Origin of the sequence: Sphingobacterium sp. UBA1498 (assembly GCF_002325125.1) — a bacterium.
Lineage (GTDB): Bacteria > Bacteroidota > Bacteroidia > Sphingobacteriales > Sphingobacteriaceae > Sphingobacterium.
In genome coordinates, this window is sequence record NZ_DCRG01000040.1 from 1 (window position 1) to 57,671 (window position 57,671).

Annotated in this window: 56 protein-coding genes (1 of these 56 running past the window's edge); 32 read left to right on the forward strand and 24 right to left on the reverse strand. The window is 39.7% G+C overall.

The window, feature by feature from the left end; genetic code table 11:
• Positions 1–46: 46 nt before the first annotated feature.
• A complete protein-coding gene (locus tag B3139_RS20770) occupies positions 47–1,339 on the reverse strand; it encodes a hemolysin family protein (RefSeq protein ID WP_293885489.1) in 1,293 nt (430 codons plus the stop codon).
• A 142-nt stretch (positions 1,340–1,481) separates the two neighbouring features.
• Entirely contained in the window at positions 1,482–2,828 is a 1,347-nt protein-coding gene (locus B3139_RS20775) for a Gfo/Idh/MocA family protein (RefSeq protein WP_293885490.1), read from the reverse strand.
• Between the two features lie 227 nt (positions 2,829–3,055).
• On the opposite strand from B3139_RS20775, the gene B3139_RS20780 reads away from it, so the two are divergent.
• The 10 genes from B3139_RS20780 to B3139_RS20825 all read left to right on the forward strand — a co-directional run bounded on the left by B3139_RS20780 (position 3,056) and on the right by B3139_RS20825 (position 13,747).
• On the forward strand, positions 3,056–4,162 hold the full coding sequence (locus B3139_RS20780; protein WP_293885492.1) for a phosphotransferase enzyme family protein: 1,107 nt from the start codon (positions 3,056–3,058) through the stop codon (positions 4,160–4,162).
• A 79-nt stretch (positions 4,163–4,241) separates the two neighbouring features.
• A complete protein-coding gene (locus B3139_RS20785) occupies positions 4,242–4,886 on the forward strand; it encodes a carbohydrate-binding family 9-like protein (protein WP_293885494.1) in 645 nt (214 codons plus the stop codon).
• Between the two features lie 473 nt (positions 4,887–5,359).
• Positions 5,360–5,608, forward strand: a complete 249-nt coding sequence (locus tag B3139_RS20790) for a type B 50S ribosomal protein L31 (RefSeq protein ID WP_209578846.1) — start codon at positions 5,360–5,362, stop codon at positions 5,606–5,608.
• A gap of 78 nt (positions 5,609–5,686) precedes the next feature.
• Entirely contained in the window at positions 5,687–6,853 is a 1,167-nt protein-coding gene (locus B3139_RS20795) for a putative sugar nucleotidyl transferase (protein ID WP_293885497.1), read from the forward strand.
• An 11-nt stretch (positions 6,854–6,864) separates the two neighbouring features.
• A complete protein-coding gene (tpiA, locus tag B3139_RS20800; RefSeq protein ID WP_293885499.1) occupies positions 6,865–7,632 on the forward strand; it encodes a triose-phosphate isomerase in 768 nt (255 codons plus the stop codon).
• A gap of 9 nt (positions 7,633–7,641) precedes the next feature.
• Positions 7,642–8,481 (forward strand): 50S ribosomal protein L11 methyltransferase, encoded by an 840-nt coding sequence (gene prmA, locus B3139_RS20805; RefSeq protein ID WP_293885501.1) that lies wholly within the window; start codon positions 7,642–7,644, stop codon positions 8,479–8,481.
• 6 nt (positions 8,482–8,487) lie between these two features.
• Positions 8,488–9,858: a Mur ligase domain-containing protein gene (locus B3139_RS20810; RefSeq protein ID WP_293885502.1), complete on the forward strand. Its 1,371-nt coding sequence runs from the start codon at positions 8,488–8,490 to the stop codon at positions 9,856–9,858.
• A 66-nt stretch (positions 9,859–9,924) separates the two neighbouring features.
• The gene (locus B3139_RS20815; protein ID WP_070566095.1) at positions 9,925–10,254 is read left to right on the forward strand and encodes a helix-turn-helix domain-containing protein; all 330 of its coding nucleotides are present in this window, start codon (positions 9,925–9,927) and stop codon (positions 10,252–10,254) included.
• Between the two features lie 136 nt (positions 10,255–10,390).
• Positions 10,391–12,163, forward strand: a complete 1,773-nt coding sequence (locus B3139_RS20820) for a peptide MFS transporter (protein WP_293885507.1) — start codon at positions 10,391–10,393, stop codon at positions 12,161–12,163.
• 54 nt (positions 12,164–12,217) lie between these two features.
• Positions 12,218–13,747: a peptide MFS transporter gene (locus tag B3139_RS20825; protein ID WP_293885509.1), complete on the forward strand. Its 1,530-nt coding sequence runs from the start codon at positions 12,218–12,220 to the stop codon at positions 13,745–13,747.
• A gap of 54 nt (positions 13,748–13,801) precedes the next feature.
• Here B3139_RS20825 and B3139_RS20830 read toward each other — a convergent pair whose 3' ends face one another.
• The gene (locus B3139_RS20830; protein WP_209578839.1) at positions 13,802–14,797 is read right to left on the reverse strand and encodes an acyl-ACP desaturase; all 996 of its coding nucleotides are present in this window, start codon (positions 14,795–14,797) and stop codon (positions 13,802–13,804) included.
• Positions 14,798–14,982: 185 nt separating this feature from the next.
• Here B3139_RS20830 and B3139_RS20835 point away from each other — a divergent pair, with 185 nt between their 5' ends.
• Positions 14,983–16,206: a cysteine desulfurase gene (locus tag B3139_RS20835; protein WP_209578838.1), complete on the forward strand. Its 1,224-nt coding sequence runs from the start codon at positions 14,983–14,985 to the stop codon at positions 16,204–16,206.
• A 13-nt stretch (positions 16,207–16,219) separates the two neighbouring features.
• Positions 16,220–16,639, forward strand: a complete 420-nt coding sequence (locus tag B3139_RS20840) for a SufE family protein (RefSeq protein ID WP_293885511.1) — start codon at positions 16,220–16,222, stop codon at positions 16,637–16,639.
• A gap of 977 nt (positions 16,640–17,616) precedes the next feature.
• On the opposite strand, the gene avs4 is transcribed toward B3139_RS20840, so the two are convergent.
• Positions 17,617–22,311, reverse strand: coding sequence for an AVAST type 4 anti-phage nuclease Avs4 (gene avs4 / locus B3139_RS20845; protein WP_293885513.1), 4,695 nt, complete (start codon positions 22,309–22,311; stop codon positions 17,617–17,619).
• Positions 22,312–22,538: 227 nt separating this feature from the next.
• Between avs4 and B3139_RS20850 the strand changes: the two genes are divergently transcribed.
• Entirely contained in the window at positions 22,539–23,387 is an 849-nt protein-coding gene (locus B3139_RS20850; RefSeq protein ID WP_293885515.1) for an RteC domain-containing protein, read from the forward strand.
• A 62-nt stretch (positions 23,388–23,449) separates the two neighbouring features.
• Here B3139_RS20850 and B3139_RS20855 read toward each other — a convergent pair whose 3' ends face one another.
• A complete protein-coding gene (locus tag B3139_RS20855) occupies positions 23,450–23,818 on the reverse strand; it encodes a VOC family protein (protein ID WP_227695603.1) in 369 nt (122 codons plus the stop codon).
• A gap of 333 nt (positions 23,819–24,151) precedes the next feature.
• Here B3139_RS20855 and B3139_RS20860 point away from each other — a divergent pair, with 333 nt between their 5' ends.
• The 3 genes from B3139_RS20860 (at position 24,152) to B3139_RS20870 (ending at position 28,170) form a co-directional block, all read left to right on the forward strand.
• Positions 24,152–24,487 (forward strand): helix-turn-helix domain-containing protein, encoded by a 336-nt coding sequence (locus B3139_RS20860; protein WP_293885519.1) that lies wholly within the window; start codon positions 24,152–24,154, stop codon positions 24,485–24,487.
• Between the two features lie 60 nt (positions 24,488–24,547).
• Complete coding sequence (locus B3139_RS20865) at positions 24,548–25,990, forward strand: DUF3945 domain-containing protein (protein ID WP_293885521.1); 1,443 nt, start codon at positions 24,548–24,550, stop codon at positions 25,988–25,990.
• Positions 25,991–26,085: 95 nt separating this feature from the next.
• Positions 26,086–28,170: a type IA DNA topoisomerase gene (locus tag B3139_RS20870; protein ID WP_293885523.1), complete on the forward strand. Its 2,085-nt coding sequence runs from the start codon at positions 26,086–26,088 to the stop codon at positions 28,168–28,170.
• A 159-nt stretch (positions 28,171–28,329) separates the two neighbouring features.
• On the opposite strand, the gene B3139_RS20875 is transcribed toward B3139_RS20870, so the two are convergent.
• From B3139_RS20875 to mobB, 15 genes are all read right to left on the reverse strand, one after another.
• Positions 28,330–29,160 (reverse strand): RteC domain-containing protein, encoded by an 831-nt coding sequence (locus tag B3139_RS20875; RefSeq protein ID WP_293885525.1) that lies wholly within the window; start codon positions 29,158–29,160, stop codon positions 28,330–28,332.
• 77 nt (positions 29,161–29,237) lie between these two features.
• A complete protein-coding gene (locus B3139_RS20880; protein ID WP_293885527.1) occupies positions 29,238–29,834 on the reverse strand; it encodes a mercuric transporter MerT family protein in 597 nt (198 codons plus the stop codon).
• Positions 29,835–29,923: 89 nt separating this feature from the next.
• Entirely contained in the window at positions 29,924–30,106 is a 183-nt protein-coding gene (locus B3139_RS20885; protein WP_293885529.1) for a hypothetical protein, read from the reverse strand.
• 10 nt (positions 30,107–30,116) lie between these two features.
• Positions 30,117–31,886 (reverse strand): arsenical pump-driving ATPase, encoded by a 1,770-nt coding sequence (gene arsA / locus B3139_RS20890; protein ID WP_293885531.1) that lies wholly within the window; start codon positions 31,884–31,886, stop codon positions 30,117–30,119.
• 25 nt (positions 31,887–31,911) lie between these two features.
• Positions 31,912–32,232 carry an arsenic metallochaperone ArsD family protein gene (locus tag B3139_RS20895; RefSeq protein WP_047378335.1) on the reverse strand — a complete coding sequence of 107 codons (321 nt, stop codon included), beginning with the start codon at positions 32,230–32,232 and terminating at the stop codon, positions 31,912–31,914.
• Between the two features lie 77 nt (positions 32,233–32,309).
• A complete protein-coding gene (locus tag B3139_RS20900) occupies positions 32,310–32,903 on the reverse strand; it encodes a sigma-70 family RNA polymerase sigma factor (protein WP_293885535.1) in 594 nt (197 codons plus the stop codon).
• Positions 32,904–32,955: 52 nt separating this feature from the next.
• Positions 32,956–34,017, reverse strand: a complete 1,062-nt coding sequence (locus tag B3139_RS20905) for an ArsO family NAD(P)H-dependent flavin-containing monooxygenase (protein WP_293885536.1) — start codon at positions 34,015–34,017, stop codon at positions 32,956–32,958.
• Positions 34,018–34,060: 43 nt separating this feature from the next.
• Positions 34,061–35,092, reverse strand: coding sequence for an ACR3 family arsenite efflux transporter (gene arsB / locus B3139_RS20910; protein WP_293885538.1), 1,032 nt, complete (start codon positions 35,090–35,092; stop codon positions 34,061–34,063).
• A gap of 3 nt (positions 35,093–35,095) precedes the next feature.
• The gene (locus tag B3139_RS20915) at positions 35,096–35,722 is read right to left on the reverse strand and encodes a low molecular weight phosphatase family protein (RefSeq protein ID WP_293885540.1); all 627 of its coding nucleotides are present in this window, start codon (positions 35,720–35,722) and stop codon (positions 35,096–35,098) included.
• Positions 35,723–35,730: 8 nt separating this feature from the next.
• A complete protein-coding gene (locus B3139_RS20920) occupies positions 35,731–36,504 on the reverse strand; it encodes an NAD(P)H-dependent oxidoreductase (protein ID WP_293885542.1) in 774 nt (257 codons plus the stop codon).
• Positions 36,505–36,522: 18 nt separating this feature from the next.
• Entirely contained in the window at positions 36,523–36,990 is a 468-nt protein-coding gene (locus tag B3139_RS20925; protein ID WP_293885543.1) for a DUF6428 family protein, read from the reverse strand.
• Positions 36,991–37,054: 64 nt separating this feature from the next.
• Complete coding sequence (locus B3139_RS20930) at positions 37,055–37,621, reverse strand: hypothetical protein (RefSeq protein ID WP_293885544.1); 567 nt, start codon at positions 37,619–37,621, stop codon at positions 37,055–37,057.
• 4 nt (positions 37,622–37,625) lie between these two features.
• Entirely contained in the window at positions 37,626–37,952 is a 327-nt protein-coding gene (locus tag B3139_RS20935; RefSeq protein WP_227694330.1) for an ArsR/SmtB family transcription factor, read from the reverse strand.
• Positions 37,953–38,020: 68 nt separating this feature from the next.
• Positions 38,021–40,021, reverse strand: coding sequence for a conjugal transfer protein MobC (mobC, locus tag B3139_RS20940; protein ID WP_293885548.1), 2,001 nt, complete (start codon positions 40,019–40,021; stop codon positions 38,021–38,023).
• Positions 40,022–40,173: 152 nt separating this feature from the next.
• A complete protein-coding gene (gene mobB, locus B3139_RS20945; RefSeq protein WP_293885550.1) occupies positions 40,174–41,478 on the reverse strand; it encodes a conjugal transfer protein MobB in 1,305 nt (434 codons plus the stop codon).
• An 83-nt stretch (positions 41,479–41,561) separates the two neighbouring features.
• Here mobB and B3139_RS20950 point away from each other — a divergent pair, with 83 nt between their 5' ends.
• Positions 41,562–42,026 (forward strand): GNAT family N-acetyltransferase, encoded by a 465-nt coding sequence (locus B3139_RS20950; protein ID WP_293885552.1) that lies wholly within the window; start codon positions 41,562–41,564, stop codon positions 42,024–42,026.
• Between the two features lie 31 nt (positions 42,027–42,057).
• On the opposite strand, the gene mobA is transcribed toward B3139_RS20950, so the two are convergent.
• Both mobA and B3139_RS20960 read right to left on the reverse strand, forming a co-directional pair.
• The gene (mobA, locus tag B3139_RS20955; protein WP_293885702.1) at positions 42,058–42,501 is read right to left on the reverse strand and encodes a conjugal transfer protein MobA; all 444 of its coding nucleotides are present in this window, start codon (positions 42,499–42,501) and stop codon (positions 42,058–42,060) included.
• 271 nt (positions 42,502–42,772) lie between these two features.
• Positions 42,773–43,150: a hypothetical protein gene (locus B3139_RS20960; protein WP_293885553.1), complete on the reverse strand. Its 378-nt coding sequence runs from the start codon at positions 43,148–43,150 to the stop codon at positions 42,773–42,775.
• A 98-nt stretch (positions 43,151–43,248) separates the two neighbouring features.
• Here B3139_RS20960 and B3139_RS20965 point away from each other — a divergent pair, with 98 nt between their 5' ends.
• The 4 genes from B3139_RS20965 to B3139_RS20980 are packed head-to-tail and all read left to right on the forward strand — an operon-like array spanning position 43,249 to position 45,372.
• Positions 43,249–44,016 carry a ParA family protein gene (locus B3139_RS20965; RefSeq protein WP_293885555.1) on the forward strand — a complete coding sequence of 256 codons (768 nt, stop codon included), beginning with the start codon at positions 43,249–43,251 and terminating at the stop codon, positions 44,014–44,016.
• A gap of 5 nt (positions 44,017–44,021) precedes the next feature.
• Entirely contained in the window at positions 44,022–44,444 is a 423-nt protein-coding gene (locus B3139_RS20970) for a DUF3408 domain-containing protein (RefSeq protein WP_099372164.1), read from the forward strand.
• A gap of 11 nt (positions 44,445–44,455) precedes the next feature.
• Positions 44,456–44,731 carry a DUF3408 domain-containing protein gene (locus B3139_RS20975; RefSeq protein ID WP_293885560.1) on the forward strand — a complete coding sequence of 92 codons (276 nt, stop codon included), beginning with the start codon at positions 44,456–44,458 and terminating at the stop codon, positions 44,729–44,731.
• Positions 44,732–44,733: 2 nt separating this feature from the next.
• The gene (locus tag B3139_RS20980) at positions 44,734–45,372 is read left to right on the forward strand and encodes a conjugal transfer protein TraD (RefSeq protein WP_099372166.1); all 639 of its coding nucleotides are present in this window, start codon (positions 44,734–44,736) and stop codon (positions 45,370–45,372) included.
• 60 nt (positions 45,373–45,432) lie between these two features.
• On the opposite strand, the gene B3139_RS20985 is transcribed toward B3139_RS20980, so the two are convergent.
• A complete protein-coding gene (locus B3139_RS20985) occupies positions 45,433–46,227 on the reverse strand; it encodes a cation transporter (RefSeq protein ID WP_099372167.1) in 795 nt (264 codons plus the stop codon).
• 4 nt (positions 46,228–46,231) lie between these two features.
• The gene (locus B3139_RS20990; protein WP_099372168.1) at positions 46,232–48,403 is read right to left on the reverse strand and encodes a TonB-dependent receptor; all 2,172 of its coding nucleotides are present in this window, start codon (positions 48,401–48,403) and stop codon (positions 46,232–46,234) included.
• 586 nt (positions 48,404–48,989) lie between these two features.
• Between B3139_RS20990 and B3139_RS20995 the strand changes: the two genes are divergently transcribed.
• The 11 genes in view from B3139_RS20995 to B3139_RS21045 are tightly spaced (at most 24 nt apart) and all read left to right on the forward strand, a layout consistent with a single transcriptional unit that may run on beyond the window.
• Entirely contained in the window at positions 48,990–49,295 is a 306-nt protein-coding gene (locus B3139_RS20995) for a DUF4134 domain-containing protein (protein WP_099372170.1), read from the forward strand.
• Positions 49,296–49,306: 11 nt separating this feature from the next.
• Positions 49,307–49,639 (forward strand): DUF4133 domain-containing protein, encoded by a 333-nt coding sequence (locus B3139_RS21000; protein WP_099372171.1) that lies wholly within the window; start codon positions 49,307–49,309, stop codon positions 49,637–49,639.
• Complete coding sequence (locus tag B3139_RS21005) at positions 49,636–52,143, forward strand: TraG family conjugative transposon ATPase (protein WP_293885567.1); 2,508 nt, start codon at positions 49,636–49,638, stop codon at positions 52,141–52,143. The genes B3139_RS21000 and B3139_RS21005 overlap by 4 nt, the downstream gene beginning before the upstream one ends.
• A gap of 21 nt (positions 52,144–52,164) precedes the next feature.
• Complete coding sequence (locus B3139_RS21010) at positions 52,165–52,797, forward strand: DUF4141 domain-containing protein (protein ID WP_293885569.1); 633 nt, start codon at positions 52,165–52,167, stop codon at positions 52,795–52,797.
• 3 nt (positions 52,798–52,800) lie between these two features.
• Complete coding sequence (gene traJ / locus B3139_RS21015; protein WP_293885571.1) at positions 52,801–53,796, forward strand: conjugative transposon protein TraJ; 996 nt, start codon at positions 52,801–52,803, stop codon at positions 53,794–53,796.
• Between the two features lie 15 nt (positions 53,797–53,811).
• Positions 53,812–54,435 (forward strand): conjugative transposon protein TraK, encoded by a 624-nt coding sequence (gene traK, locus B3139_RS21020; protein ID WP_099372175.1) that lies wholly within the window; start codon positions 53,812–53,814, stop codon positions 54,433–54,435.
• 10 nt (positions 54,436–54,445) lie between these two features.
• Positions 54,446–54,874 carry a hypothetical protein gene (locus B3139_RS21025; RefSeq protein WP_099372176.1) on the forward strand — a complete coding sequence of 143 codons (429 nt, stop codon included), beginning with the start codon at positions 54,446–54,448 and terminating at the stop codon, positions 54,872–54,874.
• A 13-nt stretch (positions 54,875–54,887) separates the two neighbouring features.
• Entirely contained in the window at positions 54,888–55,178 is a 291-nt protein-coding gene (locus B3139_RS21030; protein WP_099372177.1) for a nitrogen regulatory IIA protein, read from the forward strand.
• Positions 55,162–56,487, forward strand: a complete 1,326-nt coding sequence (gene traM, locus B3139_RS21035) for a conjugative transposon protein TraM (protein ID WP_099372178.1) — start codon at positions 55,162–55,164, stop codon at positions 56,485–56,487. The genes B3139_RS21030 and traM overlap by 17 nt, the downstream gene beginning before the upstream one ends.
• A gap of 24 nt (positions 56,488–56,511) precedes the next feature.
• Entirely contained in the window at positions 56,512–57,414 is a 903-nt protein-coding gene (gene traN / locus B3139_RS21040) for a conjugative transposon protein TraN (protein ID WP_099372179.1), read from the forward strand.
• Between the two features lie 17 nt (positions 57,415–57,431).
• Positions 57,432–57,671 carry the 5' portion of a conjugal transfer protein TraO gene (locus B3139_RS21045; protein WP_293885579.1) on the forward strand. Its footprint extends 318 nt past the window's final position, so 240 of the gene's 558 nt are visible here — the first part of the coding sequence; the start codon lies at positions 57,432–57,434; the stop codon falls past the right edge of the window.

Below are 57,671 nucleotides of genomic sequence, written 5' to 3' on the forward strand. Positions count from 1 at the left end.
CAGCTCACGCTTCTTTTTAGATAATAGGTATTTGGAATATTCAGATCTAGTCTGTCAGTTTCATCAATAGTTTATCGATGCGGTGTCCATCCATATCAAGCACTTCAAAAATTAGGTTTTTAAATTGGATACGTTCCCCTTCTTCGGGTACATGATCTAACCGGAGGAACACTAAGCCACCTACGGTAGTGACATTACTAATCTCATTTTCATCTTCTTCAGAAAGGCCTATCTCAAATTCATCCAAAAGGGTTTCGATCTGATATTGTCCATCGACAACATAGTCTCCATTTTCTAATTGACGTATTGTTGGACGGACACTGATATCGCTTTCTGCAATGTTGCCTACCAAATCACCAACAATATCCCGTAGCGTAATGATTCCTTGAGGTGACCCATACTCGTCTATGACGACCGCTTGATGAATACTAGATGTCCGCAAGGTATTCATGATACTGTAGGAGGAACTAAACTCGTTCACAAATTTGATGGGCAACATAAGGACTCTTAGGTCAAAAGGCTCATTTTGGAGACATTGTCGAAGTAATGATTTTACATGAACAACTCCTTTAATGTTATCAAGTCCACCTTCACAGACAGGATAGATGGAATAATCATTGTCTAGTATAATCTTGCGGTTTTCTTCAAAGGATTCTGCGAGGTCCAAGAACACAATATTTTTACGGTGAGTCATGAGGTTAACCGCTTTTTTGTCCCCTAAACTTAACAGACGGTCCACGATATCGTGTTCGATTCCTTCAATGACTCCACTATCCACACCCTCATCTACCAGGGCTTTTATTTCTTCTTCCGTGACGCTATTACCGCTGCTTTTAATATTAAGGATTTTGACGATAAACTCTGTTGACATGCTTAGTAACCACACAAATGGCCGAACGATTTTGCTGAGCAGATTCATCGGATAAGAAATAAGCATGGCATACTTTTCTGGAATGGCCATACCTATGCGTTTGGGTACTAGCTCCCCAAGTACCAATGAAAAATAGGTAATAATAAATACAACAATAATTACAGCGAGCTGCTCGCTGTATGGAGCGATAATACTCGATTTATTGAAGACTTCTACTAAGTACGATGATATACTGCCACCAGAAAAAAATCCTGTTAATATCCCGATAAGCGTAATACCTATTTGTACAGTAGACAGAAAGCTGTTTGGCGATTCTTTTAGACTTAACGCTATTTTGGCTGCTGCATTATTTTTATCGCTTTCGGCCTGTAATCTTGCTTTTCTGCTGGATACGATGGATATTTCTGATGCCGACAGTATTCCATTTAGAATAATCAGGGCTAAAATAATAATTGCTTCGGTAAGCATAATGAGTTGAAAGTTTTTACTAGGGCTAATTTACGGAAAAGACCAGCTAAATAGTAGGATTATTATGATTATGTGGAGCATTCATAAAAAAAGCCGTATTTCTTCCAATACGGCTTTTTTAATAGTAAGTGTGTCTTTCTAATTACATTCCACTATCATCTAACATAAAGGTGTTTTTCTTCGTTTTCCATTTTCCTTTCGTGAAATCAGGGAATTCCAACGTCTTATTTCCTTTCGCAATAGATTCGGTAGATAAGGGAAATACTGCACTCATGGTCACAGAATCGTATACATCAATTGGAGTCTGTACCTTTTGTTTCACGGATTGAATGAACGCATTGAATACAAACCAATCCATTCCGCCATGACCAGAACCATTTGCTAATTCTTCATATTTTTTCCAAATTGGGTGGTCATATTTCTTTACCCATTCGTCTGCAGAATCCCAAGTGTGCGGTTTAGATTTACCTTCGATATGTATGCCTTTGGCAACATCCATCCAAATCCCATCTGTTCCTTGTACGCGAAAACCGATAGAATAGGGTCTTGGTAAGTGTGTGTCATGCGTCAATAACATGGTTTCTCCATTCGCACATTGTAACATCGTTTGTGTGATGTCCCCATTTTTGTAATTGATCTTACCATTAGGGTGTCCTGGGGAAACTTTATTGACATACGCAGCCAATCCACGCGCTTTACTTGAGTAAGAAGTAATATGAGTGAATCTGTTTCCTTTGTTGATGTCTACAAATTGCATGATTGGGCCTAATCCGTGTGTAGGGTAAAGATCGCCGTCTTGGTCGATGTTGAATTGTGTGCGCCATTGCGCCTCTGAAATTGCTTTTGGGCCATACTCGACACCTTGACCGTAATAATTTTTTCCGTCGTTGAAAAGCACTTCACGTAAATCATGTTGATAGCCCCCTTCAAGATGTAATAATTCACCGAAAAGCCCTTGTCTATGCATGTTTAATACAGCAAGTACATCGCGCCGAAACGCTACATTTTCTAATGTCATGTAAGGTTTTCCGGTTTCTTCGGAAGCTTTAACAACGTCCCAATGATCTTGCACAGTTAAACCGGCAATAACCTCACACCCTACATATAATCCTGCCTTCATTGCGTCAATAGCTTGGTCTTTGTGGAACTGCCAAGGAGTGGCAATAATAACGGCATCTAAGTTTTCGTTGCTTAACATCTTTTTGTAAGCCTCTTTACCGCCCGTATATTCTTTTGGAAGTTTGGTTCCCTTTGCATTAAATTGTTTACGGCATTGGGCTAAAGATTCTTCTTGAGTGTCACAGATCGCCACAATTTCTAGATCATCTCTATTTAGCGCAATTTGCACATGATTACGTCCTCGAAGACCTACGCCAATAAAGCCAATTTTTATCTTACCATTTGTTTGGGCAAATAAGTCTGTACTTGAAAGGACACCGATTCCAGCTGTAGTGATGGCAGTCGATCTTATGAAATTTCTTCTATCCATTGTTTTGAGATATAGGGAGTTTGTATATTAGTTATTTACTTATTAAAACAGTCTGTTGGACTGGCTATTCTAAACAAATATATTATTTCATTTGCGATAAATGAATGTGCAAACGTTTGCTTAATTTTAATAAATTTCATGCAAACGTTTGATTGAAATAAAAATTATCATTTATTAATTCAATTTGTGATATTGCAAGCACATTGATGATTTAAAAACATAGTTTAATGTCTGATTTTAACCAATTAGTAATAGAGCGCGCGGCAAAACAATTCACATTAGAAGGAGATATCATTTCGGTTCAACCATTTGGTTCTGGTCATATCAATGATACTTATCGTGTAATTACTACTGAAAATACCCAGGTATCGTACTTATTGCAACGGATTAATCACCATGTTTTTCCTAATGTGGATGGACTAATGCACAATATAGCGCTAGTTACCAAGCATCTTAGCGAAAAAGTTAAAGTCGCAAAGGGCAAAAGAGTCAGCGATCACGTATTAACCATTGTCCCGACGATAGACGGGAATTTGTATATCCAAGATGACCGTGGAAATTATTGGCGTATGTTTATCCTAATTGAAGATACGAAGAGTTATGATATTGTTGAAACTGAATTTCAAGCAGCGGAGGGCGGGCGTGCTTTTGGTCTTTTCCAAAAGCAGTTGTCAGATTTGGATGCGTCACTGATCGTTGAAGTTCTTCCTAACTTTCATAATATAGATTTTAGACTTGAAAATCTTCGGAAAGCGATCGCTAAAGACACCTGTAAACGCGTAGCATTGGTGAAAGACAGATTAGATTTTATCTTTAGCCGCGAAGATCGCATGCAGACCATTCTTCAACTAGGTAGCAAGGGTAAACTTCCCCTGCGCATAACCCATAATGATACCAAGTTTAATAATGTGCTCTTGGATCATCATGATAAAATGCAATGCGTGATAGATTTGGATACGGTAATGCCTGGATATGTTGCATACGACTTCGGTGATGCTATTCGGACGATTATAAATCCTGTTGCGGAAGATGAAACCGATGTGTCTAAAATTAGCCTTAATTTGGCTTTGTATAAAGCTTATGCGGAAGGTTATCTCGAAGAAGCGAATGACTTTTTGACGACTATGGAAAAAGAAACATTGGTAGATGGGGCTTTTTTATTGCCTTTTATGCAGGGCGTACGTTTTTTGACTGACTATTTGGAAGGCGACCATTATTACAAAACAAAGTACGAGGATCACAATCTCGTGCGTACAAACACACAACTGAAGCTGGTAGAGGAGATGGAAAGGAATGAAGCATTTATGCGTAAGGTTGTTTTTGATTGCATTTAACAATTTTATACCTTTAATCATATTTGTAAGCTTCTGTCAAGTAGACGAAGCTTTTTTTTTCCAAAAAAAACAGAGTTGAATGAAGAAATTGACTATTTTGCCTATTGCAGCTGATTTGACAAAGGATCTTGATTATAAGACCTTGTCAGAGCTCATGAGTGATCTCGAAACGCAGTCGCTGAGTTATAACAATTGGAGCGAATCCTTCCCATACAAACCCGAAGTACAATTTAAAATTGGTTACACAGCGGAGTACCTAGTATTGCAATATGAGGTCATCGAAGAACAGCTTCGCGGCCACTATTCTGAAGCCAATCAGAATGTATGGGAAGACAGTTGTGTGGAATTTTTTGTGTCATTTGATGGTTGTAAGCATTATTACAACTTAGAATTTAATTTAATTGGAACTGGATTGATCGGTTATGGTACTGCCGAAAAAGCAGCAAGAAATAGGTTAGATACGAGTGAGATAGAAAAGGTTCGTACCTTTTCCTTAATAATGCGTAATGGTAGTGATAAGCGATGGACGATGATTGAGGTAATTCCGCTTTCTATATTTAAGTTTGACGAACTTGTAAACTTGAAAGGTAAAATAATTCATGGTAATTTCTATAAATGTGGTGATCACCTCAAACAGCCACATTTTATCTCCTGGAATAAAATAGAAAACCCAGCTCCTAATTTCCATCTGCCTCAATTCTTTGGCGAAATGGTTTTTGGTTAGGCGTGGAATCTAACTCCGGGCCATTTTTTTTCGCGCCAGCTTTTTAACCAAGAATTTTGTTTGACACGGTTATGCTATTTGGCGTCTGATGTAGCAATTGTCTCGAAATCTGTAGTGTAAATGGCAGGACATATCCCCATTGTCACTTTTCATCTTTGTCACTTTGGAATAAACGCTTCATTCAATGATAAGCCTAGCGTTTTTAGTATCAAAATATAAGCGGAAATTTTTTATCTAATTTAATTTTGTGTTACATAAAATTCTATTTATTAATGTTTTGTGTTGGGTTTGGGAGTCGGTAAACAAAATTATTCTTTGGTTAGATTAAAGAATGTTACCTTTGTGACCTTGATGAGTGCTGTTAATGAAAATGTGAAAAAAATCAACTAATTATTCTTGGTAATTGTTGTAAATTACATTTTTATAAGTTATCTTTGCACCTCAATAATTGAATATACGTAATCATAATAATAATGAAAAAAGATTTGCATCCTTCAAATTACAGATTAGTTGTATTTAAAGATATGTCAAATGACTATGCTTTTATTACAAAATCTTGTGTTGATACTAAAGAAACTATCACATGGGAAGATGGTAATGAGTATCCAGTTGTAAAACTAGAGATCTCTCACACATCACACCCTTTCTATACAGGTAAAATGAAATTGGTTGATACTGCCGGTCGTATCGACAAATTCCGTAGCCGTTACAACAAAAAATAATTGTAGCAGATCTGTATATTACAATATTAAAAACTCGATAAATATGATTTGTCGAGTTTTTTTTATTATTTTTAGGTTGTGAAAATCTTCTTTACCGACTGCTTTGATGCTATCCAGACGTTGGATAGGCTTACCTCCAATTTGACTACTTTCAATAAAAAGACTCTTTATCCACTCACTTTCATTAAATCTTGCTTGGATCTGCGGGTCGGTGTGCTCACTTTACGAGAAAAATGGAAAAAGATAGGTTCGACATATAGTGTTCAGTTCGTTGCCAACTGGGATCATGAGGAAGGGCTTATATTTGTATCCGAAAATCTTGTTCCTTCAACTGCATTAATGGAAGCGTTAAAAAAAATGGATATTGGTGAAGTACTGGTGCAGGATGGCTATGTGTTATGTTATCGTTATACCTGTACTGGCTTTTACCGCGTAACGGAAATAGGATGTGATGTTAGTATTTTAAAAGGAGTCGAAGACCTATTTTTATTGAATGGTCCAGAAATAACAAGGGATTTTAATTTGTTGATTGAAGATGTTAAGTTGCCATGCATATCTGAAACAAATCAACTGCTGGGTAATCATATTTTTATTGCGCATAATGTTAGCATGGAATGTGCAACACTTAATTCACTTCACGGTCCAATATATATTGATGAAGGTGTTACAATCATGGAAGGAGCTCATTTACGTGGTCCTTTATACCTTGGGAGAGGATCGGTTGTAAAAATGGGAACTACCATTTATGGTAATGTTTCCGTGGGAGAGCACGCGGTGGTCGGTGGAGAGATCGGTAATTCGGTTATTGGTGACTTTTCGGCTAAGGGGCATCATGGTTATCTAGGCTGCTCAGTTATCGGGGATTGGTGTAATCTGGGGGCAGGAACGTCCAATTCTAATCTAAAGAATAACTTGAAAACGGTCGCTATTTATGATTATGCATTAAATCGCGACAGGGATACGGGGCTGTTAAAATGTGGATCATTTATCGGTGATTATACACGTATCGGCATTAATTCGGCTTTAAATACGGGTACTGTAATTGGTCTTGCAAGCATGCTGGCAGATACAAGTTTTTATGCTAAATTTGTACCGTCATTTGCCTGGGTGTTTGGAGGGCGTACAGAGACCTATGAATTTGATAAATTCATAGCATATTTAGAGGCTTTATATGCTTCGAAAGGGAAGGTGCTCACAGAGCAGATAAAAGATAAATTGATTCAACTTAACAAGAAATATAATTAAATCGTAAAATCATGCGTAGAAAAATCGTAGCTGGTAATTGGAAAATGAATTTGGACTATCAATCAGGATTAAGTTTATTTTCCGAAATTATCAATATGGCCAAAGATGAAGTGATTGGAAATCAAGAATTGGTTGTTTGCAGCCCATTTATACATTTGTCAAGTCTCGGACAATTGTCTAAAAATGTGGCAAATGTAAATATCGGTGCACAGAATATTCATCAAGCTGAGTCTGGAGCCTATACAGGTGAAATTTCAGCTTCACAAGTAAAATCAGTCGGTGCTTCACATGTTATTTTAGGCCATTCCGAAAGACGTGCTTATTTTGGTGAAACAGATGCATTATTGGCATCAAAAGTAGATATTGCTCTGAAACATAGCTTAACTCCAATTTTTTGTATTGGAGAAACAAAGGAAGAACGTGAATCTGGTGCTTTCTTCGATGTGATTAAAACACAATTGACTGCAGGCTTGTTCCACTTGTCGAAAGAAGCGTTTGGAGCAGTAGTCTTAGCTTATGAACCTGTATGGGCTATTGGTACGGGGTTAACAGCGAGTCCGGAGCAAGCACAAGAGGTGCATAATTTCATCCGTAAGGTTCTTGCTGATCACTATGGTCAGGAGGTTGCTGATGATACGAGTATTCTTTATGGAGGATCTTGTAATCCTGGCAATGCGAAAGAGCTATTTGCTCAGGCAGATATCGACGGTGGTTTGATTGGAGGAGCATCTTTAAAATCAAGAGATTTTATTGATATCGCTAAAGTATTTAACGGCTAATTTTTAGAAATGAAATACATAGAGGTTATCTTTCAAATGCGATCAGGTGAAGAGTGGCAAAAGGATTTGTTGATATCTGATTTAGCTGATATTGGCTTTGATACTTTTGAGGATACCGAATCTGGATTTGCAGCCTATATTCCGGCTGCAAATCTTGACTTGCAGGCGTTAGAGACGTTGATGATGCAACTGTATGAAGGCCTAGAGGTCGATTATAAAGTGCAGGAAATAGAAAATCAGAATTGGAATAAACTTTGGGAAAGTAACTTTAACCCAATTGAGGTTGGTGGACAATGCTACGTGCGCGCCACTTTTCATGCAGCAAGAACGGAATTTCCATACGAAATTATTATAGACCCCAAGATGTCTTTTGGAACAGGTCACCATCAAACAACATCGATGATGCTCCAATATATTTTGGAGAATGACTTTAGTAGAAAGCAAGTTTTGGACATGGGTTGTGGTACAGGGATCCTAGCAATTCTGGCATCAAAGAAGGGAGCTGATGCTGTATTGGCGGTAGATTATGATGAAATTTGTGTGGAAAGTGTAATTGAAAATAGAGCGCTTAATCATGTTGAGCATATTCAGGCTCTCTGTGGATCTTACGAGCTATTGGAAGGTCGGAGCTTTGATGTAATTTTAGCAAATATTAATCGTAATATCTTGTTAGAGCAATTGCCACAATATGCGTTGAGTATCCACACAGGGGGAGAGTTATACTTAAGTGGTTTCTATGAGCAAGAAGATTTACCAATCTTAATAGATGCAGCAACATCATTAGGATTTGAGTTTATCTCCAATAAGGTTTTAAACAATTGGTGTGCAGCCAAATTTGTGAAGCGGTAATTTACTATGCGGATTCATTTTATAGCGGTAGGTGGTAGTGTGATGCATAACCTTGCTATTTCATTGGCAAAACAAGGGCATCAAGTAACAGGTTCAGACGATCAGATCGTGGAGCCTTCTCGTTCTCATCTAATTGAAGCAGGGTTACTTCCTGATCAACTCGGGTGGTTTGACGAAAGAGTGACTGAGGATATCGATGCTGTTATCTTGGGAGCTCATGCACAAGCTGATAATCCCGAGCTAAAGCGGGCACAAGCATTAGGTCTTAAAATTTATTCTTTTCCAGAATTTATTCAAGAGCTTTCGCAAGATAAAATTAGAGTAGTTATTGCGGGAAGTTACGGTAAGACGACGATCACGAGCATGGTCATGCACGTGATGCGATTTTTAGGAAAAGAATTTGACTATTTAGTAGGAGCGCAGCTAAGAGGCTTTGATAAGTTGGTAGATATCACCAAACATAATAAGATTATTATTATCGAAGGAGATGAATATGTTTCATCTAAGATTGACCCTAAGTCTAAATTCCTGTATTATAAACCCAACATAGCCCTGATTTCGGGTATTATGTGGAATGAGTTTAATTCGAAAATATCCCAAGAGGAATATATTAAACAATTTGAAGATTTTATTGACTCTATTCCGCCTAAAGGTACGCTAATATATAATAAGGAAGATCTTGTTTTACAGAAAGTTCTGCAAGATACGAAAGATTGTAAGATCAATAGACATGGTTATAAAATTCCTGATTATACGATTAATAAAGGGGTAACGTATATCAATACGCCAGATGGTGATGTTCCATTGCAGGTTTTCGGTAAGCATAACCTATCTAATATTGCAGGAGCGTATACAATTTGTGAATGGTTGGGAATTAAAAAGAAAGAATTCTTTGAAGCGATCAAAAGCTTTAATACTTCGATCCGCTATTTGGAGTTTGTTGCAAGTTCTGAAGGATCTGTGGTGTATCAGGATTATGCGTGTAACGCGGATAAAGTCAAGTCAAGTATTCATGCCGTAAAAGAGCAGTTTCCTAATCAGAAATTGGTTACAATTATCGAATTAAACTCGTATGATAGTCTAGATTCATCGTTTTTGTTACAATATGCGAACTCTATGAGAGAGTCGGATGTATCTGTAGTTTACGTGAATATAAATTCCTGTAAAGAACTTAATAAAGATATTGAAAGTGTCCCAATTAATATCAAGGATAGTTTTAATAGTCCTGATTTAGAGGTTGTTGTAAGTCTGGAGGGGCTCTATTCCTTTTTGGATGGTGTCAAGTCAAAGGGGTACAATTTACTTCTTATGAGTTTAAATAATTATAATGGGGTTAATCTATCGGTGCTTGCTGATCGATTTTTTAGGGATTTTTAGAGAAAAAAATATAATTTAATGTAAATTAAGTTGTAATTTATTATTTTTGTTTAAAATATCTACCAGATGAATGCATTAGGAAAAAAAATCAGATTACTTAGACACCAAAAAGGGTGGAGTCAAGAGGATGTTGCAAAGCGATTGGATATCTCAATCCCAGCATTTTCTAAAATTGAAACAGGGATTACAGATGTAAATTTGTCTCGCCTGAATCAAATCTCAAAATTATTCAATTTGACAGTTGTTCAACTTTTATCTACTTCAGATTCTGAAGAAGATAAGGAATATGTAAATGAGGTGAATGCTTTGACGCAAAAATTACAACAACGCGATGGCGAAGTAATTGAATTGCAGAAGAAAGTTATTGACCTTTATGAGCAATTGCACAAGAGATAGGACATATTAAAATTGTTACTGAAAAGGCAATCCAAAGGGTTGCCTTTTTTTGTTTATGCAACTTTATTTTGGTCAAAAGTGATTTTGTTTTTGTTTCTTTGTAAATATTTTATCAAAAAATAAAGGTTGATTATTTATGGGTAGATTAAACGGGGATATTGCTAATAGCCCGTCGACTGATTTTTTTAAATCAAATGTGTTAGGACAGCGTTCGGGACTCTTTGTCCTTTTTTTTACTGAGATGTGGGAGCGTTTTTCGTTCTACGGAATGCGAGTACTTTTAATGCAGTTTCTAACCGCGGCTGTCATTCAAGGTAGTCCATTCTCGGGATGGTCCTGGACGGCTCAACAAGCAGGGGCACTTTATGGTACATATGCTATGATGCTCTACTTAACTCCTATTCTAGGAGGGATTATTGCAGATAAATATATTGGATCGCGTAAAGCAGTTATCATTGGATCAGCGATTATGACGCTTGGGCATGCTGCCATGGCTTTTGATACCTCCATTATGTTTTTCCTTGGTTTGGTCTGTCTAGTTATAGGAACAGGCTTTTTCAAACCGAACATGCCCTCTATTCTAGGAGAAATGTATAAAGATCTGCCGGAGAAAAAAGATGGTGCTTATACCATTTTCTACATGGGAGTTAATGCTGGTGCTTTCTTTGGCATGATGTTATGTGGATATATTGCCGAAACCTATGGTTGGCACTGGGGATTTGGATTGGCTGGTATCTTTATGCTTTTAGGAACGTTGCAGTTCGTTTTCGCAAAACCGCTAATGGGCAATCTTGGTGTTTTGAGTAAGTCTTTGGTTGAAGGGCATAAAGTTGTTACTGAGGATACCGATACCAGAAATCCATTTACCCTGCGTGATTACGTATTGATAGCTGTAGTCTCTATTATTGGGTTCGTATATGCTTTTAATGATCCATTGTCTAAGAATGGTATTGTGGATGTATTCTCACGTTTGGATACCCCATTTTTAAGAGGACAGTATATCATGGTAATCGTAGCGTTGATTCTCTTTGTATATCTGATTGTTACGCGCATACTGCGTTATGATAAAGTGGTTAGGGACCGTATGTTTGCCGTAGTATTACTGGCCTTTTTTCTGGTATTCTTCTTTATGAGTTTTGAACAAGGAGCAACTTCATTAGTTATTGTGGCAAGGGATAACATTGATCGAGTCCTTAGCGGGGCTGCATTAACAACTTTTAATGTGGTGAACGGCTTGTTAACCATTGTCCCCCTTTCAATTATTACTTGGGTTCTGATCAAATTGGCGAAAGTAACCTGGAATAAAATCGCGATCTCCAATATCGTATTGTTCATCTGTTTTGGTTTGATTTGGGGGGCTGCTATTTGGATGCTATATAAAGAATTTAACAAGGAGGCGTCAGAAATTAAAGTCTCTTGGTTTTCTATCCTAAACTCATTTTTTATTATTGCACTTGCTTCTTCTGTATCCAAAATTTGGGAGTCTAAATACAATCCTTCTGCGGCTTTTAAATATGGCTTTGGTCTGATCTTAGTTGCTATTGGATTTTTAATTATTGGATTAGGATCACTGGGGATAAGTCAAGGTACTAAAATCTCGATGGTATTTTTGGTGCTAACCTATTTGTTCCATACATTGGGTGAATTATTTATTTCGCCTGTAGGTCTATCTTATGTGTCGAAATTAGTGCCCGCACGGATGCTTGCTTTTATGTTTGGAATTTGGTATTTAGCAATCGCCATTGCGCAGAAGGTTGCGGCCGTATTAGGGGGACAGGTAGAGACCATTCAAGAGGAACACTCATTGAGCTACTTTTTCTTCTTGTTTACTGCAATTCCAGCTTTGGCAGGCTTGCTAGTAATGCTGTTTAATCCTTTGATTAAGCGATTGATGCACGGAATTAAATAATAACTATATAAGCTTCTTCTACGAAAGAAGCTTTTTTGATTAATATAAATTAGTATGGAGGTTAGTACAAGGGAGTCGCTAGAAGAGATTCAAAATTTTGAAGGAAAGTATCCAAAACAAATCTGGAGTTTATTCTTTTCCGAGATGTGGGAAAGATTTTGTTTCTACGGTATGCGCGGTATGTTGGTGTTCTTTATGATCACCCAACTAAACTTTGCTGAGAAGGATGCAAATTTGCAGTATGGGGCGACACAAGCGTTTGTCTATGCATTTACATTCATTGGTGGATTATTTGCAGACAAAATCCTAGGTTTTAGAAAGTCTTTATTTTGGGGTGGTTTATTGATGATCGTAGGAAGTCTTTTTCTTGCAGGGGACCCACATAAATATTTCTTTTTTGGTTTATCATTTATCATTATAGGTACTGGTTTTTTTAAACCTAATATTTCGACGATGGTGGGCGAATTGTATAAAAAAGGTGATGTTCGTCGAGACGGAGGATTTTCATTATTTTATGCTGGAATAAATTTGGGTGCTTTCTTAGGAGGGTATATCTGTGTTGCTATCGGGAAGGGATATATGCTTGCCTCATTGATTTCTGAGGGGCATCGGTGGAATGTCGCTTTTGGTTTGGCGGCAGTAGGCATGCTGGTAAGTTTAGTGAATTTTCATTTTACCAAAAGACATTTGGGCCCTATTGGACTTCAGCCGGGGGATCCCGATGCGATTGTCAAAACAAAGGCACTTCCAAAATGGGCAGAATATGGCGTATATACTGCGACATTAATTTTTATTCCCATCGTTCAGATTATGGTGTCAAAAACGCAATATACTGACTATTTTATGTATACGATAGGCCCTTTGACACTGCTGTATCTTTTCTATGAAATGTCTAAAGTGACATCAGAGGAACGTAATAAATTGATTGCTGCTTTGGTATTTATACTTTTCTCTATTATTTTTTGGGGAATATATGAACAGAGTGGGGGGTCATTGAGCATTTTTGCTGCAAAACATCTGAATGATTCTTTGTTAGGCGTGATGAAGCTGGATCCGAATGGTGTTAACAATTCCGGGGGAGCACTATTTATTATCGTATTAGCACCTCTTTTTGGTCTTTTCTGGATTTGGTTGGGTAAGCGCAAGTTAGAGCCAAACACCATTATTAAGTTTGGTCTTGGTTTTGTTTTCTTGGGATTAGGATATTATGTTCTCTTTGCTACGCGCTTATTTGCTTTTAATGGTATGGCGTCATTGGATATCTTCACGCTGGCGCTACTCGTCATCACGGTGGGAGAGCTCTGTCTTTCACCCATTGGTCTTTCGATTATGACAAAATTATCCCCAGCGCGATTGCAAGGTATTATGATGGGAATGTGGTTCTTGGCTAGCGCTTACGGACAATACGTAGCTGGTTTGATTGGTGCAAGTATGGCCGAAGCTAAGGAGGGAAGCTCATTAGCTGATAAATTGTTAGCATATACAGACAGTTATAAGCAATTGGGATTATACTCTTTGATTGCGGGAGTGGTGCTTATCGCTCTCTCTCCATTTGTACGAAAATTGATGGGCAATGTAAAGTAAGTGAAAGATTTGAAACTTCGTTACGGATAACATAAAAAAAGNNCTTTTTTTATGTTATCCGTAAATCCATTTGAATTTATAATCTTTTTCCGGAACCTTCATACGGTCTGCCAGTCTAATCAAACGATCGGGTAGTTTTAGGAGATAATCTCTCGCTTTTTCCCCTTTATCATTCAGTCCTGTTACCTGATCAATGTTCCATTCACTATTCAGCTCTTTTAAGATATCAACGTAGTCCAAAGCTGTATATACCCCCAACCGCTGGGCGGCGTCAGAGAAATGCGCAAACGCCTCTCCTTGAGGCTCGCCTGCTTCTCTTAAAAATTGGGCAGGCATAACTATTTTTTTACGCATCATGTCTTCAAATGCGATCATGACTTCACTTGGATCTACAGTAATTGCTTTTGAAATAAAAGACATATAGGCTTTGGCATGACGTGCTTCATCAGAGGCGATGACACCACACATTTTTGCCAAAAGTTTATCGCCGCCTTTTTTGGAAAGGCCGGATACACGACGATGGGAAACATTGGTTGCCAATTCCTGGAATGAAGTATAAATAAAATTCCGGTATGGGTCAGCGCCAGTACCGATATCAAAACCATCTTGAATAAGGTATTGCGTAGACATTTCAAATTGGCGCATGTCTATTCTACCCGACAAATAAAGGTATTTGTTCAAAAGATCACCATGACGATTTTCTTCAGCTGTCCAAGCGCGTACCCATTTCATCCATCCTCCCTGCTCGTTTTTGTCGACATCTTCTACCATAGTCAACCAGGATTCATAAGTCGGAAGAGCCTCTTCGGTGATGGTATCTCCAACTAATACAGCGACCAAATCATAAGAGAGCTCTTTTGCACTTTCCTGCAACTCTCTTACTTCCTCAAAAAAAGTATCCCTAGAAGAATCCGGAAGAAAATCGGCAGGTTGCCACATTTCTTCAACAGGCTTCAGGTATTCGCTCATCTCATTGAGCATGAACGGTTCCAAATAGGCCATCACTTCTTTACGTGAGCCTTCTGGTAAATTTAGAGGTAATTCTTGCATATTATTACAAAGGTACTAAATAGCATCTATAATTTATAAAAGCTAACTATAATTGTTAAAACGGCAAAATTGCTTTTTTATTGGACAGCGTCTCTGGAGCGCTGTCGATAATGACATAAAAAACAGATTGACCATCCTGTATTCTATAAAATACTATTAACTTTGTATAAATTATTTAGACAAAGTTGGAAAGATTTAATATAGATAAAATACGTGCTGATTTTCCCATTCTCAAAAGAGAGGTAAATGGTAAGCCATTGGTTTATTTGGATAACGGCGCAACAACACAGAAACCAAGTGCTGTTATCGATTCGATTGTACGCTATTATACCGATATGAATAGTAATGTGCACCGCGGTGTGCATTATCTTAGTCAAATATCAACGGACGCTTTTGAAATAACTCGAAAAAAAGTTCAAGCCTTTATTCATGCAGCAGATGACAAAGAGGTTATTATCACTAAAGGGACCACAGATGGTATTAATCTTATTGCTACTTGCTATGGCCGAGCTTTTATCCATGCTGGTGATGAGATTATTATTTCAGCAATGGAGCACCACTCTAATATTGTGCCTTGGCAGATGCTTTGTGACGAAAAGGGTTGTAAGATCCGGGTTATTCCAATGAATGACAAAGGTGAACTCGATATGGTCGCGTACGAGAATTTGTTAAATGAAAAAACCAAATTAGTTGCAGTGACCTATGTGTCAAATGCGCTCGGGACAATCAATCCAGTGGGTGAGATTATTTCAATGGCCCACCAGTATGGAGCTGTCGTGTTGGTTGATGCTGCTCAAGCCGTGCAACATATAAAAATTGATGTTCAAAAACTTGACGTCGATTTTTTGGTGTTTTCAGGCCATAAAATGTATGGACCTACAGGAGTAGGCGTGTTATACGGTAAAGAAGATTTGTTAAACGCGATGCCGCCTTATCAAGGTGGTGGAGATATGATTAAAGAGGTCACCTTTGAAAAAACAACGTATAATGAATTACCTTTTAAATTTGAGGCCGGTACACCTAATATTGAGGCTGGTATCTGTTTGAATGAGGCGATCGATTATATCAATTCAATTGGTCTGGAAAGTATTGAAGCCTACGAACTTGAATTGTTGCAGTACGCTACAGAGAAGCTATCTGAAGTTTCGGGAATACGGTTTATAGGTACAGCCGAGCATAAGTGTTCTGTGATATCCTTTTTAATAGAAGGTACACATCCTTATGATGTCGGTGTTATCTTAGATAAATTGGGGATTGCTGTCCGTACGGGACACCACTGTGCGCAGCCTGTCATGGATCGGTTTGGAATACCAGGGACTATCCGTGCTTCTTTAGCCGTGTATAATACAAAAGAGGAAATAGATGCTTTGGTTGCGGGAATTCAGCGCGCGGTGAACATGTTGATTTAATAGAAAAATAAGTATGACCATTAATGAAATACAGGATGAATTGATCGAGGATTTCGCTTTTTTCACAGATTGGATGGAAAAATATGAGTATATCATCCAGCTTGGAAAAGAAGTGCCTCTAATTGATGAACGATACAAAACAGATGAATATATTATCAAAGGATGTCAATCCAAAGTATGGCTTTTTCCAGAAATAAGAGATGGAAAGGTATACTTTAAAGCGGATAGCGATGCTATTATCACCAAAGGGCTGGTGAGTTTAATGGTCAAAGTGCTATCTGGACATACTGCTAAAGAAATCGTTGATGCTGATTTATATTTTGTTGACCAAATAGGATTGAAAGAACATTTGTCACCCACAAGAGCAAACGGCTTGTTATCCATGATCAAGCAAATGAAATTATACGCATTGGCTTTACAGGCAAAAGCATAGAAAGGGGAGAGTAATCCCAGTCATGGTCGGAATAAATTCCGGCCATTTTTTATCGTTTAAAATCTCTTATTGTTGTACCAAACCAATCGTTGTATACTAATAAATTTTCCCAATAACAGACCACTACTCTTTCGGATATTCACTTTAAGCTTACAATCTCCTCACGCTGTATAAGAAAAGTTTGCGTTCGATATGCGAAGAAATACTCTTCTGAAAACTTAAAGTTTTGTATGGAAACAATATACTAAATAATTGGCACCTCCGCCGATTCTATAGCCTGCTGAGGTAAATTTAAGCTTATCTAATACTATGGAGCTGGCTGCCGATCGATCCTTCTAAGTTCTAAAACATGCTAACATGGCTTCTTAAATCAATAGGGGGCATGCTTCCTAGACGGAATCCTCAACAATTTATTTGATCCAATGGAATGATTGTAAGAAGTTAAGATAATTAATCGAATTTACATATCCTTATACCAGCTTATACCTAGCCACAATTTTAAATCAATTTTTAGACAGTATTTGCCCATTGATTGCTCAGTCTTTACTGAGCGATCAGTGAGTACTGAACGAGCACTGAACAATCAACGTCGAAAACCCAAAACTGATCCCCATTTGATTATAGTTTGTTAGAACTAAGAATTAAAGAAGAAAAGCGAGCGAGCTACACTTACGAAAAAAAATCGATGTTTTCGCTAGTATACCGTTGGGATAAAGATGGAATTGGGAACGCGTATGAATATAGAGGGTACTGTCTCGCGACTTTTAGCATGTTCCTTATTTAGGGGGGAGTACCTTTTAAACCAAAAAAGCTAATCAAACGATTAGCTTTTTTCTAGTGAACCCGCTGGTACAGAACTCGAACTCTTTTTTGGAAGATTTAAGACGGTTGAATCAATTAAAAGACAGTCCATATCAAAACGATTTCAGTCCTGAAAAACCGAAAGCCAAAAGATTGAAATTCTAAATATGAAGTTGCTATAAAATACTTTCACGCAACAAATATCCATGTACTGAACCCCGTTCTATCATGAAATCAAGAATTGGAATGACCTTGTTTTTCAATCTTATTTCTTTTTTGATTTCTTGTCTATTGTTAAAAATGAATTTCCTTAAATACGTTTCTAAATAGTACAACGTATTTGATTCAAAATCACCAAGCTGGAGTAGCCTATTATTTGACACAATAGTATATACCCAATCAATCCCCTCATTTTTAAAGTTAGACCCAACGGTGTTCAATACTCTTGTAACAGAATATAATACCGCAGGGATATGACCCATCTCCTTGGAAGCGTTGATATAAAGAGATAAATTCTCTCTGCTTAAGCTATGCCATTCTTCAATTCTATCTTTCCAAAACTGCCATGCTAATAAATAGTTTATTATGACTTGTTTTAAATATGGACTTCTTGGATAATCACACAGTTCCTTAATCTTTGGAAATAGTTTATTCCAAATATGCCAAAATTGCTCACGGTTCATTAGACTATCCTCGGCAGTGATGATTTCTCCAATAAATAAGGAAGTTTCTTCTGTCGGAGATACAAAGTCCAAAAATGGAGTAAGGTATTTATCAATCTCACTTACTTCTCTTTGAAGAATAAAATTCGCATATCTTTTGAAAATATCTAAACGCACTTTAAAAATATCATGGTCGTCTCCAAATTTTTCTTCATACACTCTCCTGTCTATCAACAGCCGTGAAGCCAATATGGTTAACGTTTGTATGACAATATCTAAATGAATATAATCCTTTGTGTCAGAAGGAATTAATTGGTAAACGATTCCTAAACCATGAACATCAAGTAATTCAATGTCTTTTATATCAAATGAGTTTTCCTCAAAATTGAAATCAGGAATCGCCTTATCGAGTTCTTCTAATATTGAACTTTTTGGAATCCGTCTCCAATATCTTTGCTCTTTCCTTTTTTCGTCTATAATCTTTTTATAAATCGGTTTGAGTTTTATATAGCCAAATAATATAGATTGAGCAACTTTTTGATTTTGCTCCCACAGTTTTGACTTGTGAATTGACTCAATTACGTAATCACATATTCTTTTGTAAGCACCAAGAGGTGTTTCATCGAAAAGAGCCAAGACCATTATTGAAACAAAATTTTCAATATCTTCAGGATATTCATTTATTAATATCGGAACAGCATGAAAAGATGCTTCAACACCATCACTTATTTGATAGTCGTATTCCTCGCTAAAAAGGCGTGACAGAGTTGAAGTAATTATTTCTTTGCAAAAATCTATGTCTTCTTTTTGTAACTTGTCTTTATACTCGATAAGCAACTTTGAACAAGTGAATGGAGGAATGCTATGGTCACGTACTCTTGCAGTATGCCCAGACTTAATTTCTTCGACCAACTGTTTCGTTTCAGATAAAGCAATCAATGGATTACTACTGTATTCTTCGTGTTTTGCAATCTTGCCTTGGGATTCCCTACCTATTAAAAAATCCGACCATGTTTTTAATGCGGAATATTTGAAAAAATCATCAAATCCCGAGCGAGCTTGTTCACTTACATTTTTGAGTTCATCGGGAAATACTTTAGGGCTAAACTCTACAAGAAATTTGTTGTCTTCTGCTTCAGATATTTTAGGAGTTAGATTTCTTCTATCCATTCTTAACAACAGGACTTCAGATGACTTCTTAGACAAATCATTTGATTTATGGCGGTCAATTATATCATATAATTTCTCAATAAATTCAGTGTTTTGTTCTTCAGTAAATCCATTGACACCGAAAAATTGGTAATTTAAAAACACAGATTCTAAATTAGAAGCTCTATGCTCATCCTTACATGTTTTTAGTCTTTCGTCTGTATACAAGGCATCTTTTAACTTGTCCATTCCATATCCTATCCCATATGTAGATTGAGCGTGGAACTCACTCGTACTCCTAACTGTGTCGATATGGAACAATTCAATCGTTTTAAATAATACCAATGCTACATTATAAAGCTTATCGCGATTTGCAAGTATGACACTACAAACAATTGAAGTAAGAGAAGCTGATTTCGACTCTCTTAGGATTTTTAAAAGAACATGTTCAAATATTTCAGGTTTGGTTGCAGGAGCGTACTCTAAAAGAGTTTTTTCTAATGCCATATGAATTGATTGCAGTAGATATGGAACGACTGGACTACCATTGCCACGATACATCCCCCAAAGAGACCAACTCAAATATTGTGTTACTTCTATTTCATCTATATATAATGTGATTTCTTCAACGTCCTCCTTGCCATAATCACTCTGACTATATGTCTGAACAGCTCTATTCGTAAAATTTATAATAAAATCGAGTGTTGGATAAAAAGCGACTTGCAAAAGCCATTTTATAGGTGTTTGATTTGCACTTGCAGGAAAATAATTAAATTTAAATTCATCAACCAACCCATATTTACTCTCCATACTATCCCTATCATAACTCCAATCATTACTTTTTCTTGCAGGTTTCTGCCAAAATAAATCACATAATTGAATGACTTCCAATGGGAGTGATTTTATTAAATCTATCGCTATATAAGGTTTCTCTAATATTTTTGTACATAAACCATGGTAAGGCTTTCTGTGATTAGTCCACTTGTTTTCTATTACCTTGTGGAAGATGTTTTTTAATTCGGTTTGTATTTCATTGGCGGAATTGAAAACCACTTTCAGAATTTTTTCTTCTGTATCCTTGTGCATGTAGAAGCTATCTTCTGTTTCGGTTTTTTGTATTATACTCAAAGCTAATAAACCAGAGTATCTTGTAGTTTTACCTGTTTTAATAGATTTGCACCAGTCACTTAGAACAGGTAAAACTAAGTTTAGATTGCTGTCAAAAAAAACAGATTTGTATTTATAGACCAGAGAAATTACTTCTTCCCATCCTTTTCCTTTGGGGTCAATTATATCGATACTCTCAAACGAAGAAATATCCGTGCAAGCAATTCGCAACAGGAATAGAATTCGTTTCAATATTGCAAAATCATTTTCGATGATTTCATTCTCAAAGAGGTTGAAAAACGTTCCTGAATAATCAGACAGTAAAACCGATATTAAAATCTCATCTTTCCAAAACTGAGAAATTTCATCGCTTTTAAATGCTCCTTGAATAAAAGACTCTATATCACCACTACCGTTAGACAAGTGTTCTGATACCCATAACCTAAAAGCTCTCCGTATAGGAAGCGAATCACCTAATTCATCAAAAAATTGCTTTGTATTTGAGTAATTAGAAAAACACCGGGATACTATTTTGGCTAACGCCCATTCCTCGTATATATCATGTGTAATAAAGTATCCACTATGGACTTCGTCATATCCCAATATCTCATCTTGCTTCAATTGAAATAATGCTGACTGTGGTAAATTTTCAGCATTTATATAGAATCTTCCCGTATCACATCTTTGCTTGGCAATATTAATAATACACCGCTCTCTTTCGAGATGCAAATTATCTTTTTGAACAATATTATTCTGTATTCGTTTTTTCCACAGCAAATCAATAAAGCCGTTAAAACTACCTTGTTTATCAATATTGGTATATTGCTGAATATATTCATTTAGATAGAACAGATTTGTAAGCCTTTCTGAAAACTTCTGATTATCAGGCAATGAAAATTCAAATTTTTCGGATAAAGCTGTTAGTTCATCGATACTAATCAGAGAAATATCATTTACTTCGAAGGACAGCTGATAGTTCTCTCTGATATGGAAAGTCAAATCATTGAGATATGCATAGCGTGTTGTAAATATGACGCTCCAGTCATTCTCTTTTAATTGTTCAATTAAATTTCTAAGAATATCATTATTCGTTATCTCTGCCAGCTTTTCTGCTGAATCGATTACAAATATTTTGATGGGTTCATCTTTGTAAACTTCAAGAAACTCATTCAATTTGAACTGATTGTCAAATCGAAATATATCGTTAATATGTGCAACATTCAATTCGTTTGCTTTAAAAATGCAAATTGGAATTTTGTTGCTATTCAAAGCATAAAACTCCTTTAATATTGCGGTCTTGCCACAGCCTCCCTCTCCCGAAATGATTATGTTCTTCTTATTTTGACAAGCATCTGTAATACTTGCTATTAGCAAATTTCGGTCAATTTTAATCTGCTTGTCACCAAAAGGTATTTCGGTCTGTATTGCTTTTAAAATATTCAGGTTGTGTTTGCTAACTTCATCAAGTAAGTCTACACCACTTGGTTCAAGACTGAAAAAGATGTCGTGCAAGTATTTATTTTCAGGCAAAGCTAATTGTAACTCAAAGTGACTCTGAACTCTCCATTGGATATTAACACCAACCGATTTAGCGGATTTTTCGATTTCTTCCTGATATTGAGGTTTTTTCTTATCTTTCTTTGAGCTTTCTGACAGCTCTTGGTTAACGTAAAGTAGTAGTTCGTTTAGTTGGCTATTCTTTGATTTCGCTTTTTTTATTGAATCAATAATATCTTCTTTGTTCTCGGAGATTGAAGTTGTATAATATTTAGCTTGAAAACCATAAAATGCTCCCTCTTTTTCAATTGGCTCTGTTTCAATTCCTGTTTGGTTTTTATAGCGAAACAACCCAATTCTATTGCCAAATTCAACGCAGAAAAGTAAGTAGGACAATTGCTCAAATGCCCATGTTTCCCTGTTATCATATTTTAAATTAAAAACTTTCCAATTCATATCTTACGCTATTTTCAATCCATAATAGGTATGTTAAATACTTTGTGACAATTTACGAATTTTAAGCGTGATAAATATTTACAAAGTAACACAGTGAGTTGTAGTAGGTATCTTTTGTGTTCTTGACAATAAATCTTCCCTGACTTCGTCCTGTCTCATGAAAAAGGTTCGATACTAATCGTAAAATTTGCAAAGGCATATTGGCTTCATTTTAAACCTTTAGTATTATGAGACACCTATTACACAAAATCGTCTCCGACATACAGAAACAGGAACGTAAATTGTCGGCGGAGACTTCGAGTTTTATGGACGAGGCATACAGGATGACAATCTATCTGAAATCACTTCTTGGAGACATCAAAGAAGATATAATAAACGAGGGCTTCAAAACATTAGAAGACGAAATCCTTTTCTTTAAGCAGATAAAGCCGACCGTTCTTGGCAAACTCATCTATTACAACAAAGTGTTCAGAATAGAAACTGCATGCCCTGCGAGCAACGGAAATATGTATGAGAGCTATTTCGCCATGCACCTGAGAGAACTCAAAAAAGAATATACAGAGCATGTCTGCAATTCCGACTTCTACCGCTACTACCGTTCCGGCAGAACCGACAGGGATGAACAATACTTTACACTTGGCAAAATCAATTGCTATGATGGGCTGAACAGTTATGTATTTGAAATCGACCCTCAATTTTCGACCTACTTTGATTATAAGGTGGCGAAAATCATCGCCAACGAATTAGTCTATAATTACCTAACGACAAAGCTAAGCCCCGAACAAAATCCCGATGTACTATTGCAACACGAGGAAACAAAGGACTTCTTTTGGACACAGACAAAAAATGCCCTTATCGAATTGATTTATGCACTCTATGCCTACGATGCCATTTCGCACGGGAAAATAGGCATCCGCAAAATAAGCATGGTGTTTCAAATCCTGTTCCGTATATCGCTGAACGACATCCATAACAGCTTCCACCGAATGAAAACCCGTGCAGGCTCACGGACATTGTTTTTAGACCAACTCAAATACAGTTTAGAGGAATATATGGACAGGGAAGACAACCTGTAGTCTTTATCTTCCAAATTTGACAACAAACTTTGGTTTTAATAAACGAAATAAAGATTTTATTCCTATTTACGTTGTTGCATGTTGAAAACTGTACCAGCAGGGTCTTGAATCCAGTGCATATTTTCCGGCAACTCTTCCAATTCATCACATGTTTCGACACCGTTGGACAATAAATAATCTGTCGCCTCAGCCACATTTGGAACGGTGAGTTGTAACCAAGTTTCCGAATGGGTATAGTTATCGACGCAGTCCAGCCAAATCACATTATTTCCGAATTTTACTTCGTGTGTTCTGGAGACGGTTGGATTGTCGATGGGCTTTTCCGAAACTTCAAATTTCAGTATATCCCTGTAGAAAGAAACTGTTTTTTCGTATTTACCTTTAGGTATCTTAATAGCGATGTTAATTCCTGCTTCAAATTTCTGATTCATATAGCCTCTGTTTTTTTACATAAATGATGGCCGTAGCCGTTCACGTTTTATACTACAAATATAACTACCCAATGCCTTAAGGCTACTTATCATAAGGCAAGAAAGTTTAATAAACCAATACTTTACACATGTTTGCCTATATGTGTCTATCGGCAAATCCATTGATTTGGATGCCGACCAGTTAACCAAAAGTGCGGAAAGACCCCAAAAACAGCACTTTATATGAATTGTAAAAAAATGAAAAAAGTGCCTTTTTGATAGACACGTATCGGAAGACAGCCTCCGCCAATCGCTCCAATTTTGTGGTGTTAGAAATCATTAAAAGTATTTGTTATGAACATCGACAGAATGGAATTTATCGCATGGATGGAACGCATCATGGAGCGTTTCGATATTTTAAAAGAGTACGTCCTAAACATCAAGAAAGAACGGCACAGCATAGATGGCGAGGAATTACTGGACAACCAAGACCTGCTCCTCATGCTGAAAATCAGCCACCGCTCTTTGCAACGATACCGCTCCACGGGCAAATTACCGTATTACACCATCAGCGGAAAGTTGTACTACAAACTATCGGATGTACACCAGTTCATTAGGGAAAGTTTCAAAGCCCCCATACGGCGTACAAAAGAAAATCCCGGACAAACACCGCCGTCCAAGGACGGATAAACAGATTGGAGAGTCATAAGGAGTACTTTCGGACAATGTAAACTTTAAAAAATCAATGTCATGAGCAAACAGACAAATGAAAATTCACAGCAATATCCTGAACAGCTTTCGGATGTGCTGTTGGTGATGGACAAGGAGAAAAAGAAAATCCAAGCCGTCACGGGTGTTGACGAAAACGGCAATCTGAAAACCGTTGATGCCACCAAGAAAAACCAAAGCCAATTTATGCGAGTTGACAGAACCGGAGATTTGTTTACAAATTTCTTCTCCAACTTTTGGCGACAGCTTAAAGACCCGACCCATTTCTCATTTTTCAAAGTACCTGCAAATGAAGCGGTGGAAACCGCAAAAGAAATGCAGAAACAGGTCGATATCCCCACCAAAGAGGGCGAGGCTGTTATGGCAAAGCACGAGGTCAAAGAACCAAAGGAGCAACAACAGGAAACCAAAAAGGATGTGGAAACACCACAAACGGCACAGGCAACACCGGAAACGCAGGAAAAAAATGAATACCGTTTTAAGGCAGAAGATGTAGACTGGAAAACTTTAGAGCAACTTGGTGTGAAAAGGGAAACGCTCGAAAAAATGGGGGCAATGGACACCTTGCTAAAGGGTTACAAAACCAATTTCGTAATGCCTGTAAGTGTCAATTTAGATACGGTAATTCTCCGTTCGGATGCAAGGCTCGGTCTTCAAAGCGGTGCGAATGGAAAGGCGGTATTTATGATGTACGGTGTACGCCATGAGCCGAACCTCAAAACCCCTTTCTTTGGTCACGAATTTACCAAAGAAGACAGAGAGAACCTGCTCAAAACCGGAAATATGGGGCGTGTGGTGGAACTGACCAACCGCAAGACAGGTGAAAAAATACCGTCCGTTATCAGTATCGACCACCTAACGAATGAGGTTATCGCATTCCGGCAGGACAGGATAAAAGTACCCGATGAGATTAAGGGCGTAAAGCTGACCGAAGACCAAAAACAGGATTATAAAAATGGTAAAGCCATTTATTTAGAGGGATTGGACTTTAAAAACAGTACGAACAAAAATGCCTATCTACAGTTCAATGCCGACAAAAAATATCCAGAGTACCTTTTTGGAGATAAAGCACCCAAACAGGCACAGGAAAACGACCCGAAGATGTTCCGCAACAAAGTATTTTCGGATGAACAGCACAAGCAACTCACTGAGGGCAAGACGATTTACGTTTCAGATTTCAAGGACGGAAAAGGACAGCCGTACAAAGGGTATGTTGCGCTGAACAAAGAAACAGGGAAATATGATTTCAGCTTTAGAAACCCCAATGCACTGAAAAACAAGGCACAGCCTGCCGAGGCTCACAAAACACAGGTTGCCGTCAACTCTGAGGGAAAGACCAACGAGGCGACAAAGAACATCCGAGAGTCTTTGAAACCGGAACAACAAAAGCCGAAAAATACGAGGCAACAGCAACGGCAGAATGAGCCTAACGCTCAGGCTAAATCCAAAGGAGTGAGAAGATAATACCATCAAAAAACATTTTTCTTTGGAAATCCCCTCTCAAAAGAGATGGAGGGGTTTCTCAAAGAGAAATGTCCAACACTTAATCCATCAGTATTATGAAAGCAATCATTGCAGAAAAGCCAAGTGTGGCGAGGGAAATAGCTACCCTTTTGGGAGCGACCGAAAAACGGGATGGCTACCTCGCAGGGATCGGCTATGAAATTACGTGGGCATTGGGGCATTTAGTCGGACTGGCGATGCCCGAAGATTACGGGGTATCAGGCTTCCAACGTGAAGCCCTGCCCATCTTGCCCGACCCTTTTATACTTACGGTACGAAAGATAAAAAAGGACAAAATCTATGTTCCCGATAGCGGAGCATTGAAACAGTTGAAAATCATCGAACAGGTCATCGGTAGATGCGATAGTATTATCGTGGCCACCGATGCCGGACGTGAGGGGGAGCTCATTTTTAGGTACATCTATGAATACCTGAAATGCCGGAAACCCTTTGAACGTCTATGGATAAGCTCGCTGACGGAAAAAGCGATTAAACAGGGCTTTGACAGCTTAAAAGCCGGAAGCGATTTTGACGGACTGTACAGAGCCGGACAAGGGCGAAGTAGAGCCGATTGGCTTGTGGGTATCAACGCCTCACAGGCATTGAGTATTTCGGCAGGGCGTGGCGTGTACTCTCTTGGTAGAGTACAAACGCCAACGCTTGCCCTTATCTGCAAGCGGTATTTGGAAAATAGGGATTTTGCCGTCAAAAAATACTTTCAAATCCAGTTGGAACACCGCAAAGAGTTTACAGACTTTAAGAGCCTTTCCAAGACCAAATGGAATGACAGAAAACTCGCAGACGATACGCTGAAATCCATTCAACGTAACCGAACAGCGACCGTTACGACAGTGGATACTAAAACAGTTTCGGAGCAACCGCCTTTGCTGTTCGACCTAACAGGATTGCAGAAAGAAGCGAATAAAAGGGCTTTCTATACTGCCGAGGAAACATTGAAGATTACCCAAAGCCTATACGAAAAGAAGTTTATCACCTATCCCCGTACAGGGAGCAAACACATCCCCGAAGATATGTGGTCGGAAATCCCTGCACTGGTAAGGAATTTAGAAGCGAAAGCTTCCTGCAAAAAAGCGGTCGGAAAAGTAAAATGGGGTCGTTTCAACAAACGCATCGTGAACGATATAAAAGTAACAGACCACCACGGTCTGCTGATTACCGAAAAAATCCCGTCCAAATTGTCCGCACACGAAAACGTCATATATGATATGATTGCGCACCGCCTACTGGAAACCCTTTCACCTGCCTGTACCAAAGAAATAACGGACATCGGATTACAGGCTTTACACTATGATTTCACATTGAAAGGCTGTAAAATCCTTGAAGCCGGCTGGCGTGGCATCAAGGAAAAATTTATAGATGAAGACAGCGAGCCTGTGCAGGAACTGCCGGAATTAAAGGTCGGCGATGAGCTGAAAATCAAAGAGGCATCCGTACTGGAAAAGAAAACCAAACCGCCTGTGCTTTACACCGAGGCAGGTCTGTTGTCCGCAATGGAAAATGCCGGAAAAGAGATTGACAACGAGGAAGAACGGAAAGCCCTAAAAGACATCGGCATCGGTACACCTGCCACAAGAGCCTCTATTATAGAAACGCTTTTTAAGAGGGATTACATTAGGCGTGAAAAGAAATCCCTTATCCCTACCGATAAGGGATTGCAGGTTTACGGGGCTGTAAAGGATAAAAGTATTGCCGATGTAGCCATGACCGCCGAATGGGAAATGGCATTGCAGAAAATCGAAAACAACGAGGCAGATGCAGATGTTTTTCACCGTGAAATGAAAGCCTATGCCACTTCCATTACACGGGAACTTTTGGACACAAGCATTGCCAAAGAAAAGCAACCCGAACTGACCTGCCCTAAATGCAAAAGCCGTCAGCTATTGATTTGGAACAAGGTTGTCAAATGCCCCGATGAAGCTTGCAACTGGCTTCAATTCCGAAATGTGTGCGGAGTGCCGTTGAGCCTTGCCGATATAGAAAGTCTTGTGACCAAAGGAAAGACCAACCTTATCAAAGGCATGAAAAGCAAATCGGGCAATAAATTCAATGCCTATATCATCATGGACGATAAAGGCAATACCTCTTTTGAGTTTGACAACAGGAAACCAAAAAGGAAATAAAATGACTTTCTGAACGGCATATAGCGTGAGGGATAGAAGCGACATCCTTTTGCGGTCCTCGCAGATCCCCAAAAGATATAGCGGATAGCCCGACCCGTCTACATTTTTCCGTTAGCCTGGTGCATAGTTGCAAAATGCAGGCGGTGGCACGCCCAAATCCTACTTTTCGTCCTGTTCGTCCATTCTCCGTATAAGCTCCTCCCGAAGCGCATCGAGAAATTTAGTCCGGTTCATCTTTCGGGTTCTCAACTCCAAATAGGTCTGATAAAAATTACCTAAATCCACATTAAACGTACTTTCAAAATACTTGGCTATTAATCTAATATCCGCATTCCCATTATCGAAAACAGCTTGATAATGCAACGCATAAATCAGTTCTATCAATGAAGCCTTACTACCTGTCCAATTCAACTTTGGCAGGTCTGTTAATCGGTCTTCCTGCTCCATATTCTTATATAGTTGGTCTTCGATATAGACCTGTATCAAATCGTTCGCCATTATCTTGGCAACTTTATAATCATGCGATGTGGAAAAGGACTGGTCAGACTGAAAATAGTAGGTATCTAAACATAGCTTAATATCATGCTTGCCCCGTACAAAGAACTTCTCGTCAAGAAAGGAATTATTATTGCGATAATATTTATAAAATTCAAGGTTGTTATCAAAGAACCTTTTGAGCTTTTTCAGTTCTTTGTTAAGATATTTCTTAATGGGCTTTGTACCATACGGTTTCTTTGTCTCGATTTTGTAAATGGCGTTGTAGTAAATGAGTTTTGACAGGATTACGGGTTTCTGATATTTAAAAAATCTGATTTCTTCTTCTATGTTCTTAAACCCTCTTTTTAGGACAAATTCTTTTACTTCGGACAGGTATTCGAGAATGAGGTGTATAACAGCCTCCATCCGCTGTATGGAGCAATCGGTTTCAATCTCCATATCATTGATTGCTGTTTCCAGTTTGAACAGTGTTTCATTGTAAAATTTTTCCATTCAACTATTTTCAAAGGCAGATAAACAATGGTAATAGTATGGGCTATTACCATTGTGAACTTGTAATATGTAGGTAATTATTTAGAACTTTTGTTAATCACAGCCTTGTATGGTGTCTTGTTAATAGCTTCCTTTATTTTTTCAGCATTGGTTTTATTAGCGTCATACCAAACGGTTAATAATCTTTTTTCTGTATTTGCCTCTAATTTCTCATAACCATCAACCTTTTTTAAGGAGTATTCTACAATAGCAATACAGCATGATTGCGTAAGTTTTTCAGAGTAATATTCTGTCTTTACAATCTTTTTCTGTAGTTGAGTTGATTTTACTTTCGCTTGTGCCATACCCATATAAGGGAGCATTAGGATTATTATAGTAAAAATCGCAATTGCCCACAAAAACACTTTTGATTTCATTATCTTACCTCCGGCACTTGTTTTATTATCTGGAACAACACAACAACTATTTTTAGCTGGCTTATAGGCTTTATAAAGATTATAAGCTATAGCAAAAAGGCTCACCGTAATCAAATAAGGCTTTATACTAATCAGAAAACTAAGTTGAGCTACGCCAATGCCTAATGCTCCAGCTAATGCTAATAAAGGAGTGACACAACAAGTAGATGCTAATAATGCGGCAAAGATACCACCGCTCGCTACGATAGATTTTTTCATTTTAGATTGTTTTGATTTATTATTAAATAGTCTTAAAAAATTATAAAAAAGCACAAATGATGGAGATAATCATATCTCCATCATTTGTTTTAGCCACAACAATTAGTTTGGGGTGGTTTACTCTCCTCCGTTTTTTCGTTTTGCTCCTTTTTCGCAGTTGTCTTCAACTGTTCGTCATTTGCTTTTTCTTCCTTTTTTGGACTGGGTGAGCAGCAACTATTATTTGAGGTTGACGTAAGTTTCTCCCAAAAACTCTTCTTTGTTTCTTTCATATTTTTTGGTTTAAGATTTTAATAGTTCAAATAAATTTTCCCCTTTTAATTCTGCTTGTTGCCATGGCACCAATACCATATGCCCAGCAGTGATCGAATGAACGTGTTTTATCCATCTTTGTTCGGTACTAGCTCTAGCTCTTAATAGTGGACTTTTTGTATCAGCATTACTCATGCTACTGTTTACAATCCACCAAGTATTTTCAATACCGGCTCTAGAAAGATCAGCTTTAAGCCTTTCAGCTTCGAAAACAGGTGTTGCTTCTGGTAGTGTCACAATAATTACTTCAGTTTCTTCCTTATCACGTAATCTTGGTAATAAACTTCGAACGGATTGCGGAATGTCACCTTGTGAACGTTCTACTTCTTTATGGTAGCTTTCTGTACTATCCAATAACAATAAGGTATGTCCTGTGGGAGCTGTATCAATAATAATAACTTCTTCGTTAGCCTTATTAACAATGTCTGCAAAAGCCCGAAAAACTGCAATTTCTTTGGTACATGGAGATTGAAGATCCTCTACTATATAAGCAATATCTTCTTCCGTTTTCCCATTCTTTTTTGCTTTATTAATGACCTCTAACTTATATTGTTCTAGCTCTCTTTCCGGATTAATATTGCTTGTAGTAAGATTATCAGTGGCCGATACGATGTATTTCAAGTGATCGGCAGGGTCTGTAGTGGTAAGATGCACTTTTTGACCTTTTGCGGCCAGACCGCTTGCTATAGTGGCAGCCATTGTTGATTTTCCAACACCACCTTTTCCCATTGTAAATACTACTCTTTTGTTAGTAGCATACAAGTACTCAACTAACTCATTTAATCTCTTGTAATCTTCAAATTTTTCTGAAGCATCCTCGACATTAATTTTGTCAGAAAAAAAGAAATTACGTAAACTATCTATTCCTGTCATATTGTAGGATCTTAATGGGACAAAGAAGTTTCTCAAATTTTCTAGTTCTTTTGGAGCTTCTTTTAAAGATAGAGTCTGTTTGTTGTAAAGTTCTTTCGCCAACTGATCATCGGATTCAGGTTTGTCCATCAATCCATTGATCACAACCCATTGATTGCTGATCTGTATTTCAGATAATTCTTGTGACGAGCGAGCAACTTCTTGTAAGGGTGTGTAATCTGGTCTGGATACAAGGATTATGGTTGTTTGATCAGAATCAGAAAGTCGATCTACAGCTTCTTTATACATAGCTTGCTTTTCTTTCATACCTGATAGCTGGCCTACATAATTATCTGTTGGGTTTTCGTGACTAATGAAATTGTCCCACGCAGACGGAAGTTCTAACATACGAAGCGTATGTCCTGTTGGTGCAGTATCGAAAAGAATGTAATCAAAAGCGTTCGATTTTTCCTTGCTTGTTATGATTTCAGAAAACTCATTAAAAGCTGCAATCTCTACCGTACAAGAACCTGAAAGTTGTTCTTCCATATTCTTTATCATCATTTCAGGCATCTTACCTCTGTAAGGGGCAATAATAGTCTCTCGATATTCTTTAGCAGCATCTTCAGGATTAAGATTGATGACTGTAAGATTTGGAATTTCCTTAACCACAACTCCTTTATTGTCTATATCTGTTTCAAATACGTCCTGCAAATTAGACGCTGGATCGGTACTTATTAGTAGCACTTTTTTACCACTGTCTGCCAAAGACACTGCTGTCGCACACGCTAATGAGGTTTTTCCTACACCACCTTTGCCTGTAAAAAACATGTATTTTGTAAATGCCAATTCTTCGGGCAAATAACCTTTCAATTGTTCTCTATTCATTATCTATTTATTTTAATGTTATTAATTAATGGTTTACTTCAATTCCAGACCATTTTTCAAGTTCAATAAGATTTGGATATTCTTTTGTCTTAACAACTACATCACTAATTACTGTAATAGGAAAAATATCCATTCCTTTGTCATTCAAAAAGTCGTCGATTCCTGGAACTTGGTTTAGTAGGTCAGGTTTTAATGCGGCATTTATGCGCAATAAGGTTACTCCATGCTTTTGGAGTTCCTTCGTATAAGTATCCAACTGCTTTAAGTCGGAATAGTGAGAAGGGTTCATAAGGCTGGTTGAACAACAACCTCCTAATTCAAAAATGATTATTTTATTTGCTTCCATATTGCTTGTTATTTTATATAGAAGTCGGAAGCAAAACAAAAAAGACACATTTTCATGTGTCTTTTTTGTTTTTTATATCAAGCATTATTTTTTAGTCTATGTTCTATATCCAAAAGAGGTTTACAAAAAGACTTTATTGTACAAGAAACAAATGCTCCTTGCTTATTATATACGATGTCGCAACAATCGGTAAATAGCTGATAAATTTTTTCTCTACCACGTTGTATTCGCATTTTTGTAGCTGAAAGTGATAAGTTTAGTTTTTGTGCAATTTCTTTTTGTGGAACTCCGTCAATATCACTCAATTTTAGTGGTAACGCATACTTCTCTGGTAATAAGTTAATAACTGCTAGCATTCCATCGCTAAAAACAGAAATATCTTTTGCTTCATCTTCTTTATCGTTAGGTTCTTCAATTTCATCCGATAATTGAATATTTAATTTAGCTTTTTCTCTAAAATGGTCTGCTATCACAAAACGTGTTGTTTGGTATAACCATGCCCTTACGTTTTCAATAATTGTGTTTTTTTTGTGTGCTTGGCATATTCTCAACATCACTTCTTGTACAATATCTTCTGCCAAAATTGGATCATGCACTCGTTTTAATGCATATAGGTAGATGGCATTATAAAAATCTGGGATTACCATATGTATATTACAACACTCTTTCATAATTTATTACTTTATATTATTTAAAGGGATATTGAATTCAAATTTTTGCTGATTATTTGTGAGACTGAATCAAATATGCTGTTACCTCTTTAACTGTTTCTCTAGCAGTTCTACCTACGCCTATTAATGTAGCGGAGGCAAAACCTGTCCAATTACCATAACCTACTAACCAGAGTCCAGGCATATCATCTACTGCTGTTCCGGAAGTGTGAATTATCCCATCTTCATACTTGATTTTTAAATTTTTTAAATGTTCTGTGGAAGGTCTAAAGCCTGTACACCAAACTATAGCATCAATTTTTTCGACTTCACCCGTTTCCCATTTAACCTCATCCTTTCCAATTGATAGTATTTTACCCTTGCTATATAAAACATTTCTCTTCCTAGCATCTATAACAGAGGGTATCATTACAATATCGGTTAAATTGTATTTTGGTATCTCCATATTAGAGGATTCCTTTAAGGAATTATATATACTAGTAGCAGTATCAAATAATACCCGTCCATCAACATCGTCAGGCAGAAAAGTTGGTTCGTCAATTGTCGACCATACTGTATTTGCGATAGTAGATATTTCAGAAAGCACTTGTGCCCCCGAATTACCACCACCAACAATCAAAACTTTTTTATTTTTGAAGATGTTTGGGCTTTTGTATTCGGCTGAATGTAGCTGAATACCTTGGAATTCATCACGTCCCTTGATTTTAGGAATATATGGTGCAGACCAAGTGCCGGTTGCCGATATAAGAGCATCTGTTAAATAGTCGCCTTTTGTGGTATGCAATAGAAAACCATTTTCTGTTTTCTCAACATCCAGAACTTTAGTGGATCTTATAACGGGTATGTCATATCTCTTTTCATAAGCATCCAAATATTGAATTGTTTCGTCACGAGAAGGGAATTTTCCAATTGATTCCGGCATAAACCATCCCGGTAATGAACTAAACTCCGCAGGTGAAAATAGGGTCAAAGAATCCCATCCGTGGAGCCAAGCGCCACCAGTTCGCTCCTGATCATCTAACAGCGTATAATTCAAATCTGTACGTCTAAGAAAATATGCGAGAGCCAACGCACTCTGACCTCCTCCAATTACTATTAAATCATATTTTTTCATATTGACTTATATAAATTAAACTTCCCTAAGCGTATATAAGAATCTAACGATAGTACTTTGTTTTAAGCCAAAGGCTTATTCGTACCAATAATATCAATACAGGCACTTCAACTAATGGGCCGATAACGCCTACAAAGGCTTGCGGAGAGTGAATACCAAAAATTGAAATTGCTACTGCTATTGCCAATTCAAAATTATTACCTGTTGCTGTAAATGAGATAGAGGCATTTTTATCGTAAGGAACCTTTAGGGATTTATTTATAAAAAAACTTACAAAAAACATCAGCACAAAATAAATTACTAAGGGTATTGCGACTTTGATAACATCCCCAGGCAATTCTAATATCTTATCTCCTTTAAGACTGAACATTAATATTATCGTAAACAATAAAGCATATAAGGTAATAGGAGATATTTTCGGTACAAATTTTCTATTAAACCATTCTATCCCTTTTGATTTCACCAATGTGTAACGGCTTATAAAACCTGCTAAGAATGGAATGCCTAAGTATACCAATATGCTTTCGCTTACGTCTTTGATTGATACACTTACGTTGAAGTTAGCCAATCCTAATTTGTTGGGTAAGACATTGATGAATAACCAAACTAATAAACTGTAAGATAGCACTTGAAAAATACTATTTAGGGCTACTAACATAGCTGTATATTCTCTGTTTGCTTTAGCTAAGTCACTCCAAACGATTACCATTGCGATGCACCTTGCCAAACCTATCAATATCAAGCCTGTCATATAATCGGGTTCGTTCCGTAAAAACAAAACTGCTAAACCGAACATCAGTACTGTGCCGATAACCCAATTTAGCAATAAGGATATACCGATTACTTTTTTATCCTTAAATGCCATAGGTAATAATGAATAATCAACCTTTGCCAATGGCGGGTACATCATCAGTATCAAACCTATTGCCAAAGGAATATTGGTCGTGCCTACGGATAAAGCATTTGTAACATTGGAAATGCTCGGAAAGAAATGCCCTAATCCTATTCCCGTCGCCATTGCAAGGAATATCCATAACGTTAGGTAACGGTCAAGAAATTTTAGTTTTGGTTGCATTGGTTATCGATTGATTTTTGAAAAGACATAAAACATTTCTGTGGCTATCTGCAAACTTCTTTCCGCATATACCTTTGATTGCTCCGGTTTGCCGTCTGAAATCTTAGGGTCTTCAAATGTGATAGGTATTCTCTTTTCTGCTCCTGCAATGAAAGGGCATCCCCCGTCTGCCTGCGAACAGGTCATAATAGCTATGAACGCTGATACAGGATTGAATGGGCTATCATATTTTTTAGAAAAGCCGATTACAGGCAAAGCATTATCATCATACTTTATGGCATATATGGGGTTATTGCTTTCAGCAATTTTAAAAATATTAAACCCTTGATTTGATAATGTTTCTGCTACTTTAGGAAATAAAGCGGTTTCTTCCGTACCACCCGAATAACAATGTATATTCGGAATATTAAAGTATGCAATTGCTACTTGTGCCCATATTTGGGCTAAATGGCTTCTTCGGGAGTTATGTGTACAAATAAAGTTAATCTGCACTGTTTTTTGGTGGGCGACTTTGGCTTGGATAAAGTCGACCAAAGGCTGAAGTATCTCTTTTCTTTTAGATGAAATATCCTTTGGCTCCAAAGCGTTAATAACACTTTGTATCTCTAAATAAATACTGTTTTTGCTCATTTTGCTTATTATTTAAGATGTATGGAAAGACCAGACTTACCATTAATTAAATGCTCTTTTAATTGCTGTTCGTCATTATAATCTCCACCGTTTTGGTATCTATATGGTAGTACAGGTGTATTTTCCAAGGTTGCGAGCCTATGTTCAAAAGCCATAATTTCCTTGTTCAATCGTTCCTCTGTTAAACCATGAACCTGATAGATTATATGTGGTGGGAGTACGCTAATTCCGAGATACCATAACATACCATGATGTATAGGGAACAATAAATCATCGATATATCCATTTATTCCCGTTTCTTGATACTGGGGTTCTCTACCACCGATGGTTATGGACAACATGGCTTTTTTTCCTTTCAGTGTGCCGTCCCCATAGCGATTTCCCCAATGCTTCCCTCCATATTTTCCTGTTCCATAAGCAAATCCACAGGCATAAACCCTATCAATCCATCCTTTAAGAATTGCTGGCATTCCGAACCACCAAAAGGGGAATTGGAATATTATAATGTCAGCCCAAAGTAGCTTTTCCTGTTCTTCCGCAATATCCGGCGACTGTGTACCCCCTTGAAATGCTTCAAGCGAGTTACTCATATAAGAAAGTCGCTCACCATGCGTATAATTTTGAAAATCGTTGCCATCAGCAACTGCTTTCCATTTCATGCCATACAAATCGGAGACAATGACATCGTGTCCCAAACCTTGTAGGTGGCTAATGGCTATATTTTTAAGCTCCGCATTTAAGGACTTCGGTTCAGGATGTGCATAAACGATAAAAACATTCATTATTCGTAATTTAAGATATTAACAACAACCACTATTGGGAGGGCAACAAGAAGAAGTTTGCGTTTCGCCCACATTGGCTTTCTGCTTTTGTACGGGGACACCGCAAGCATCCTGCGCCAAACATGCCGTGGTTTTATTTCTTAACACGAATGTTTTTCCATTAAAATCCAAGTCGTATTTTCCTATTGTTTCCGATTGATATTCTACCTCTATTTCGGCATCTTCAACACCTAATTTTTCTTCGGATAGTTTGATGATGTTTAACAGCTTAGTTGGTTTTAATCTGTGTTCAAAATCATTGGCATTCCATAATTGGAAGTTGACTACTTGCTCGTTTCTAATTGTTCCACCACAATCAATAAAGTGTTTGGTAACTACACCTACTTCTGTAACGTGGAAGTGTTCAGGAACAAAAGTTCCATTTTCTAATTGAAATTCAACATTGTCTAATGTTGGTAAGATGTTTTTGATTTCTGATAGCTTCATTGTTTTTATATTTATTATTATTATATACTGCATCGTAATATTACGATTGTTTTGGGCAAAAAAATTAGCAACATTTAAGTTTCAACTTATTGAAATAGAAGTTGAATTTTGGAAAGTAAACCAAGATATGTAACAGGCTTATTAAAACCGCTCCGAACAACAGGTTCACAGCAATGGCTCTAAAGGTATGAAAGCTCTCTACCTGCTGAAAGTTGTTGGCTAATGTAATTCCATTACTGTCAAGGTTTATTTTAATCACTAAGAATACTGCTATACTTGCGAAATGAAAACCGTTTACCAACAGGTGTATAATATATTCCCAACGTGGTAAGCCTCCCATAAATGAACGGCTGTCTTTCTCTGCATAAGCATCAATAACCAATGTGATAATATCGGCGACTACCAGTGCGATACCTAATAAAAACCACCTGTTATCTTCTATGTTTATAAACAGTGCTATGAGAATGCCTGTAAACAGAACGGCTCTGACGGTATGCGTAAGATGTTCAAATTTGCTTTCCTTATGCTCATACAAACGGTATTTGTATAAATGTAGAAATACACCGTCAAACAATGCCAATAATGAATAGGCTATGAGTAATACTATTGAAATTATAAAAGCTATTTCCATATGATTAACAACATTTTTGATTGGTTACAGTAAAGATAATTCTTGAGAAATACTCTTTCAAGACATTAAAAGTCGTTTCATTAATACAGTAGCAAATAGAATTACCCTCAATCTCTCCTTTTATCAGCCCTGCATTTTTCAATTCTTTTAAATGCTGTGAAATAGTAGATTGTGCCAATGGCAGTTCATCCACTATATCATTACATATACACGCATTTACTTTTAATAGATATTCTATAATAGCAATTCTTGCAGGATGCCCTAACGCTTTTGCGACTATCGCAATTTGGTTTTGTTCTTCTGTGAAATGGTCTGTTTTGCTTGCGCCCATTGTTCCGTTATTTAATATCGTAATATTACGATATAGATTTTAATCATACAAGAAATTTTTAAAAAAAATTATTCCTGTTGCACTAAATGTTGCAAATCGGGGTCGTTCTTTATCCGCTCCATTTCGCTTTCCACAATCTGCAAAACGTCCGTTTTGACCTGCCTGTAATTGTCTTCAATGACTTGCTTCATATTGTCGTTGCCGTGTTCATCGGTAAAGGATAATATCTGCGGTATCTTCTTATAGGCTTTGGTTTCGGCAGAAACCTTTTCGTTATCCACTACAATTTCAGCATGAAATATTTTCTGCTCGATACGCTCATCGAAGTTGTCCGATACTGCCCCGACAAATATACCCTGTGTGAGCGTGGATATTTTGGAAGCCGGAATAAGGCTGTCTAATTGGGTGGATATAGAAGTAGATTTGTCATTGCGGTTAATGGTGATGCTTTGCCGTTTCTGCAACACTTTCCCGAAGCGTTCACTTAGGTTTTTAGCTGTTTCGCCCACTACCTGACCGGAGAAAATATTGCCCACGGTATTTTGGATGACCTTGCTTTCCTTGTCGCCGTAATCCCTTATTAATTGCGAATAGTCTTGAAAACCCAAGCACACAGCCACCTTATTGCTACGTGCCGTTGCGATAAGATTATCCAAACCCCGAAAATATATCGTAGGCAACTCGTCTATGATAACGGAACTCTTTAACTTATCATTCTTATTGATAAGTTTTACAATCCTCGAATTGTACAATCCCAAAGCAGACGAATAGATATTTTGACGGTCGGGATTATTACCCACGCATAAGATTTTCGGTTCTTGGGGGTTGTTGATGTCCAGTGAAAAATCATCCCCCGTCATTACCCAATAAAGTTGTGGCGAAATCATGCGTGACAACGGAATTTTTGCCGATGCTATCTGCCCCTGCAACTGGTCTTGCGCTCCGCCCTGCCACGCATCCATGAAAGCCGATAGGTAGTTTTCCAGTTCGGGATATGAGGTCAATATCGTAAATACGTCTGCATATTTTTTATTCAGCAATTCAATAGCATGGGGAAACGTACAATACTTCCCGTTTTCATAGATTTTCAGAAACCAAATGATTGATGCAAGCAGTATAATTGGACTTTCCACGAAAAAATCTCCTTGCTTCAAAATCCAAGACCTGTTGAGGTTTAACATGATGGTATAAGAGGCTTCGTAAGCATCGGATATATCCGTCATAAAGGCAGGGCTTAGCGGATTGCATCGGTGGCTTCGGCGTGGGTCGTCAAAATTGATTACATAAAACTTAGGCGTTATCTTATACTTATCGGAGTGTTTCAGCAATTGGTTGTAGGCAATGGTGGAGAGGTCGTCAAACTTGAAATCGTAGATGTACATCGAAAAGCCCTTTTCGATGTGTTGCTTGATGTAGTTGTTTACGATGGCATACGATTTTCCTGAACCCGGAGTACCCAACACAATTGAGGCTCGAAAAGGATTGACTACGTTAATCCAGCCATTGTTCCATTTACCTTTGTAGTAAAACTTCGTGGGAAGATTAACCGAGTATTCGTTTTCCATCAACTTGGTTTCCTGCTGAAAACTTTCGTTCTCGTTGTTGAAAACATCGTCCATCAGGTTGTTGCGGAGTAGTCGGCTCATCCATATCCCTGCCATGAGCAAGGCTATATATCCCAAACTCGTTGTAAGGATGTAAAGCGATGTGGCAATCCCTGCCGACAGCTTTAGCAATGGTGTGTTCAGAAAAAACAGCACAAAGCCAATGGCTAAGGCGGTATAAATCTTAGCCCATGTTATCTTTTCATTCTTTACGCCCTTAGTACCGAGACAGCTTAACGCCAACAACAGCAAGGCAAAAATTTTGGTGTAAAGCGTGTGTGAAAAAAGCCCTGCGGTACGGTTGAAGTTGGTCAATATCTTACCAATAATTTCCAGTGTCCATCCACGTTCGGCAAAGAACCCGTAACAGAACCAATAAAAGTGCATCAGGACCAAAAGAATACTTACGGCACGCATAAAAGCCATGATTTTGGCTAATCCTCTCAAATCGTCTTCTCCTTGCATAACAAAAAATTTTAGTGATGCAGGGAATTTAGAGGCTATTTAAAAGCACTTATACAAAGGGGTGTCGGATGGCTTGTGGTGGCTTAGTTTGACAGTAAATTAAAAACCACAAAGACCAAGATGTTAATCCTGGTCTTTGATGGTCAAAAAAGCTATTGTTGTCTTCCATACCTTTTGCGTTTCTTCTTTTTCTTCATACGGTTGGCAAATGCCTGTTCCTCGTAGTCCTCGCCCTGCGCCTCCGGCAATAGCCCACCCAATCCATCTATCCATAAATCATCGGTCGGCTGTTCTTTATTTAGGAAGTTAAAAAGTGCGTGGGCTTCCTCTTTCTCTACGGCGGTGCTGTTACCTGCGGTCGATGGCTGATTTTGTGCATTTGTTTTTTCAGCTTCTTTGCGTTGCCCGACCGCCTGCTCATTCCACCAATCATTAAAGACATTAGCCGATAGTTTTTTGCCCAAAGCTGAACCGTTCCAAACGGTACGACTTTCGTGGTCGATAAAAGTCATACCATATATACGCCCCTCATCGTTGCGCCGTACCACGGTATTGATCCCCTGCTCCATCAGTTGCTTTTTAAAATCGGCTTCATCGGTGGCGGTGTGTATCGCCACTTCAATGGTACTTTTAAGGACGGCTCTTGTGGGGTCGGCTTTCATTTTCTCCTTAGTCTTTGCGAATTGGTTTTGCAGTTCGTCCAGTCCTGCCTGTTTGCCGAAAAGGGATGCCTTAAAAGGATTGCTCGCTTTTTCGCCCTGCTCGTTCAGTGCAAAATAGACAAGCCCGTTTTTCGGTAGCCCGTGCAGTTCCCCTTTGACTTCCTCTGCGGTGATATTGAAAAGTGAAAGCAAGGCATTGTATGCTCCGAAGCTTGCGTACCCGTAATACTTCGGCAGGTGTCGTACCACCGATGCGATTTGGCTCTTAACGTCTCCGGCTCTGTAATCCACCGGACGGAATACCTGTTCGTTTCCGGTACGCTGTTTTTCCGTTGCAGGTATGAGGTTATACGTTTGCTCCAAATCCCGACAGATTGCCATCGAACGGGGATGGTCGTAACTATCCGGTAACTTTTTGCCGTCCAATCCCACACACACCGTTACGATGTGGATATGGGTACGTTCAATATCGGTATGCTTAAAAACAACGTAAGGCTGATTGCCGTACCTCATACGTTCCATATATTCCTGCGCCATTTTCACGAATTGCCCATCGCTGACCCTATCCGCAGGATCAGGGTTCAGCGATATGTGGCGCACAGGTTTTTCGGTTTTGATATTTGCGGACAGATACGGCTCAAAACACTGGTGCAGGTAACTGGTCGAATAGGTATTATCCAATGTTTCCGGTATCCTGTTCAATAACAAAATCTGCCCCTTTTCCGTATCAATCTTCTGCTGGTTGTAGGAAATCGCACCGTACAAATTCTCACCCTTGCCAATCTTTGCTATCATTTTTTTATATTAATGTTTAATTCTCTAATTAGAAGATAGATTTTTGTAATTTGGTCTTCCTAACAAACAAAGTCAAGAAAACGATGATTAGACTAATTACCAGAGAAGATATACAACGTGTTAATGAATTGTATTTTGCTTTATTCAAATTAACTGCAGAAACAGAACCGTATTATCATAAGCCTACATATCAAAATGAGGATTTTTTGAAAAGCGTAATTGACCAACATAACGGGTTTGTAGGCTACGTTTATGAAAAAGACGATTTAATTGTCGGATTTGTAATCGCACAATTACAAGCCTCTCCACCTTATGAATGTTTTAATCAATTGAGTGCCGTTTACTTAATGGATATTGTTGTCGATGAACATTACAGAGGACACGGTATCGGTGCTAAACTGATAAAAAAAGTAAAAGACTGGGGTCTCCAAAATGAAGTAGACTATCTCGAATTATCGGTATTAGCTAAAAATGAAAAAGCGTATCAACTGTATCTACGAGAGGGATTTATTCCTTATAATATCTCTATGCGAAGTAAACTTAAATAAATTAATCATCTGTCAGTTTCTGCAAATCATCTTATCTGTATCTGTGTTTTTGCAGGTGTTCTTTTTCAAATTCCTGTGTTAGCTCAATCACTTTCCGGCACAATTCCGCCATTTCTGCCGTCTGTTTTTCCAGTTTAAAGAGGTAAGCCGATGCCTTTTTCTCCGAGAAATTGCGGTAAAGTATCTTCACAATTTGGTTGTAGTTCACGCCAACGGCTCTGAACTGGCTGTAAAAATTGGTCAGCCTCGTATGAAAATCGACTGCATCCATATCAATTTTTACGGTCTTGACTGGCTTCTGAAAGATGCAGGCTGTAATAAAATGTGCCATTACTTTCATTCCCGATTGCTCGAACAGCGTAAGGAAGTGTGCATTTTCCATGTCGTTGAGACTAATCGAATAACGGTGGATGGCAGGGTCTTTCTTAGGCTTGCGACCAGCTTTGTTTGTTCGGTTTCTTCTGTTGTCTTCCATATCTAAATCCATTAATAACCGAGCTTTAGCGAGCTCAACTTTAGTTAATTATCATAAACCCCGACTTCGGAGCGGTTTTCAGCCCCCTGCAAGGGCAAGTGGTTTTGAGATGCGGAATTTATTTCGAGCATCTCAAAACATAACTTGCTCTGTTCGGGTGAACAGAAAATCCGCCCTACGGGTCGGATTGGGTAAAGCGGAAAAAAACGGCTTTGTGCCGTTCCGCCAATAGTTTCCATTCTCCAATGACTTTTCCATTCACCTCTTGAATTTAAGCCTTTACAAAGTAAGGGTAGCTTTTCCAAAGCATTGCCCTATTACTCCCGACCAAACATTGCCAACAAATGCCCCAAACTACCGCATTAAAAGAGTGCATCGGAATAACCTGCTTCTTTGTGCTATCAGTCACGCAAGCCTGTTTGCAGGCATTCGCTCCCGATGGCAATGCTGAATGACGGAGCGCAGGATTGCAGGAAAGCCGGAACGCATGACGGCATTCCAAACGGCAGGCAGACCGGACGGCATGAACGCTATCCGGTAGCCATTCCATCGGGCAGGACGACAGGCAAGCCATCGGTCTTGCCTGTATGGAAGCCGGAATGACGGCACGGCTGACTGAATGGATGACGGCAAGCCGGACAGACGGCATTGTATCAAGACCGCCGGAGAGCGTGCAGGGATGACAGCCCCGTTCCATGCAGGACGGCAGGCAGTCCACGGAAATAGAAACTTAAAAATAGAATAGAAATGGAAGCAACAAACAGGACAAAATTCATTGCTTTTTCAAGCCAAAAAGGAGGCGTTGGAAAAAGCACGTTTACAACCGTTACGGCAAGCATACTCCATTACCAAATGGGTTATAACGTAGCCGTCTTTGACTGCGATTACCCACAGCACAGCATCTGTCAGATGCGAGAACGGGATTTGAAAGCGGTCATGCAGAACGAGATATTGAAAAAACTGGCACACCGCCAATTCTCGACCATCAACAAGAAAGCCTATCCGGTATTGCAAAGTAGGGCCGACAATGCCCTAACGGATGCGGAAGCATTTATACAGTCCTCGGCTGTTCCCGTGGATATGGTCTTCTTCGACTTGACGGGCACGGTGAACACTTTGGGCTTACTGAATACACTGGCAGGAATGCACCATATCTTTTCGCCCATCACGGCAGACCGTGTGGTTATGGAAAGTACATTGAGCTTTACCGATGTGCTGACCAACGTCCTTATGAAACACGGGCAGACCTCCATCGAAACCATAAGGCTGTTTTGGAACATGGTCGATGGCAGGGAAAAATCGCACCTGTACGAAATCTACGGCAATGTCATTAAGGAGGTCGGACTGCAAGCGATGGAAACACGTATTTCCGACAGCAAGCGTTTCCGCAAGGAAAGTGAAGCAACGGCAAAGACCGTCTTCCGCTCCACGCTGTTACCTCCCGATAAAAGATTGATGAAAACCTCCGGCTTGGATTTGTTCATCAATGAATTTCTAAGAACCGTCAAATTTTAACTGCTATGGACAACGAAAACAAGAAAAAGCCGAATGCCCCGATTGACGAGGCATATCTCATGTCCATTATGGCAGGTGAAACAAAGAAGCCCCAACAGGCGGTAGCCCCCCAAGAGCCGAGCGCAGAGCCGACAAAGGAAACCATTACGGAAAAGCCCGTAACCAAAGAGCGTACCCGACAAAAAAGGGCTTCCGGCACAGGCTATGGTGAGCGTTTTCTCAACAGCCATACCATGACACGCCGTGGCGATAAGAGCATCTACATCCGGCAGGAATACCACGAACGGCTTTCCCGTATCGTGCAGGTTATCGGCGAGGATAAGATACCCCTATATGCCTATTTGGACAATATTCTCGAACATCATTTTGAACAGTTCGAGAAAGCCATCACCGATGATTTCAACAATAAGTTTAAACCCATTTTTTAAAATATTCGATTATGAAAAAGGAACAGCAAAACCAACCTAAAAAGGTACTGCAAATTGCCCGATATAAGTCAGCTTTTTTAAGACCGACCGGTGTTGTAGCACGGTGCGGAAAGTCGGTATATATCTGCCCGGACTTCCACAAGAAACTATCCCGTATCGTCTGTATTCTCGGAGAGGGAGATATTACGCTTACCGATTACCTGCACAGTGTATTGAAACACCACTTTGAGGATTTCGGCGAGGAAATAAATACAATCCATGCCCGAAACCAAAAGCCAATCTTATAGCTATGGAAACATTGATTGTAATATGCCTTATCATCGTCATTATCCTTTTGCTGAAAGATAAGGTGGTCATCCATAAGAACGTCCGCAAGGAGTTAAAGCCGGAAAAGGAAAGCCCCGACCTGCCGGATATTATGGGTCTTCCCAAGCCCGTGGAACGCCACACCTTGCCACTGAATGCCACAAAGAGCCAATCGGGCGAACGTGACGGGATAGCTGATAATTTTGGAACAGAAACCTACGGGATAGGTTTTGGATTGGAAAATCCGCAGATTGAGGGTGAGCCGGATGAAGTTTTCGGGAGTATGTCCGATTTTGAAAATGAGGAAGACGAATGGGATGAATACGGGTTTGAGGACAGCGACAATGAGTTTGCCACAGGGGTTACCTTTGATGAACTGACGACCGTGGGGGCATGGTTGGAGCAAGAGGCACCAGAGCCTGCCCTGCAACAGAAAGCGGTGGATATAGTTCAGCGATTACATGGAACGGAATTGTTCGGTCTGCTCGAAAACTCAATGGAGGGGGCTTCACGGAAGATTGCAGAATTGTTGGATAAGAGCCTCTCCGCCGGAACGGATTTCAGTTCTCCCGATTTGCGGAAAAGTGATTTGGAGGGTTTTGATATTGGGGAGTTTGTCTGACACAGAATTATTTTAATAGAGCCTGAAATTTAGCTTTTCAGGCTCTATTTATTTTTACATTCACTTTGCCAACTTCAATATCCTATACGCTCCCCTTGCTACAACGACAAATACAATCACTCCGATAATCAAATCAGGATAACTGGAATTAAGCCAATTGACCAAAAGACCTGCGACAATAACGCCCGAATTAATAATAACATCGTTTGACGTAAAAATCATTGAAGCCTGCATGTGTGCTTCTTTACTTTTGTTCTTTTGCAATAGGTAAAGACAAAGTACGTTAGCTATCAGCGCCAAAATAGAAACAATAATCATTGTTTTGAAATCGGGCATCGTTTCTATTCCGATAAAACGTCTGATAACTTCAACGAAACCGATAACCGCTAATAGAATTTGAAAGTAACCTGCAAATTTGGCAATGTTGTTTTTCCTTAAAATCGTCCCCCCAACAGCAAACAAAGCCAATGCGTAAACAATACTGTCGGCAAGCATATCCAAGCTGTCTGCTACCAACCCCATTGAATTGGAAAAAATACCGAACAGCATTTCTAATCCAAAGAAAAGGAAGTTAATAATCAGTACAGCCCAAAGTAGTTTTCGTTGGTTATTGTGTGTATCTGTTTCAATAACTGCGTTATTTTCTTCGGTGGAAAGTAATGTTGTATTCAGGTTCAGTGCTTCCAAAGCCGAAAAAATCGGCTCTGGGTTTCCACTATGATAAACATTCAATTTTCTATTAGGAATATCAAAATCTAATGACTTTACCGTATCGAAATTTTGCAATTTCATACGAATTAATTGCTCTTCACTTGGGCAATCCATTTTAGTTATATTAAATATCGTTTTATTCATGTTTTTAAAGTCTAAATTTTATCCCTCCGTTAATTACAAATCCGTCCAATGGTGCATAGATGTCTTTAAAAACAGGGTTGGTTATCGTTCCTGTATAAATGTTGTCAAAACGTGTCTGTCTTGTATCAAGGAAATTTTCAAAGTTGATGTACAAAGAAAATCTTTCCCAAATCTTTTCAGCCATAAAGCCACACATCCAATACTCTTTTCCTGCTGTCCCGTCGTTCAGCTTTTGCGGACTGAAATAATAGGCTTCCAAACCAATCTTCCATTCGTCTTCTATTTCATACATCAATACAGAATTAACCCGATGTTTTGGGGTTAGCGGATTGTCGGTAGTTATTCCGTTTTCAATCAAGCGGGTATCGGTAAAGGTGTAGCCCAAAAACAGTTTCAAATCGTCATAGCCGATTTTGATATTAGTTTCTGTTCCTTTGGTATGGATGTAGCCGGAGGAGTTGATAAATTGATAAGTGTTTGCCGCTATATTTTGAAGTAACAAAGGATTATCCAAATAGGTGTAAAAGAATAAATGATTGATGCTAAAAGTCCAGTCATCACTAATATTAGTACGATAGTTGATGTCTGCATTTGCTCCGTAACTTCTTTCTAATTTATTGGTATTATCGTCAATAGGCATTACGTTTTGATATTGTATGCGTTCGCTTTCTTCGGTAAAAATGGTTGGTGTTTTGTAGCCAAATCCACCCCCGATACGTGAAGTCAATCCGTTTGCAATCTGAAACAATGCCGAAACTCTTGGTAAAAAAACTGCTCCGTAATCGACCACATAATCCGTTCTTAAACCCGCTTCCATTTGAAGCCAATCCGTAGCCTCAAAAGAATTTTGCACAAAAGCGCCAAAAGTCGTCTGGGTGTAATCCCTCATCGGAAATGTGGTCATCTGTTTTTCCTTAAAATTGTCCGTCCAAAGATTAACACCTGTCACCCATTCCGATTTTTCTTTGCTGTGGGTATAACTTGCTTCTGTAAAAGTCGCCGTTTGTGTTCCCTCAAACTCGTAATTGGGAATAGCTGTATTGCGGTTAAAATAACTTACGCTATTTTTTACTTGTATAAAACTGTTTTCATTTACCGTATGGTCAAAAACAAATTGAGTAGAATAACGCTGTGTTTTGTTTTCTTCAAAATATTGATGTGTATTATCTCCTTTGCCTTTGATGTACAGCATATCGCCACCCAAACGGTTTTCAATGGTGGTGTTAATGCCAAAGTTCATTTTTGTTCTATCATTGAAGTAAACAAATAATTTAGGGTTCAGCACATACCTTTCAAATTGGGGGATGGCAGAAAGTCCGATTTTTGCAGGGTCGTAAGCTACGTTACGATTGTGTGAAGCAAATATGGTTGTTCCAATTTTATTGAATTTTTGTCCGTAAAAACCATTGATGTCTAAACCTCTACCTGATGTCCCATTTAAATGAAAACGCAAATCCCTCTCTTCTGTCGGTGTCTTGGAAATTAGATTGACCAAACCTGCTATTGCTCCACCACCGTACAGCGTGGAAGTTGAACCCTTAATAAGTTCAACTTGCTTTAAGTCAAGTGGTGGAATTTGCAACAAACCTAACCCACTCGAAGCACCCGAATAAATCGGAAAACCGTCTTTTAAGATTTGCGTATATCGTCCGTCAAGTCCTTGGATACGAATACTTGCATTGGCACTTGTGGGCGATGTCGTTTGCACATGAATACCTGTACTTTCACTCAAAAGCATACGGATGTCACCGGCTTTCATGTTGCCTTTTTCATCCAATTCCTCACCACCAATAAATTCAATACGTGTAGGGATATTTTGGATGGTTCTCGTGCTTCTTGTGGATGAAATGACAACTTCCTCCAATTGTTCGGAACTATCATCGAGTAGGATTTCAACAACACTGGTGTCCGTTAACGGAAATTGAAAATTATCGATGCGTTCATTAAAACCGATATAGCTAAAATGTATTGATTGCAGTCCGTTGGGAATATCTAATAAAGTGATTTGTCCGTTTTCATTAGATGTTGTTGCAATTGCAGTTCCTGTAATCTGTACGGTTACTCCCATTAAAGGCTCTTTTTTTTCGCTGTCTTTAATTACAGCTTTGAATGTGTTTTGTGCAAATGCACAAAAACCGAGTGCCATAAAAAATGACACAATTAATATTCTTTTCATTGAAAAAATAATGATTAAATGAATGATTGCGGTGCTATGCACCGCAAGTAATAAACTGTGCTGAAAGCACTACATATTACACAAGCTGTGGGGGATGCCAAACAGAAAAGGGGAAGTCTGAAACAGGTGATGCTATTATTCTGCTTATTTTCATTTCAGGTTGCTTGACAACGTGTGGAATTGAAAAATGAAGTAAAGTTACTACAAACCCTGTACACGTTTTGCAAGTGAAAAAAGGCGAGCAACATTCTTTATCACAATCATCTTCATTCTGTTCTTGGTTGTCTGCTATCTGAAATGTTCGGTCATGGCATTTATCTTCCATAAAGCACGGTGCTGTTGATAAAATCAACACCATTAAAGCTAATATGAATGATAAATATTTCATTATGCGAAGATAGTAAAACCTTTCCCTTTGTAAACATTATCCTGTAGATATAAACCTTTTTTCTTTATCTAAATCGCCATACCCTGCCAATTAATTCCGCTGATTTCCAGTTTCCCATAACGCTTCGATTTTCATAAGACTTTTGTTGCGAAAGCCCGCAAGGTGTGGGAATTAGTAACAAATTAATTCAGTTAAATCATGGAAAAACGAAGCAAAAAAGTGTCGCTGACAGGCGTTGCGTTACTGTCAGCATTCGGTGTGTTCGCACAGGGCGACGGCTCGGCAGGCATCCAAGAAGCCACGCAGATGGTAACGAGTTACTTCGACCCTGCAACTCAACTCATCTATGCGATTGGGGCGGTGGTTGGGCTAATCGGAGGTGTAAAGGTGTACAACAAATTTAGTAGCGGTGACCCCGATACAAGCAAGACGGCTGCGTCGTGGTTCGGGGCTTGTATCTTCTTAATCGTAGCGGCGACCATTCTCCGCTCATTCTTCCTTTAAACTGGCGTATTATGAGCAATTACAATATCAATAAAGGCATTGGGAGAACGGTCGAGTTCAAAGGACTGAAAGCACAGTACCTGTTCATTTTCGCCGGAGGCTTGCTCGGTGTGCTTGTCCTCGTCATGATTATGTACATGGCAGGTGTAAACTCTTACATCTGTCTGTTCATCGGAGCAGGCGGTGCATCGCTCATCGTGTGGCAGACATTCGCATTGAACGGCAAATACGGCGAACATGGCTTGATGAAAGTCGGGGCAAAGAAAAGACATCCGAAATACATCATCTGTCGCAGAGCTGTACACCGCTATTTGAAGTTCAACACTAAATCCAATACCCTATGAGAAATACTGCAAAAGTCACAACGTTGGAAAGCAAGTTTCCATTACTGGCGGTGGAACACAACTGCATCATTTCAAAGGATGCAGACATCACGGCTTGCTTTCGGGTACACCTGCCGGAACTGTTCACTGTGGCATCGGCGGAGTACGATGCCATACACTCGGCATGGCACAAGGCTATCAAGACCCTGCCGGACTATACCATTGTCCACAAACAGGATTGGTACATCAAGGAAAGTTATGCGCCGGATATTGCACAGAACGACCAGAGTTTTCTTGCAAAGTCCTATCAACAGCATTTCAACGAACGTCCTTTTTTAAACCATTACTGCTACCTGTTCCTCACCAAGACAACCAAAGAGCGGATGCGGATGCAGAGCAACTTTAGTTCGCTTTGCAGAGGTGTCCTCATCCCGAAAGAAATTCGGGATAAAGAAACCGTCCGCCGTTTCATGGAGACGGTTGCACAGTTTGAGCGGATTATCAATGATAGCGGTTTTGTGAAACTGGAACGCTTGACCGAGGATGACATCATCGGCACAAGCGACACACAGGGTCTGCTCGAACAGTACCTTACCCTGTCGAGGGAAGCCGGAACGCCCATGCAGGATATAGCTTTGGGCAGTGAAGATGTGCGTATCGGCAACAAAAGGCTGTGCCTGCACACCCTGTCCGATACGGACGATTTGCCGGGCACGGTATCGGCAAATACAAGGTATGAAAAGCTGTCCACGGACAGGAGCGATTGCCTGTTGTCCTTTGCCTCTCCCGTGGGCTTGCTCCTTAGCTGTAACCATATCTATAACCAGTACCTGTTTTTGGATAACAGCGATGAGAACCTGCGCAAGTTTGAAAAGTCAGCCCGTAATATGCACTCACTGGCAAGGTATAGCCGTGCCAATCAGATTAACAAAGAGTGGATTGAAAGGTATCTGAACGAAGCGCACAGCTTCGGGCTATCCTCCATCCGTGCGCACTTCAATGTGATGGCGTGGTCGGATAATCCAAGCGAACTCAAACAGCTAAAGAACGACACGGGCAGTGCGCTCGCTTTGATGGAATGCAGACCGAGGCATAACACGGTGGATGTTGCCACGCTGTATTGGGCAGGCATGCCTGGCAATGCAGGCGATTTTCCGGCAGAGGAAAGTTTCTATACGTTCATCGAACCTGCATTATGTTTCTTCACCGAGGAAACCAACTACCAAAGTTCGCCATCGCCTTTCGGTATAAAAATGGCGGACAGGCTCACGGGCAAACCCATCCACTTGGACATTTCCGACCTGCCCATGAAAAAAGGCATTATCACGAACCGCAACAAATTTATTTTGGGGCCATCGGGTTCGGGCAAGTCTTTTTTCACCAATCACATGGTGCGCCAATACTACGAACAGGGCGCACACGTCCTGCTCGTGGACACAGGTAATTCCTATCAAGGACTGTGCGAGTTGATTAAGGGAAAGACCAAAGGTGAAGATGGTGTGTATTTTACCTACACAGAGGACAACCCGATTGCATTCAACCCGTTTTATACGGATGACGGCGTATTCGACATTGAGAAAAGGGAAAGTATCAAAACGCTCATCCTTACACTTTGGAAGCGTGACGATGAACCGCCGACCCGTTCAGAGGAAGTGGCGTTATCCAATGCCGTGAGCGGTTACATCGACCGTATCAAGCAAAGCGGTGAATATCCCTCTTTCAATGGATTTTATGAGTATGTAAAAGGTGATTACAAAAAAGTACTGAAAGAAAAACAGGTAAGGGAAAAAGACTTTGACGTTGCAGGTTTCCTCAACGTATTAGAGCCTTACTATCGTGGTGGCGAGTACGATTACCTGCTCAATTCAGACAAGCAACTTGACCTGCTTTCCAAACGCTTTATCGTGTTTGAAATTGATGCGATTAAAGACCACAAAATCCTCTTTCCCATAGTGACCATTATCATTATGGAGGTCTTCATCAACAAGATGCGCAGGCTCAAAGGTGTGCGTAAACTGATACTCATTGAGGAAGCATGGAAAGCCATTGCCAAAGAGGGAATGGCAGAGTACATCAAGTACCTTTTTAAGACCGTTCGCAAATTTTTTGGTGAGGCTATCGTGGTCACGCAGGAAGTGGATGACATCATCCAGTCACCCGTGGTCAAGGAAAGTATCATCAACAATTCCGACTGTAAAATCCTCTTAGACCAACGCAAGTACATGAATAAGTTTGACGACATCCAAGCGATGCTCGGACTGACGGAAAAGGAAAAATCCCAAATCCTTTCCATCAACATGAACAACGACCCGTCAAGGCTTTACAAAGAGGTGTGGATTGGGCTTGGCGGTACGCATTCCGCCGTGTATGCCACAGAGGTATCGCTCGAAGAATACTTAGCGTACACCACGGAGGAAACGGAAAAAATGGAGGTCATGCAACTGGCATCCGAACTGGACGGCAATGTAGAACAAGCCATTAAGCGTATCGCCCTCCAAAGACGTGAAAAATCAAATAGTTATTAATCATTTAAAAAAATCAGAACAATGAAGAAAGTAATGTTACTGGTGTCTACGGCATTTATGCTTGCCGTTGCACCGTCCGCTAAGGCACAATGGGTAGTTACCGACCCTGCAAACCTTGCATCGGGTATCATCAACAGTGCGAATGAAATCATACAGACCTCATCCACCGTGTCCAACGTGGTTAAGAATTTCAATGAGGTAAAAAAGGTGTATGAGCAAGGCAAGGAATATTACGACAAACTGAAAGCCGTGAGCAACTTGGTGAAAGATGCCCGAAAAGTACAACAAACGGTGTTGCTTGTGGGGGATGTGTCCGAAATGTATGTAAACAATTTCGGCAAGATGATGAACGACCCGAATTTCAGCCCACAGGAACTGACGGCAATCGCCAACGGTTATTCCACGCTCTTGAACGAGAGTACCGAACTGCTCAAAGAACTGAAACAGATTGTTACCTCAACCTCGCTATCCCTCAATGACAAGGAACGTATGGACATTATTGATAAGGTGTATAAAGAGGTCAAGGATTACCATAGCCTTGTCCGCTATTACACCAACAAGAATATCTCCGTGAGCATTTTGAGGGCTAAGAAACAGAACAACACCCAAAGGGTGCTTGAACTGTACGGTACTGCTGAACAAAAATACTGGTAAACTATGGAATGGAACAATCTTCACGAACTCCTGCGCTCGCTGTACGATGAGATGCTCCCACTGTCCGCCGATATGGCGACAGTGGCAAAGGGCATCGCCGGATTGGGCGCACTGTTCTACGTAGCACTGAAAGTGTGGCAGGCTTTGAGCCGTGCTGAACCGATAGACGTGTTTCCGCTCCTGCGACCTTTCGCCATCGGGTTTTGCATTATGTTCTTCCCGACCATCGTATTGGGAACTATCAATGCAGTAATGTCACCTGTGGTAAAAGGCACACATGCCATGCTCGAAAATCAGGTGCTTGACCTCAACCAATTGCAACAGCAAAAAGATCAGTTGGAACGGCAAGCCATGCTCCGCAATCCCGAAACCGCTTACCTCGTAAGCGATGAGGAATTTGATAAGAAACTGGACGAATTGGGATGGTCGCCGTCCGATTTGGCTACCATGTCGGGAATGTACCTTGACCGACAAGCCTATAAGATAGAAAAAGCCATAAAGGAATGGTTTCGCAACCTTTTGGAGATACTTTTCCAAGCATCGGCACTGGTCATAGATACCATACGGACGTTCTTTCTTATCGTGCTGTCCATACTCGGGCCGATAGCCTTTGCGATAAGTGTGTGGGATGGTTTCCAGTCCACACTTACGCAATGGCTGACCCGATATATCAGCGTGTACCTATGGTTGCCCATATCCGATATGTTCAGCTCCATACTTGCGAAAATACAATCGCTTATACTGGAACGGGATATTGAAATGCTTGCCGACCCTACATATATCCCCGACACATCCAACACGGTGTATATCATCTTCATGCTGATTGGGATTGTGGGCTACTTCACCATCCCAACGGTGGCAGGTTGGGTTATCCAAGCCGGAGGCGCAGGGAACTTCATGCGCAACGTCAATCAGACGGCATCGAAAACCGGAAACATCGCCGGAGCGGGAACGGGGGCAGTTGCAGGTAACATCGGTGGCAGGTTAATGAACAAATAATAAAAATCAGAAACAATGGAATTTAAGACACTAAGAAACATAGAAAACAGCTTTAGGCAAATACGTCTGTATGCCATTGTATTTGCCGTACTCTGCATCGCAGTGGTAGGATATGCGGTATGGCAGTCCTACCAGTTTGCGGAGGCGCAACGCCAAAAAGTATATGTACTGGACAACGGTAAATCCTTGATGCTGGCACTGTCACAGGATGCAAGCATCAACAGACCTGTTGAGGCAAGGGAACACGTAAGGCGTTTCCATGAACTGTTCTTTACGCTCGCACCGGATAAGAACGCCATCGAAAGCAACATGAAAAGAGCTTTTAATCTTGCTGACAAATCGGCGTTCGATTATTACAAAGACCTTTCGGAAAAAGGGTACTACAACCGTATCATTTCGGGGAATGTGCAACAGCGTATCGAAGTGGACAGCGTGGTCTGCAACTTCGATACCTATCCGTATGCGGTAAGAACGTATGCCAAACAATTTATCATCCGGTCAAGCAACGTCACAAGGCGAAGCCTTGTGACCTCTTGCTATCTCGTGAACTCCGTCCGCTCGGACAACAACCCACAGGGTTTCAATATCGAAAAGTTTGCCGTGTTGGAAAACAGAGACGTAGAAGTTATAGACCGCTAAAATCAAGATTATGGAAGCAATATCAGATTTGAACACGTTTGCCAAAATCCTTACCGCAAAAGGATATGACGGCTATTTCCATACGCAGGGAGCGTATGCCGGAAAGTTGAAAGACAGTATAAGTGAATACCTCGAAAACTGCCGAAATGGTACGGAGGGCGCACCAAAGTCACAGTTATTATTGACGGGCTTTCTACAATGGGCAGGCGAAGACAAGCCGTATGTAGAATGCTGTATGTGGGTGAAGTACCTAAACGGCAAATTCTTCCTCAATAAAATGGAAGTTGCAAGAAAAGACCAATTCGGGCAATTACTGAAACAATCGGAATTGACCGACCTGTCCGTGGTTACCGTTCCCAAAGCAAGGGAGGCAATCGCTATGGTGAGCGATGCACCGGAGCAAAAGACGGTTGACAGGCGGAAGCGGTTCAGCCTTTAAAACGGATTAAGGCATGAAAAATCTAAGAACAACAATCAGTAATTGGCTTGACAAGCTCGATGGACAGTGGCGGACGATGCCTGTTAAAAAACAGCATCGCTATACGCTACTGCTCTTTTTGGGCTATGCGCTATTGTCCTTTGTCGTGCTGTTAAAAGTGTGCTACGATGTAGCACAGTCCGATAATACCATGACCATTGAGCATATCGAAAACCCAATTAACAGGCAAAACAAATCCTCGGTTTCTCCGCAGGACAGTATTAACAAAATCTTAAAACGTAAAAACAATGAAAGAGAACAATAATGACAAAATCCGTTTTCTGTTCGGAAAAAAGGAAACGGAAAACGAAATGGATGCGACCCAAGAAGGGGCGCAGAACAAAGCCGACAAGCTAAAAAAGCCTATCATTTTTGCTCTTATGGGCGTGGTGTTCTTCGGCTGTATGTATTTAATCTTCAAACCATATTCCGATAAGCAAAAGGTTGAGGATATTGGTCTGAACGATGTCGTACCGCAGGCGAGCGATGCCGGGCTTCAATCCGATAAGCAAAAGGCTTATGAACAGGAAATGCTCGAACAGAAAATGGAGGAAAAGCGTAATGCGCTCCTGTCACTGTCCGACTATTGGAGCGAGGACAGTACCGCCGATCCGGAAGCGGAGCTACCGGATGAGGATTACGAAGACGGCTACGCTTACGGCGGTGGTACACGTAGGAACAGCAACCCTGCCCTGAACAGTTACCGCAATGCACAAAGTACGCTGACCTCGTTCTACGACAACAGCGATTACGAAATGCAGGAACTCCGCAGGCAGGTTGAGGAACTGAAAGAACAACTGGCAGAAAAGGACGTACCGCCCGTAACGACCGTGGATGACCAGTTGGCTTTGATGGAAAAGTCATACGAAATGGCATCCCGTTACCTGCCCTCAACTCCAACACAGACAGGTAATGCGGACACAACAGCTTCGGCAAAGAGTGCCTCGCAAAAGGAACATTTTGTGGCATTCACCCCTGTAAGGAAAAATACGGTTTCCGCATTGTATCGTGAACCGACCGACAGTGCTTTTTTGGCAAACTGGAACGAAACCCGAAACCGTGGCTTTTATACGGCAGATGTTTCGGAACAGGTCATACAGCCGAAAAACAGTATCAAGGCGGTAGTACAGAAAACGCAGGTCGTGATGGGCGAAAGCGGTGTACGGTTGCGCCTGTTGGAAACAGCGCAAACTCCCGTCCGTTCCATTCCGGCAGGAACGGTACTGACGGCAAATGCCAAGTTTCAAGGTGGCAGGTTGCAGTTAAAGGTAACGTCCATCGAATATGAGGGCAACATTATTCCCGTCGATATAACCGTGTATGATGTGGACGGACAGCAAGGGCTATATGTACCATATTCTCCCGAAATGAACGCCCTTAGCGAGATAGCTTCCAACATGAGCCAAACCTCCGGTACTTCTATCATGATGACACGCTCGGCAGGGCAACAGATGGCAGGCGACCTTTCCCGTGGTGTGGTGCAGGGCGTATCGGGTTACTTCTCCAAGAAAGTAAGGACACCGAAAGTAACGGTCAAAGCCGGTCATCAGATTTTCCTCGTTTCAAAAAATTAATGTTTAACTAAAATCAAAAAGAAAATGAAAGCAATATTTAAAAGCCTCATGGCAATGGTCTGTTTGATAGCCTTTATTACAGGTGCAAATGCACAGCAAGTGGCATCCAGTACAACAAAATTGAGCATGGGTAAGGTCGAGCCTTACGAAATGCAGGTGACGTACAGCAAGACCTCGCACCTCATATTCCCGTCCGCTATCCGCTACGTGGATTTGGGCAGTGAATACCTTATCGCAGGCAAAGCCGAAGATGCGGAAAACGTACTGCGTATTAAGGCAAGCGTAAGGGATTTTGACGAGGAAACCAATTTTTCGGTCATCACGGACGATGGTCGGTTTTACAATTTCAATGTCTTTTACAGTGCTTATCCCTCAACGCTGAATTATGATTTGCTGACGATGCAAAAGGCATCGGACAGGGAAAACGGCAACGATGTGCTGTTTGAGGAATTGGGAGGCAATTCGCCGTCACTGGCAGGGTTGCTCATGGAAACGATTTACAAAAAGAATAAACGGATTGTAAAGCATATCGGGTCGAAAAGCTACGGCATACAATTCCTGCTGAAAGGTATTTATGTTCACAACGGAAAATTCTATTTCCATACGGAACTGCGTAACAAAAGCAATGTACCGTTCAACATTGACTTTGTGAATTTCAAGGTAGTGGACAAAAAAGTCGCCAAGCGTACCGTGGTGCAGGAAAAGGCAATGAACCCGTTGCGGATGTATAAAACGCTCGGTGAAATTACGGGTAACAGCACCGACCAAAACGTGTTCCTGCTTGACCAGTTTACCATCACGGATGACAAGGTACTCGTGATTGAAATCTTTGAAAAGAACGGTGGCAGGCAACAGGTGTTGCAGGTGGAAAACTCCGACCTCGTACACGCCAAACTGATAAGCGATATGCACCTAAAGATTAATTAACCCAAAAGGAAAGAACAATGATAAGATACATTTTTGCCGTGGTGCTTGCCATGCTAAGTATGACGGCAGTACAGGCACAGCGTATGCTCCCCAAACAAAAGGGATTGGAGATAAACGCAGGTATGTTGTCCAAAGATATAAGCGACAATTACTATCTGAATTTGACATTGACCGTGAACGGAAAGAACGGCAGTTACTGGATATGGGGTGCGGAATATGCCTATCAGCTTTCCGGTTACAGGGATGTACAGATACCG

What these genes read in the sequence shown, in the direction of transcription:
- B3139_RS20780 (WP_293885492.1), top strand. Translation starts at nt 3,056, where the DNA reads ATGTCTGATTTTAACCAATTAGTAATAGAGCGCGCGGCAAAACAATTC.
- B3139_RS20830 (WP_209578839.1), bottom strand. Translation starts at nt 14,797, where the DNA reads ATGCAAGAATTACCTCTAAATTTACCAGAAGGCTCACGTAAAGAAGTG.
- B3139_RS20870 (WP_293885523.1), top strand. Translation starts at nt 26,086, where the DNA reads ATGAAAGCAATCATTGCAGAAAAGCCAAGTGTGGCGAGGGAAATAGCT.
- B3139_RS20875 (WP_293885525.1), bottom strand. Translation starts at nt 29,160, where the DNA reads ATGGAAAAATTTTACAATGAAACACTGTTCAAACTGGAAACAGCAATC.
- B3139_RS21030 (WP_099372177.1), top strand. Translation starts at nt 54,888, where the DNA reads ATGAAAAATCTAAGAACAACAATCAGTAATTGGCTTGACAAGCTCGAT.
- B3139_RS20770 (WP_293885489.1), bottom strand. Translation starts at nt 1,339, where the DNA reads ATGCTTACCGAAGCAATTATTATTTTAGCCCTGATTATTCTAAATGGA.
- B3139_RS20885 (WP_293885529.1), bottom strand. Translation starts at nt 30,106, where the DNA reads ATGAAAGAAACAAAGAAGAGTTTTTGGGAGAAACTTACGTCAACCTCA.
- B3139_RS20995 (WP_099372170.1), top strand. Translation starts at nt 48,990, where the DNA reads ATGGAAAAACGAAGCAAAAAAGTGTCGCTGACAGGCGTTGCGTTACTG.
- avs4 (WP_293885513.1), bottom strand. Translation starts at nt 22,311, where the DNA reads ATGAATTGGAAAGTTTTTAATTTAAAATATGATAACAGGGAAACATGG.
- B3139_RS20970 (WP_099372164.1), top strand. Translation starts at nt 44,022, where the DNA reads ATGGACAACGAAAACAAGAAAAAGCCGAATGCCCCGATTGACGAGGCA.
- mobB (WP_293885550.1), bottom strand. Translation starts at nt 41,478, where the DNA reads ATGATAGCAAAGATTGGCAAGGGTGAGAATTTGTACGGTGCGATTTCC.
- B3139_RS21010 (WP_293885569.1), top strand. Translation starts at nt 52,165, where the DNA reads ATGAAGAAAGTAATGTTACTGGTGTCTACGGCATTTATGCTTGCCGTT.
- B3139_RS20860 (WP_293885519.1), top strand. Translation starts at nt 24,152, where the DNA reads ATGAACATCGACAGAATGGAATTTATCGCATGGATGGAACGCATCATG.
- B3139_RS20965 (WP_293885555.1), top strand. Translation starts at nt 43,249, where the DNA reads ATGGAAGCAACAAACAGGACAAAATTCATTGCTTTTTCAAGCCAAAAA.
- B3139_RS20895 (WP_047378335.1), bottom strand. Translation starts at nt 32,232, where the DNA reads ATGGAAGCAAATAAAATAATCATTTTTGAATTAGGAGGTTGTTGTTCA.
- traK (WP_099372175.1), top strand. Translation starts at nt 53,812, where the DNA reads ATGGAATTTAAGACACTAAGAAACATAGAAAACAGCTTTAGGCAAATA.
- mobA (WP_293885702.1), bottom strand. Translation starts at nt 42,501, where the DNA reads ATGGAAGACAACAGAAGAAACCGAACAAACAAAGCTGGTCGCAAGCCT.
- tpiA (WP_293885499.1), top strand. Translation starts at nt 6,865, where the DNA reads ATGCGTAGAAAAATCGTAGCTGGTAATTGGAAAATGAATTTGGACTAT.
- B3139_RS20920 (WP_293885542.1), bottom strand. Translation starts at nt 36,504, where the DNA reads ATGAATGTTTTTATCGTTTATGCACATCCTGAACCGAAGTCCTTAAAT.
- B3139_RS20810 (WP_293885502.1), top strand. Translation starts at nt 8,488, where the DNA reads ATGCGGATTCATTTTATAGCGGTAGGTGGTAGTGTGATGCATAACCTT.
- traM (WP_099372178.1), top strand. Translation starts at nt 55,162, where the DNA reads ATGAAAGAGAACAATAATGACAAAATCCGTTTTCTGTTCGGAAAAAAG.
- B3139_RS20880 (WP_293885527.1), bottom strand. Translation starts at nt 29,834, where the DNA reads ATGAAAAAATCTATCGTAGCGAGCGGTGGTATCTTTGCCGCATTATTA.
- B3139_RS20790 (WP_209578846.1), top strand. Translation starts at nt 5,360, where the DNA reads ATGAAAAAAGATTTGCATCCTTCAAATTACAGATTAGTTGTATTTAAA.
- B3139_RS20825 (WP_293885509.1), top strand. Translation starts at nt 12,218, where the DNA reads ATGGAGGTTAGTACAAGGGAGTCGCTAGAAGAGATTCAAAATTTTGAA.
- B3139_RS21025 (WP_099372176.1), top strand. Translation starts at nt 54,446, where the DNA reads ATGGAAGCAATATCAGATTTGAACACGTTTGCCAAAATCCTTACCGCA.
- B3139_RS20855 (WP_227695603.1), bottom strand. Translation starts at nt 23,818, where the DNA reads ATGAATCAGAAATTTGAAGCAGGAATTAACATCGCTATTAAGATACCT.
- B3139_RS20990 (WP_099372168.1), bottom strand. Translation starts at nt 48,403, where the DNA reads ATGAAAAGAATATTAATTGTGTCATTTTTTATGGCACTCGGTTTTTGT.
- B3139_RS20865 (WP_293885521.1), top strand. Translation starts at nt 24,548, where the DNA reads ATGAGCAAACAGACAAATGAAAATTCACAGCAATATCCTGAACAGCTT.
- mobC (WP_293885548.1), bottom strand. Translation starts at nt 40,021, where the DNA reads ATGCAAGGAGAAGACGATTTGAGAGGATTAGCCAAAATCATGGCTTTT.
- traN (WP_099372179.1), top strand. Translation starts at nt 56,512, where the DNA reads ATGAAAGCAATATTTAAAAGCCTCATGGCAATGGTCTGTTTGATAGCC.
- B3139_RS20840 (WP_293885511.1), top strand. Translation starts at nt 16,220, where the DNA reads ATGACCATTAATGAAATACAGGATGAATTGATCGAGGATTTCGCTTTT.
- B3139_RS20935 (WP_227694330.1), bottom strand. Translation starts at nt 37,952, where the DNA reads ATGGGCGCAAGCAAAACAGACCATTTCACAGAAGAACAAAACCAAATT.
- B3139_RS21000 (WP_099372171.1), top strand. Translation starts at nt 49,307, where the DNA reads ATGAGCAATTACAATATCAATAAAGGCATTGGGAGAACGGTCGAGTTC.
- B3139_RS20915 (WP_293885540.1), bottom strand. Translation starts at nt 35,722, where the DNA reads ATGAGCAAAAACAGTATTTATTTAGAGATACAAAGTGTTATTAACGCT.
- B3139_RS20905 (WP_293885536.1), bottom strand. Translation starts at nt 34,017, where the DNA reads ATGAAAAAATATGATTTAATAGTAATTGGAGGAGGTCAGAGTGCGTTG.
- B3139_RS20960 (WP_293885553.1), bottom strand. Translation starts at nt 43,150, where the DNA reads ATGCCGTCTGTCCGGCTTGCCGTCATCCATTCAGTCAGCCGTGCCGTC.
- B3139_RS20975 (WP_293885560.1), top strand. Translation starts at nt 44,456, where the DNA reads ATGAAAAAGGAACAGCAAAACCAACCTAAAAAGGTACTGCAAATTGCC.
- B3139_RS20980 (WP_099372166.1), top strand. Translation starts at nt 44,734, where the DNA reads ATGGAAACATTGATTGTAATATGCCTTATCATCGTCATTATCCTTTTG.
- B3139_RS20850 (WP_293885515.1), top strand. Translation starts at nt 22,539, where the DNA reads ATGAGACACCTATTACACAAAATCGTCTCCGACATACAGAAACAGGAA.
- B3139_RS20815 (WP_070566095.1), top strand. Translation starts at nt 9,925, where the DNA reads ATGAATGCATTAGGAAAAAAAATCAGATTACTTAGACACCAAAAAGGG.
- B3139_RS20985 (WP_099372167.1), bottom strand. Translation starts at nt 46,227, where the DNA reads ATGAATAAAACGATATTTAATATAACTAAAATGGATTGCCCAAGTGAA.
- arsA (WP_293885531.1), bottom strand. Translation starts at nt 31,886, where the DNA reads ATGAATAGAGAACAATTGAAAGGTTATTTGCCCGAAGAATTGGCATTT.
- prmA (WP_293885501.1), top strand. Translation starts at nt 7,642, where the DNA reads ATGAAATACATAGAGGTTATCTTTCAAATGCGATCAGGTGAAGAGTGG.
- traJ (WP_293885571.1), top strand. Translation starts at nt 52,801, where the DNA reads ATGGAATGGAACAATCTTCACGAACTCCTGCGCTCGCTGTACGATGAG.
- B3139_RS20820 (WP_293885507.1), top strand. Translation starts at nt 10,391, where the DNA reads ATGGGTAGATTAAACGGGGATATTGCTAATAGCCCGTCGACTGATTTT.
- B3139_RS20775 (WP_293885490.1), bottom strand. Translation starts at nt 2,828, where the DNA reads ATGGATAGAAGAAATTTCATAAGATCGACTGCCATCACTACAGCTGGA.
- B3139_RS21005 (WP_293885567.1), top strand. Translation starts at nt 49,636, where the DNA reads ATGAGAAATACTGCAAAAGTCACAACGTTGGAAAGCAAGTTTCCATTA.
- B3139_RS20925 (WP_293885543.1), bottom strand. Translation starts at nt 36,990, where the DNA reads ATGAAGCTATCAGAAATCAAAAACATCTTACCAACATTAGACAATGTT.
- B3139_RS20930 (WP_293885544.1), bottom strand. Translation starts at nt 37,621, where the DNA reads ATGGAAATAGCTTTTATAATTTCAATAGTATTACTCATAGCCTATTCA.
- B3139_RS20950 (WP_293885552.1), top strand. Translation starts at nt 41,562, where the DNA reads ATGATTAGACTAATTACCAGAGAAGATATACAACGTGTTAATGAATTG.
- arsB (WP_293885538.1), bottom strand. Translation starts at nt 35,092, where the DNA reads ATGCAACCAAAACTAAAATTTCTTGACCGTTACCTAACGTTATGGATA.
- B3139_RS20900 (WP_293885535.1), bottom strand. Translation starts at nt 32,903, where the DNA reads ATGAAAGAGTGTTGTAATATACATATGGTAATCCCAGATTTTTATAAT.
- B3139_RS20785 (WP_293885494.1), top strand. Translation starts at nt 4,242, where the DNA reads ATGAAGAAATTGACTATTTTGCCTATTGCAGCTGATTTGACAAAGGAT.